The organism is Domibacillus epiphyticus (assembly GCF_001975785.1).
GTDB classification, from domain to species: Bacteria; Bacillota; Bacilli; order Bacillales; family Domibacillaceae; genus Domibacillus; species Domibacillus epiphyticus.
Window position 1 is genome coordinate 57,672 of the sequence record NZ_MSFI01000002.1, and the last position, 57,671, is coordinate 115,342.

General features: G+C 41.2%; 59 protein-coding genes and 2 pseudogenes (2 of these 61 cut by a window edge). 15 read left to right on the forward strand and 46 right to left on the reverse strand.

Annotation, left to right across the window (positions count from 1 at the left end; all coding sequences use genetic code 11):
• The 5 genes from BTO28_RS01880 to BTO28_RS01900 all read right to left on the reverse strand — a co-directional run.
• On the reverse strand, window positions 1–902 hold the 5' portion of the coding sequence (locus BTO28_RS01880; protein ID WP_076763525.1) for a glycoside hydrolase family 13 protein. Its footprint begins 766 nt before the window's first position; the window shows 902 of its 1,668 coding nt (coding positions 1–902); the start codon lies at window positions 900–902; the stop codon falls past the left edge of the window.
• A 121-nt stretch (window positions 903–1,023) separates the two neighbouring features.
• Window positions 1,024–1,695: a hypothetical protein gene (locus BTO28_RS01885; protein WP_076763527.1), complete on the reverse strand. Its 672-nt coding sequence runs from the start codon at window positions 1,693–1,695 to the stop codon at window positions 1,024–1,026.
• A gap of 74 nt (window positions 1,696–1,769) precedes the next feature.
• Window positions 1,770–2,882, reverse strand: a complete 1,113-nt coding sequence (locus BTO28_RS01890; RefSeq protein ID WP_076763529.1) for a DUF2642 domain-containing protein — start codon at window positions 2,880–2,882, stop codon at window positions 1,770–1,772.
• A 137-nt stretch (window positions 2,883–3,019) separates the two neighbouring features.
• Window positions 3,020–3,520, reverse strand: a complete 501-nt coding sequence (locus BTO28_RS01895) for a hypothetical protein (RefSeq protein ID WP_076763531.1) — start codon at window positions 3,518–3,520, stop codon at window positions 3,020–3,022.
• Between the two features lie 284 nt (window positions 3,521–3,804).
• Window positions 3,805–4,668, reverse strand: a complete 864-nt coding sequence (locus tag BTO28_RS01900; RefSeq protein ID WP_076763532.1) for a LysR family transcriptional regulator — start codon at window positions 4,666–4,668, stop codon at window positions 3,805–3,807.
• 112 nt (window positions 4,669–4,780) lie between these two features.
• Between BTO28_RS01900 and BTO28_RS01905 the strand changes: the two genes are divergently transcribed.
• Window positions 4,781–5,521: a class I SAM-dependent methyltransferase gene (locus BTO28_RS01905; protein WP_076763534.1), complete on the forward strand. Its 741-nt coding sequence runs from the start codon at window positions 4,781–4,783 to the stop codon at window positions 5,519–5,521.
• A gap of 216 nt (window positions 5,522–5,737) precedes the next feature.
• On the opposite strand, the gene BTO28_RS01910 is transcribed toward BTO28_RS01905, so the two are convergent.
• Both BTO28_RS01910 and BTO28_RS01915 read right to left on the reverse strand, forming a co-directional pair.
• On the reverse strand, window positions 5,738–8,389 hold the full coding sequence (locus tag BTO28_RS01910) for an MMPL family transporter (RefSeq protein ID WP_076763537.1): 2,652 nt from the start codon (window positions 8,387–8,389) through the stop codon (window positions 5,738–5,740).
• On the reverse strand, window positions 8,386–8,838 hold the full coding sequence (locus BTO28_RS01915; RefSeq protein WP_095532630.1) for a MarR family winged helix-turn-helix transcriptional regulator: 453 nt from the start codon (window positions 8,836–8,838) through the stop codon (window positions 8,386–8,388). The genes BTO28_RS01910 and BTO28_RS01915 overlap by 4 nt, the downstream gene beginning before the upstream one ends.
• Before the next feature lie 313 nt (window positions 8,839–9,151).
• Between BTO28_RS01915 and BTO28_RS01920 the strand changes: the two genes are divergently transcribed.
• Window positions 9,152–9,946, forward strand: a complete 795-nt coding sequence (locus tag BTO28_RS01920) for a TIGR00266 family protein (RefSeq protein WP_076763539.1) — start codon at window positions 9,152–9,154, stop codon at window positions 9,944–9,946.
• 73 nt (window positions 9,947–10,019) lie between these two features.
• Here BTO28_RS01920 and BTO28_RS01925 read toward each other — a convergent pair whose 3' ends face one another.
• Window positions 10,020–10,211, reverse strand: a complete 192-nt coding sequence (locus tag BTO28_RS01925) for a YwbE family protein (RefSeq protein ID WP_076763541.1) — start codon at window positions 10,209–10,211, stop codon at window positions 10,020–10,022.
• Window positions 10,212–10,227: 16 nt separating this feature from the next.
• Window positions 10,228–10,830: a flavin reductase family protein gene (locus tag BTO28_RS01930; RefSeq protein WP_076763543.1), complete on the reverse strand. Its 603-nt coding sequence runs from the start codon at window positions 10,828–10,830 to the stop codon at window positions 10,228–10,230.
• 63 nt (window positions 10,831–10,893) lie between these two features.
• On the opposite strand from BTO28_RS01930, the gene BTO28_RS01935 reads away from it, so the two are divergent.
• Together BTO28_RS01935 and BTO28_RS01940 are read left to right on the forward strand one after the other, a co-directional pair.
• Window positions 10,894–11,163, forward strand: a complete 270-nt coding sequence (locus BTO28_RS01935; RefSeq protein ID WP_076763545.1) for an acylphosphatase — start codon at window positions 10,894–10,896, stop codon at window positions 11,161–11,163.
• Between the two features lie 113 nt (window positions 11,164–11,276).
• Window positions 11,277–12,386, forward strand: a complete 1,110-nt coding sequence (locus BTO28_RS01940; protein WP_076763547.1) for a CAP domain-containing protein — start codon at window positions 11,277–11,279, stop codon at window positions 12,384–12,386.
• Between the two features lie 62 nt (window positions 12,387–12,448).
• Here the strand turns inward: BTO28_RS01940 and BTO28_RS01945 are convergent, their stop codons facing one another.
• From BTO28_RS01945 to ade, 7 genes are all read right to left on the reverse strand, one after another.
• The gene (locus tag BTO28_RS01945) at window positions 12,449–12,649 is read right to left on the reverse strand and encodes a cold-shock protein (protein WP_045850241.1); all 201 of its coding nucleotides are present in this window, start codon (window positions 12,647–12,649) and stop codon (window positions 12,449–12,451) included.
• A gap of 164 nt (window positions 12,650–12,813) precedes the next feature.
• Complete coding sequence (locus BTO28_RS01950; protein WP_076763549.1) at window positions 12,814–13,689, reverse strand: DMT family transporter; 876 nt, start codon at window positions 13,687–13,689, stop codon at window positions 12,814–12,816.
• 156 nt (window positions 13,690–13,845) lie between these two features.
• Window positions 13,846–14,472, reverse strand: coding sequence for an FMN-dependent NADH-azoreductase (locus BTO28_RS01955; protein ID WP_076763552.1), 627 nt, complete (start codon window positions 14,470–14,472; stop codon window positions 13,846–13,848).
• An 86-nt stretch (window positions 14,473–14,558) separates the two neighbouring features.
• Window positions 14,559–14,984 carry a MarR family winged helix-turn-helix transcriptional regulator gene (locus BTO28_RS01960; protein ID WP_076763554.1) on the reverse strand — a complete coding sequence of 142 codons (426 nt, stop codon included), beginning with the start codon at window positions 14,982–14,984 and terminating at the stop codon, window positions 14,559–14,561.
• A gap of 105 nt (window positions 14,985–15,089) precedes the next feature.
• Window positions 15,090–15,641 carry an MFS transporter gene (locus tag BTO28_RS01965; RefSeq protein ID WP_076763556.1) on the reverse strand — a complete coding sequence of 184 codons (552 nt, stop codon included), beginning with the start codon at window positions 15,639–15,641 and terminating at the stop codon, window positions 15,090–15,092.
• Window positions 15,638–17,077, reverse strand: coding sequence for an FAD-binding oxidoreductase (locus tag BTO28_RS01970; RefSeq protein ID WP_076763559.1), 1,440 nt, complete (start codon window positions 17,075–17,077; stop codon window positions 15,638–15,640). The genes BTO28_RS01965 and BTO28_RS01970 overlap by 4 nt, the downstream gene beginning before the upstream one ends.
• A gap of 163 nt (window positions 17,078–17,240) precedes the next feature.
• Window positions 17,241–18,965, reverse strand: a complete 1,725-nt coding sequence (gene ade, locus BTO28_RS01975) for an adenine deaminase (RefSeq protein ID WP_095532631.1) — start codon at window positions 18,963–18,965, stop codon at window positions 17,241–17,243.
• Window positions 18,966–19,118: 153 nt separating this feature from the next.
• On the opposite strand from ade, the gene BTO28_RS01980 reads away from it, so the two are divergent.
• The 5 genes and pseudogenes from BTO28_RS01980 to BTO28_RS02000 all read left to right on the forward strand — a co-directional run.
• Window positions 19,119–20,252 (forward strand): MFS transporter, encoded by a 1,134-nt coding sequence (locus BTO28_RS01980; protein WP_076763563.1) that lies wholly within the window; start codon window positions 19,119–19,121, stop codon window positions 20,250–20,252.
• An 82-nt stretch (window positions 20,253–20,334) separates the two neighbouring features.
• On the forward strand, window positions 20,335–20,727 hold the full coding sequence (locus BTO28_RS01985; RefSeq protein ID WP_076763565.1) for a thiol-disulfide oxidoreductase DCC family protein: 393 nt from the start codon (window positions 20,335–20,337) through the stop codon (window positions 20,725–20,727).
• 150 nt (window positions 20,728–20,877) lie between these two features.
• Window positions 20,878–21,180: a DUF3817 domain-containing protein gene (locus BTO28_RS01990; protein ID WP_076763568.1), complete on the forward strand. Its 303-nt coding sequence runs from the start codon at window positions 20,878–20,880 to the stop codon at window positions 21,178–21,180.
• Between the two features lie 332 nt (window positions 21,181–21,512).
• Entirely contained in the window at window positions 21,513–21,986 is a 474-nt protein-coding gene (locus tag BTO28_RS01995) for a hypothetical protein (RefSeq protein WP_076763570.1), read from the forward strand.
• Window positions 21,987–22,398: 412 nt separating this feature from the next.
• Window positions 22,399–22,629: pseudogene (locus BTO28_RS02000) on the forward strand (DJ-1/PfpI family protein); the annotation flags it as partial.
• Between the two features lie 74 nt (window positions 22,630–22,703).
• On the opposite strand, the gene BTO28_RS02005 reads toward BTO28_RS02000, so the two are convergent.
• Window positions 22,704–24,356, reverse strand: coding sequence for a S8 family peptidase (locus BTO28_RS02005; RefSeq protein ID WP_076763572.1), 1,653 nt, complete (start codon window positions 24,354–24,356; stop codon window positions 22,704–22,706).
• A 160-nt stretch (window positions 24,357–24,516) separates the two neighbouring features.
• Entirely contained in the window at window positions 24,517–24,675 is a 159-nt protein-coding gene (locus BTO28_RS17055; protein WP_158068774.1) for a hypothetical protein, read from the reverse strand.
• 429 nt (window positions 24,676–25,104) lie between these two features.
• Here BTO28_RS17055 and BTO28_RS02010 point away from each other — a divergent pair, with 429 nt between their 5' ends.
• Both BTO28_RS02010 and BTO28_RS02015 read left to right on the forward strand, forming a co-directional pair.
• Window positions 25,105–25,374, forward strand: a complete 270-nt coding sequence (locus tag BTO28_RS02010; protein WP_076763574.1) for a YiaA/YiaB family inner membrane protein — start codon at window positions 25,105–25,107, stop codon at window positions 25,372–25,374.
• Between the two features lie 240 nt (window positions 25,375–25,614).
• Window positions 25,615–26,262 carry a DsbA family oxidoreductase gene (locus BTO28_RS02015; protein ID WP_076763575.1) on the forward strand — a complete coding sequence of 216 codons (648 nt, stop codon included), beginning with the start codon at window positions 25,615–25,617 and terminating at the stop codon, window positions 26,260–26,262.
• A gap of 69 nt (window positions 26,263–26,331) precedes the next feature.
• Here BTO28_RS02015 and BTO28_RS02020 read toward each other — a convergent pair whose 3' ends face one another.
• The 4 genes from BTO28_RS02020 to BTO28_RS02035 all read right to left on the reverse strand — a co-directional run bounded on the left by BTO28_RS02020 (window position 26,332) and on the right by BTO28_RS02035 (window position 29,715).
• Complete coding sequence (locus BTO28_RS02020) at window positions 26,332–26,487, reverse strand: DUF1540 domain-containing protein (RefSeq protein WP_076763577.1); 156 nt, start codon at window positions 26,485–26,487, stop codon at window positions 26,332–26,334.
• 60 nt (window positions 26,488–26,547) lie between these two features.
• Entirely contained in the window at window positions 26,548–27,873 is a 1,326-nt protein-coding gene (locus BTO28_RS02025) for a hemolysin family protein (protein ID WP_076763579.1), read from the reverse strand.
• A gap of 81 nt (window positions 27,874–27,954) precedes the next feature.
• On the reverse strand, window positions 27,955–29,268 hold the full coding sequence (locus BTO28_RS02030; protein WP_076763581.1) for a hemolysin family protein: 1,314 nt from the start codon (window positions 29,266–29,268) through the stop codon (window positions 27,955–27,957).
• Window positions 29,269–29,307: 39 nt separating this feature from the next.
• Window positions 29,308–29,715: a MerR family transcriptional regulator gene (locus BTO28_RS02035; protein ID WP_076763583.1), complete on the reverse strand. Its 408-nt coding sequence runs from the start codon at window positions 29,713–29,715 to the stop codon at window positions 29,308–29,310.
• Between the two features lie 314 nt (window positions 29,716–30,029).
• Here BTO28_RS02035 and BTO28_RS02040 point away from each other — a divergent pair, with 314 nt between their 5' ends.
• Both BTO28_RS02040 and BTO28_RS02045 read left to right on the forward strand, forming a co-directional pair.
• Window positions 30,030–30,359: a winged helix-turn-helix transcriptional regulator gene (locus BTO28_RS02040; RefSeq protein WP_076763585.1), complete on the forward strand. Its 330-nt coding sequence runs from the start codon at window positions 30,030–30,032 to the stop codon at window positions 30,357–30,359.
• 122 nt (window positions 30,360–30,481) lie between these two features.
• The gene (locus BTO28_RS02045; RefSeq protein ID WP_076763587.1) at window positions 30,482–31,228 is read left to right on the forward strand and encodes a GTP cyclohydrolase II; all 747 of its coding nucleotides are present in this window, start codon (window positions 30,482–30,484) and stop codon (window positions 31,226–31,228) included.
• Between the two features lie 54 nt (window positions 31,229–31,282).
• Here BTO28_RS02045 and BTO28_RS02050 read toward each other — a convergent pair whose 3' ends face one another.
• Window positions 31,283–32,287 carry a hypothetical protein gene (locus BTO28_RS02050; protein ID WP_076763589.1) on the reverse strand — a complete coding sequence of 335 codons (1,005 nt, stop codon included), beginning with the start codon at window positions 32,285–32,287 and terminating at the stop codon, window positions 31,283–31,285.
• Between the two features lie 431 nt (window positions 32,288–32,718).
• Between BTO28_RS02050 and BTO28_RS02055 the strand changes: the two genes are divergently transcribed.
• Complete coding sequence (locus tag BTO28_RS02055; RefSeq protein ID WP_076763590.1) at window positions 32,719–33,588, forward strand: hypothetical protein; 870 nt, start codon at window positions 32,719–32,721, stop codon at window positions 33,586–33,588.
• A 57-nt stretch (window positions 33,589–33,645) separates the two neighbouring features.
• On the opposite strand, the gene BTO28_RS02060 is transcribed toward BTO28_RS02055, so the two are convergent.
• The 20 genes and pseudogenes from BTO28_RS02060 to BTO28_RS02155 all read right to left on the reverse strand — a co-directional run bounded on the left by BTO28_RS02060 (window position 33,646) and on the right by BTO28_RS02155 (window position 55,137).
• Window positions 33,646–34,380 carry a YqcI/YcgG family protein gene (locus BTO28_RS02060; RefSeq protein ID WP_076763592.1) on the reverse strand — a complete coding sequence of 245 codons (735 nt, stop codon included), beginning with the start codon at window positions 34,378–34,380 and terminating at the stop codon, window positions 33,646–33,648.
• A gap of 108 nt (window positions 34,381–34,488) precedes the next feature.
• Window positions 34,489–35,100, reverse strand: coding sequence for a LysE family translocator (locus BTO28_RS02065; RefSeq protein ID WP_095532632.1), 612 nt, complete (start codon window positions 35,098–35,100; stop codon window positions 34,489–34,491).
• Window positions 35,101–35,263: 163 nt separating this feature from the next.
• A pseudogene (locus BTO28_RS17620) lies at window positions 35,264–35,380 on the reverse strand (TetR-like C-terminal domain-containing protein); the annotation flags it as partial.
• A gap of 1,111 nt (window positions 35,381–36,491) precedes the next feature.
• Window positions 36,492–37,460, reverse strand: a complete 969-nt coding sequence (locus BTO28_RS02075) for a substrate-binding domain-containing protein (protein ID WP_076763597.1) — start codon at window positions 37,458–37,460, stop codon at window positions 36,492–36,494.
• Window positions 37,461–37,478: 18 nt separating this feature from the next.
• On the reverse strand, window positions 37,479–38,378 hold the full coding sequence (locus tag BTO28_RS02080) for a VOC family protein (protein ID WP_076763599.1): 900 nt from the start codon (window positions 38,376–38,378) through the stop codon (window positions 37,479–37,481).
• A 65-nt stretch (window positions 38,379–38,443) separates the two neighbouring features.
• Window positions 38,444–39,226, reverse strand: coding sequence for a 2-keto-4-pentenoate hydratase (locus BTO28_RS02085; RefSeq protein ID WP_076763601.1), 783 nt, complete (start codon window positions 39,224–39,226; stop codon window positions 38,444–38,446).
• Window positions 39,227–39,292: 66 nt separating this feature from the next.
• Window positions 39,293–40,078, reverse strand: a complete 786-nt coding sequence (locus tag BTO28_RS02090) for a 2-keto-4-pentenoate hydratase (RefSeq protein ID WP_076763603.1) — start codon at window positions 40,076–40,078, stop codon at window positions 39,293–39,295.
• 186 nt (window positions 40,079–40,264) lie between these two features.
• Window positions 40,265–40,504, reverse strand: coding sequence for an NAD(P)-dependent oxidoreductase (locus BTO28_RS02095; RefSeq protein WP_076763605.1), 240 nt, complete (start codon window positions 40,502–40,504; stop codon window positions 40,265–40,267).
• A 114-nt stretch (window positions 40,505–40,618) separates the two neighbouring features.
• Window positions 40,619–41,713 carry a zinc-dependent alcohol dehydrogenase gene (locus BTO28_RS02100; RefSeq protein WP_076763606.1) on the reverse strand — a complete coding sequence of 365 codons (1,095 nt, stop codon included), beginning with the start codon at window positions 41,711–41,713 and terminating at the stop codon, window positions 40,619–40,621.
• A gap of 51 nt (window positions 41,714–41,764) precedes the next feature.
• The gene (locus BTO28_RS02105; RefSeq protein WP_076763608.1) at window positions 41,765–43,108 is read right to left on the reverse strand and encodes a Rieske 2Fe-2S domain-containing protein; all 1,344 of its coding nucleotides are present in this window, start codon (window positions 43,106–43,108) and stop codon (window positions 41,765–41,767) included.
• A 30-nt stretch (window positions 43,109–43,138) separates the two neighbouring features.
• The gene (locus BTO28_RS02110; RefSeq protein WP_076763609.1) at window positions 43,139–44,038 is read right to left on the reverse strand and encodes a LysR family transcriptional regulator; all 900 of its coding nucleotides are present in this window, start codon (window positions 44,036–44,038) and stop codon (window positions 43,139–43,141) included.
• A 119-nt stretch (window positions 44,039–44,157) separates the two neighbouring features.
• Complete coding sequence (locus BTO28_RS02115; protein WP_076763611.1) at window positions 44,158–46,053, reverse strand: TRAP transporter permease; 1,896 nt, start codon at window positions 46,051–46,053, stop codon at window positions 44,158–44,160.
• A 35-nt stretch (window positions 46,054–46,088) separates the two neighbouring features.
• Entirely contained in the window at window positions 46,089–47,150 is a 1,062-nt protein-coding gene (locus BTO28_RS02120; RefSeq protein ID WP_144289430.1) for a TAXI family TRAP transporter solute-binding subunit, read from the reverse strand.
• A gap of 477 nt (window positions 47,151–47,627) precedes the next feature.
• Window positions 47,628–47,834 (reverse strand): hypothetical protein, encoded by a 207-nt coding sequence (locus BTO28_RS02125; protein ID WP_076763614.1) that lies wholly within the window; start codon window positions 47,832–47,834, stop codon window positions 47,628–47,630.
• A gap of 46 nt (window positions 47,835–47,880) precedes the next feature.
• Window positions 47,881–49,785: a TRAP transporter permease gene (locus BTO28_RS02130; protein ID WP_076763616.1), complete on the reverse strand. Its 1,905-nt coding sequence runs from the start codon at window positions 49,783–49,785 to the stop codon at window positions 47,881–47,883.
• 64 nt (window positions 49,786–49,849) lie between these two features.
• Window positions 49,850–50,842 (reverse strand): TAXI family TRAP transporter solute-binding subunit, encoded by a 993-nt coding sequence (locus BTO28_RS02135; RefSeq protein ID WP_076763618.1) that lies wholly within the window; start codon window positions 50,840–50,842, stop codon window positions 49,850–49,852.
• A gap of 41 nt (window positions 50,843–50,883) precedes the next feature.
• Window positions 50,884–52,278 (reverse strand): hypothetical protein, encoded by a 1,395-nt coding sequence (locus tag BTO28_RS02140; protein WP_076763620.1) that lies wholly within the window; start codon window positions 52,276–52,278, stop codon window positions 50,884–50,886.
• A 67-nt stretch (window positions 52,279–52,345) separates the two neighbouring features.
• Window positions 52,346–52,837, reverse strand: coding sequence for an aromatic-ring-hydroxylating dioxygenase subunit beta (locus tag BTO28_RS02145; RefSeq protein WP_076763622.1), 492 nt, complete (start codon window positions 52,835–52,837; stop codon window positions 52,346–52,348).
• 24 nt (window positions 52,838–52,861) lie between these two features.
• Window positions 52,862–54,103: an aromatic ring-hydroxylating dioxygenase subunit alpha gene (locus BTO28_RS02150; RefSeq protein ID WP_198936730.1), complete on the reverse strand. Its 1,242-nt coding sequence runs from the start codon at window positions 54,101–54,103 to the stop codon at window positions 52,862–52,864.
• 17 nt (window positions 54,104–54,120) lie between these two features.
• A complete protein-coding gene (locus BTO28_RS02155; protein ID WP_158068775.1) occupies window positions 54,121–55,137 on the reverse strand; it encodes a PdxA family dehydrogenase in 1,017 nt (338 codons plus the stop codon).
• A gap of 163 nt (window positions 55,138–55,300) precedes the next feature.
• Here BTO28_RS02155 and BTO28_RS02160 point away from each other — a divergent pair, with 163 nt between their 5' ends.
• Complete coding sequence (locus BTO28_RS02160; RefSeq protein WP_076763626.1) at window positions 55,301–56,065, forward strand: IclR family transcriptional regulator; 765 nt, start codon at window positions 55,301–55,303, stop codon at window positions 56,063–56,065.
• 75 nt (window positions 56,066–56,140) lie between these two features.
• Here BTO28_RS02160 and BTO28_RS02165 read toward each other — a convergent pair whose 3' ends face one another.
• The 3 genes from BTO28_RS02165 to ypfJ all read right to left on the reverse strand — a co-directional run.
• Window positions 56,141–56,443, reverse strand: coding sequence for a heme biosynthesis protein HemY (locus tag BTO28_RS02165; protein ID WP_076763628.1), 303 nt, complete (start codon window positions 56,441–56,443; stop codon window positions 56,141–56,143).
• A gap of 178 nt (window positions 56,444–56,621) precedes the next feature.
• Window positions 56,622–56,939: a thioredoxin family protein gene (locus tag BTO28_RS02170; protein WP_076763630.1), complete on the reverse strand. Its 318-nt coding sequence runs from the start codon at window positions 56,937–56,939 to the stop codon at window positions 56,622–56,624.
• A gap of 136 nt (window positions 56,940–57,075) precedes the next feature.
• Window positions 57,076–57,671 carry the 3' portion of a KPN_02809 family neutral zinc metallopeptidase gene (gene ypfJ, locus BTO28_RS02175; protein WP_076763632.1) on the reverse strand. The gene runs 247 nt beyond the window's last position, so only the last 596 of its 843 coding nucleotides appear in the window; its start codon lies beyond the right edge, outside the window; it ends in the stop codon at window positions 57,076–57,078.

Consider the following 57,671-nt stretch of genomic DNA (forward strand, 5'->3'; position numbering starts at 1 on the left):
TATCCCTGTATATCCAAACCGGTTTTGGATTTTGCATTCCAAAGTTCCAAATGTTCGAACTGAAACACCATATTAAATTTGCCGCCTTCTTCATGAACCCAATCTTCAATATCACGCACAGTGACACCGTTTGCTTCACCAACTGTCATAATATCGTATTTCGCGAACGTCTCCTCTTTCAGCTCTTGCAAAAATAATTGAATGCCTTCCACATTCATGTGTTTATCAAATGACCGTACATATTTCTGGTCATTCGGATTCGGCATATCAGGAAGGCCCTCTTCTTTTTTAATGTGGCTGATCGCATCCACACGAAAACCATCGATCCCTTTATCAAGCCACCAATTCACCATTTCATACAGCGCCTTGCGAACCTCGGCGTTTTCCCAGTTTAAATCAGGCTGTCTTTTTGAAAAGAGATGAAGATAATACTGATCTGTCGTTTGGTCATATTCCCATGCAGAATTACCAAAAATACTTTCCCAGTTATTTGGCTCCTCCCCGTTTTTCCCATCGCGCCATATGTACCAATCGCGCTTTGGGCTGTCTTTCGACGAACGTGATTCAATAAACCATGGATGGTCATCACTCGTATGGTTGATGACCAAATCAAGTATCAGTTTCATCCCACGCTTGTGCACTTCCTTAAGCAGCTCATCAAAATCTTTCATCGTGCCGAATTCCGCCATGATCTCCTTATAATCACTTATATCATACCCATTGTCATCATTTGGCGATTCGAACATCGGGCATACCCAGATGACATCTATCCCGAGATCTTTTAAATAATCCAGTTTTAAAATAATCCCCTGAATATCCCCTATTCCATCGCCGTTTGAGTCCATAAAACTACGAGGATAAATTTGGTACGCAATCGCTTCTTTCCACCATTTTTTTTGCATTTGACGTCCCACCTATTCGTTTCGTAATTTTCTTTTATATTCATCATTAGAAACATTGATTTTGACGGAGATCATCGAGCATAAGAAGTCAATTTCCATGCGGGGATTGATGCCCAGCTTTTTACGTATAGGCTACTGTTTTCACGTGGTGAATATTCACGTGAATTTGTTGTTCTTTCTCAGTAAGCAAATTAATGAAATGGCTCTCTTTATGAAGCAGTTTGCCGCTTATGCTTTCCTTTTCCCCAATATTGCAAGTAATAAATGTATCGTTTAAATTTTCTATTTGATTTTCAAAAGTTTGAGCAAACGTTTTGGCGGTGGAAGATGATAGTGAATTCATCGGGTTTTTAAATCCATAAGGCCGGGCAGAATCCGGGTACGGTATTAGCCATTTTATATGTTGAAATGGAACAAGGATTGTTTGATAAACGGGAGAAAAAAAGACAATATAATTATCCTTCACTTGGGTGATGTAACCGGGAACAGACTGAAGAGCCGTCACATTTAATTCAACAAAGCTTCCTTTGGCTGCTGCCCGGAGTATGTCCGGAAGTGACAATTTTTCAGAAATAGGTTCATTTTCCATTTCTGGCTGGCTGAATTGACTTGCTTCCTCTTTTGTTAAAAGCCGCACCTCACGAATATGAAATAGCGGGATATATAAATAGTCATCTTGCTTATAAAGGACCAGTACATCACTGCCATAGTCGATTAAAACACCCTCCAGCTCTTTCTTCCCGATTAGATCGAGATGAATAGGTTTTCCGGCATACCCCTTAATCTTTTTCATGAAATAACCTCCTTCTCTTAAAAAAGCCGTAAATATCTTAAAATGATGGAGAATTTTAAGAATGCTCCATCATTTCAAGAAAACGACTGTTTCATTTTTTGCCTGTTCATTCTTTTTCTTCTTAAATTCATGTAATCCCTTTCTGCCTGCTTCATGAGGGAGTAATATTGTGATTCGAGGATTTTTTCTTTTTCCTCCTGTGTTATTACGGGTTGTGTAAATGTGTGATTTTCTTCTATCAGTGGCATTGATTTGCGCTCAGGTTTTTGGTGATTTTGTGCTTGCAGCTTTTTCCCTTTTTTATTCATAATAATTTTTTTATCAGCTCGAATTTTTTGAAAATACACCCTCTTGAATGAAGATGCGTCAGCTGATTCGCTTTGGTTTTTTTTATCAGATTCCTTTTTGGAAGCGAACTCGCCTTTTTTTCGTGGGGTCAGATTCAATCGCAGCATTCGGTCGGACAAGGAGCTGTCGCTTTTCTCAAAATATTTTTTTCTTTCTAGCCGTTCAGTCGATTGGTTTGTTTGTGAAGAAATATCAGCAGCGAATGTTTCCTTTTTATCTGCTGTATTTTCTACTGCTTCTGAACATGTGATATCAGATTCCTTCTGTTCCTTACCCTTTTCTTTTTGTTCTTCCAAAGGGGGCAACTGTTGATCACGCTTAATTTTTTTCTTTTCATTTAAATTGTTTAATGTTTCTGTCTCTTTTTCTGCAATTTCCATATTTTCCTCCGGCACGTCTTCAGCTGAAACATCTTTTTCATAAAATCCAGGAAATACATTGGCGATATAGGAATTTTGAATGATAATCTTTTCTTCGCCGCTAATTAAAATGAGGTGGTCTTCAAACACTCTGCTCAGAAACCCTGTCAACATTTGATCATTATGGCAGTTGATCGTTACCCAGCTTTGCTTGCATTGATCTAAAAGCTCATGAAGGTTTTCAGCCTGTAAATAATCCAATTGGAAAGTGGTTGAGTGCAGGTCTTTTGCATTTTTTGAAACAGATTTTATTTGGTCAAGATGATGATAAAAATATTCTTCTTTTTCATTTTGCAAAATAAGATAATCCTGCTTTACATCTACCAGGCTCCCTTTGATGATATTGCCATCATCCGAAAAAATACCGATTGAATACCCAATCAGTGATGTAAGTGTCTCTGAAAAATAAGGGCCCGACATTTCTAACCCCCCCTACGTGTTGATCCCCATTTTTAACGACAAGAGCCACTTTTAAATCTCAGAACACGAAACAAATTCGTTTGTATTCCTGAATTCAAAAGCGGCTGATGTCAATTTCTCTTTATAACGATAAATGATTACTCTCCTGCGTCTTCCTTTTTGTCCTCATCATTATGTTGATCCTTCTCTTCTTTTTCTTTCTCGTTTGGATCCTCCAATTTCTTATCGTAGCTGATATTTCGTATGTGGAACATCGCCACGCGAATGACTTCTTCGTTATAAACGATCGTAATATAGTCATCATTTATATCATCCAACACACCTTGATATTTTTCGTGCCCGCCACGATTAACGGTCACCCAGTGATATTTCAAGTCGTGCAATACATCTTGAAAACAATGGCCATTTATATACTCAAAATCTTCCGGTATGACAAGGCCTAAGTTAAGTCCTTTTTTTGTATTGTCCGTTAAACTTTTTACGTGGTGACCTTTATAATAAAGAACACCGTCTTCTTTAGTGAGCAGTACAAAATAATCCTCTTCTACTGCCAACAACTGTCCAACTCTGGAATCATGGCCTCCACGGTTTACCTTCACTGCTTTTCCAACTAAAGAACTCAGTATTTCTTTATTCATTCCCTCTTCTCCTCCTGTTTAAAAAGTCTCTGTAATTATATGCAGGAAAAAGGAGAGTGTACTGCGTCATTTGCCCATCCAACAAGTGTTGAGCGCGCCCACACTTGTTATTTCCTCTTCTGCATTCTTTACAGGATGAGGAAGATATTCTAACTTATCATATTCTTAATAAAGCATTACTAACGGCACGATTTCCTAACATACGCGTTATATCGACACGGTTTGTTTTCACCAAAAAGCAATGGCAGTTATGCCTCATCGATATTCACTTCCTTTCTCATCTCTCAAGAACGCTTTTTATAAACCATTACAAACTCTTTAAACAACATAGTCTCTTCCGTTTCAATTTTCTCAATCAAGTACGTGACGGACCGTAGACTTGCTGCGATGCTGGATGGATAGATTTTTAGTTTTTTTGCCGCTATCTCTTCTTTTACCATCGACTCCGGTAAATAGGAGATGCCAAGTCCCGTCTCGATAAACCTCTTCGTAACTTCAATTTGACTGACAGCCATTGTCTTTATGTACGGATTTGACCCCTTCAACTCTTTCAATAAAGCTTTCCAGTAGCCCGGATGGTTATTCGTAAAAACTCGGTATTTGGTTAGAAGAGATGATTCTTCTGCTGTGTCGGTGATGGGGCCAGCAAGTACAACACTTTCTTCATGGATAGTGCTGCACATAACATTCGTATGAACGGATGGCATGCGTGCGAGGCCAAGGTCAACTGCACCTGTACTTACTTTTTCTGCGATTTCATATGATTTTAAAATATCTATGTCGACTTCAATATGTGGATAAGTGCTAATAAATTGGCTTAACAGGTCCGGTAAAAACGAGGACGCAATTTGCGGTGCACAGGCGATATTCAGCTTTTTATTGTAGCCCTGCTTCCATAAATCAAATGCGTTCATATTCCGTTCAAAAGAAGCGGTTATTTCTTTTGCTAGCGGCAGAAATTTATGTCCAGCCGGTGTAAGTTTTATTGATTTCCCTATCCGTTCAAACAATTGAATGTTTAAATAGTCTTCAAGCCTCTGAATGTGTTTCGTCACAGCCGGTTGTGTTACATATAATTCTTCCGAGGCCATTCTGAAGTTTTCCAGTTCTGCTGCTTTTATAAATGTTTGAAGCCATTTAATATCCATTTATTCATCCCCTTATAACAATTTGTTATTGATTTCACTGTAATTTGTTAATATTCATTATATGGTAAATAAGATACAATTCAATCAATACTTATAAAAGGGGCGATGAAGAATGGACTGGAACGCACAGCTTTATGATGGAAAACACCGATTTGTATCTGAATATGGACAGGATGTGGTGACCTTGCTTGCACCAACAGCTGGTGAGCGAATTCTCGATGTCGGCTGCGGCACAGGTGACCTTGCCAACACCCTTTCAGAAAAAGGAATTGAAGCCGTTGGTGTGGATCAGTCCCCATCAATGATTGAAAAAGCGGCTCATAAATATCCGCACATCCCTTTTACGGTCCGTGATGCGCGCGATTTAGGCTATAAAAATGAATTTGACGCCGTTTTTTCCAACGCTGCGATTCATTGGATTAAGCCGCCAAATAAAGTGTTAAGCAGTATATACAGCAGTTTGAAGCCTGGTGGAAGGTTCGTCGCAGAGTTTGGCGGAAAAGGCAACGTTGCGTTTATTTCCAGGGCAATCATCAATCAAATTAAAAACTATAATGCAGAATCATTCCCATGGTATTTCCCATCCATCGGCGAATATACAGCGTTGATGGAACAAGCCGGTTTCCATGTCACATTTGCTGAACATTTCGAACGGCCGACACGGTTAGATGGCGAAAGCGGTATGCGCAATTGGATTACGATGTTTGGCGATGTTGTGATGGGTGAGCAGTCAGAGATCGACAAAGAGCGAATTATTGGCGGTGCGGAGAAAGAGTTGAAAGAAACCTTCTTTCACGGTGACCATTGGACGGCGGATTATTGCCGGATTCGGGTTGTTGGAGTGAAAAAGTAATTTTATTATGAACTTCTTTACTCAAGCATGAAAAAACAACCGGTCTTTTGAGCCGGTTGTTTTTTCATTTACAAAGGGTTATTTATTAAAATTTCGTTCAATGTTTTGGGGATGCAATATATTTACGCACTTTTTTATCATATAGTGTCAAAAAGTATACTCTTATTGTCATGAAAAAAGAGCTGTCTCAAAGAGACAGCTCAATTCTATTCCAAATTATTTTCGTCCAAAAGGCCACCAGACGCCTTTATCAAATGAAACTGTAATGGCTGGAATTAAAAGCGGCAGCACAATGACTCCATACAATAAAAGACCCGTGATCACGATGGTCGCGATCTGGACGAGGCTTAGAACGCCCGATGGCATCATCGCACCGAAAGTTCCCGCAAGAATGACGGCTGCCGTAATAATGACTGTTCCCATTTTCGCCATCGATGTCATCATTGCCTGCTGAATGCCTACGCCATCGATTGCTTCTTCTCGAAACCGATCAAGAAGGAAGATCGAATAGTCAACACCAAGTGCAACAAGCATGACGAAGCCGAAAAATGGAACCGCCCAGCTGATGCCGTCGTATCCAAGTCCGTTCACGAAAATCAGTTCCGCGACGGAAACAGACGTGTAATACGTCAACAATAACGAGCCGATCATGTAAAGCGGCATAATGACCGATCGGAATAACACTGCTAAAACGACGAACAAACTGACTAACATAATCGTGACCGTCTGTGTAAAGTCTTCGGACGAGATTTTTTGCAAGTCACTGTTCATGCTTGAAATGCCACTGTACGCAAATTCGGCATCTTCAAGCGGCGTATTGATAACCGCATTCGCCGCGGCTGCTTTCACTTGTTCCACAATGTGGATTGCTTCCGGTGAATACGGATCTTCTGATAAAACAACCTCAAGCTTAATTCCTCTCTGCTCACCGATCGTATAGCGGTCAATCACTTTTTTAAAGTCATTCTTTTCAAGCGTGCCTTCCGGTATGTACATGCCGGTATTACGCACACTGTCTGATTTACTCATATCCGCCATCATTGCTGCGGCATCTTCTAAACCTTTTTCTATTTCACCAAGCCCTTTATTGGCTTCACCAACTCCATTCGCAAGCTGTGAAACTCCGCCGCCAAGTTTGCTTGCCTGTCCTGATGCTCCTTCAAGTTCACCAGCAGCCGTGCCGATTCCCTTGCTGATTTGACCGAGCTGCTGCTGGATTGCGCCGAGCTGCTGAACAGTTTGTTCTACATTGCCTGAATGCTGCAGTCCTTGCGACACAAGGCCGAGCTGAGCCGTAATTTGTCCGAGTCCTTCCGCCGCTTCGCTAAGTTCGGATGCACCGGACGATGCGCCTGATGGAAGCTGACTTTCAATGCTCGACAATCCGTTTTGTACTTCTGTCAGCCCGGATTGAACGTCACCAAGACCATCACGTGCGTCAGACAGCCCCTTTGACAATAATCCAAGCTGATGGTCAACAAACAAATCGTCAATTACTTCCCCGGTTGGCCGGGTAATCGTTCGAACTGCTTCCACACCATCTACTTTCTCTATTTCTCTGCTCAGTTCTTCTATATATGGCACCGTTGATTCTGACACGATGTCTTCATTGCCTTTCACGATCACGTTGACCGGAAAGGAGTCTCCTTTTCCGAATCCTTCCTGAATCGCATGAAGCCCTTTAACCGATTCATAGTCACTGCTGATCTCATCAACCGTATTATACGATAGTTCACCGTCATACATAAGTAAAAGTGGAACCGTGATAACAGCGACAACAAGAATCGAGAGAAGCGGTCGTTTAACAGATAGCTTGCTAAACCACGCCCACAATTTGCTGTCGTTGTGAGAAACTGATTTTTTCGACGGCCAGAACAGTTTTTCTTTTAATACAGCCATGAAAAACGGCACGACTGTAAACAGAACCATTATAAGCACCGCTATTCCGACAGCGACCCCGACGGCTGATTTAAAGATTGGGAAGTCGGCAAATCCAATTGCAGAAAATCCGATAAATACAGCGAGACCACTAATGATCAGTGCCCGTCCGGCTGTTTTATACGTATTAACAATCGCATCCTCTACTGAATGACCGTTATGCAATTCTTCTTTATACCGGCTAAGCAGTAATATACAGTAATCCGTCCCTATTCCGAATAAAACAGCAACTAAGAAAATTTGCGTGTAGTTTGATACCGGAAACCCGAACCATTCTATAAAAAAGGCGACAAGCGACTGGCTTAATAAATACGTCACACCGACCGCGGCAAGTGGTATCAGTGGTGTAATCACAGACCGGAATACCGCAAGGAGCAACGCGAAAATTAAGGCGACTGTGATAATCTCCGTCTTTTTCAGCCCTTCCTGAGAGCTCGAGTTCACATCATGATTTATAATCGCTTCACCAGTTACATATGCTGTTATATCGTCAGGCAAAATGTCCGCTCGTATTCTTTCTGCGAGCTCGTTAATTTCATCTTCCGTTCCATCCACTGTCACAGGAACCAGCACTGTTTTTTGATCTTCCGATACAAGTTGTTTTTCCAATTCTTCGCTTTCAAATGGGCTGATTACACCGGTTACCGGCTCACCAAGCTCGTTTGATTTTTCAATTGCCTGTACAATCGTTTTGCGCGTCGTTTCATTTAATTTATTATCGAGTGAAAAAACGAGCGATATCGCTTCTTCGTCTGCTCCAGCATCTTCTAGAATTTTAGATGCTTTTTGTGATGCTGCATTGTCCGGGAGCTGGAACGTCCCTGCTTTTTCCGCCTGCTCCGTGAGATTTGGAGAAAGAATAAACAATGCGGCCGTCAAAACAATGATGCCTATCATAACAAGCCAGCGCCATTTTATAATTTGTCTCATTTGTCTTCTTCACCTAATTTCAAAATTTCTTTCAGCTTACGGAAGGTTTTTACAAACTGCTCAACTTCCCCTTCTTCCACGTGTTCTTCCAATAGATGTTCAATATAGCCGTATAACACTTCATTGGACTGATGGACGACCGTCTCGCCTTTTTTCGTTAATTCTATGAGTTTCGTGCGCTGATCAACACCTGATTTGGCAGCCTGCACAAGTTCTTTCTCCTGCAGCTTCTTCAATCTATTTGATATAGCACTTTTATGTACACCTTGCATGATTGCAAGATTTCCAGACGAAATCGGACCATGTTTTCCGATAATTTTCATCACTTGAATTTGTTCGGGCGAATACTCACGCCATATTGGATCATCAACCGATTTCAACACGCGCTCTGTTCCGTAAATCATCACCTCTTCAAATAATTCCACTGCTTCCCGAAGCTTATTTCCCACTAATAGTTTACCCCCTAAACTTTATATAGTTAGTTTAGGGGGTAAACTATAAAATGTCAATCTTTATATATACTAAAACATTGAGGCGTGCCGGAGAAAAAGCCGGAATATGCCGGGAACGGTTTGATGCCGTTAGGGAAAGAAGACATAAACGCAAAAAAGCCGGCCGATGCTGCCAATGTCATTCTGGACGGCACCAGCCGGGAATATGAGTTGTAAGACTATACTATGCAGCAGCAAGTAAAGTATGATCATTTTGAAACTTATTACAAGTTGAATCGTATTCTTATATGACATTTAAGGAGGATTACAAATGAACAATCACGAAATTGATTATGAGATTTTTGGGGACGACATGCAGTTTGTGCAGGTGGAACTGGATCCAAAGGAAACGGTAATTGCCGAAGCAGGGAGCTTAATGATGATGGATGACGGCATCAAAATGGAGACCGTGTTCGGAGATGCCTCATCTAATCAAAGCGGAGGATTAATGGGCAAACTGATTGGTGCCGGCAAACGGGTGCTGACAGGTGAAAGTTTATTTATGACGACGTTTACAAATGAAGTGCACGGAAAAAAACACGTCTCATTCGCCTCTCCTTATCCAGGGAAAATTATTCCAATGGATTTAAGTGAACTGAACGGCAAAATCATTTGTCAAAAAGATTCGTTTCTCGCAGCCGCGAAAGGTGTATCAGTAGGCATTGAATTGCAGCGTAAACTCGGCACGGGATTTTTCGGCGGCGAAGGTTTTATTATGCAAAAATTAGAAGGTGACGGAATGGCGTTTGTACATGCCGGTGGAACCATCTACAAAAAAACCCTTGCACCAGGCGAAATGATCCGTCTTGATACAGGCTGTCTTGTCGCGATGACAGGTGAGGTCGATTACGATATCGAAATGGTGCGCGGTGTAAAAACAGCTCTGTTTGGCGGTGAAGGATTGTTTTTAGCAACGCTGCGCGGTCCAGGAACCGTATGGGTCCAGTCTCTTCCATTCAGCCGTCTTGCAAGCCGTGTATTCGCGGCAATGCCTCAAAATGGAGGTTCTAAAGGCGAAGGCGGACTTGCCGGTTTGTTCGATTTTATTGGAGGCGATGACGACTAAACGATTACAAAACGGAGTAACGCAGTTTCTGACCGCGTTACTCCGTTTTTAACATGCTTTATCTTTTTTATTTTTATAAAATATCACACACACGGCCGACTTGTCCGTCCTGCAAGCGCACTTTAATCCCGTGCGGATGAAAGCTCGAATTCGTTAAAATATCTTTCACAACGCCCCTTGTTTTTGCTCCGGTGCGCTGATCTTTTTTCAGCACAATATTCACTTCAATCCCCGGTTTTATATCGTTTCTTTTTTGTCCGTTCATGGTCATTTCCTCTTTTCTATTTCGGGCGGACGATTTCAAACGTTTCGCCCAGTTTCGCGTAATAATTTCCCGCAAGACGGCTTACCGGTGCGAGTTTTTCAGCATGTATTCTCCCTTTTTCGTACAAATCTTCCCGTATATGATATTGAATGACGCGCCCAATTAACAAGTCACAGGCAGGGCCTTCTCCGAGAGCAACGACTTTCTCGAGTACACATTCCATACGGATCTTCGCCTCTTTCACAGCGGGTACACCTACTTTTTCACTCTCAATTGGTGTTAAATTCGTCAAGTCCATTTCACTTTCATCCGGCGGAAGAAATTTCGCTGTTTTATTAATTTCGTGAATGTATTCTTCATCCGAAATATGAACAACAAACTCTTTTTTCACCGAGGCATTGCGCGCGGTGTCTTTTATCTCGCCGTTATTTCGCTGTACCGATATGGAAATCATTGGAGGGTTGGCCGTCACAATATTAAAGTAACTGAACGGCGCTGCATTTAATACACCTTTTTCCGACAGCGTCGTCACAAACGCAACCGGACGGGGAATAATGCTGCCCGTTAAAAATTTATAATTTTCTCGTTCTGGCAATTGATTTGGATCGATTGATTTCATCATCGCTCACCCCTTTCTTCTATTGTAGAATATAGAAAAGAAAATAGAAAGGAAGCGGTTTTCGTGAAAGAAGCAAAGCGATTGAATGTTTCCGGAAACGTGCAGGGCGTCGGGTTTAGATATTTTGCCCAAATGACAGCTGTCGAACATGACATTACCGGCTGGGCGCAAAACTTGGACAATGGAACTGTTGCCATTCATGCAGAAGGTTCACCGGAAAATTTAGAGCGGTTTATTAGGCTGCTTAAAAAAGGAAATTTGTTTGCGAAAGTACATAATCTTCATGAAGAATCGGCTCCTCTTGAACAATCAACAACATTCCGGATTAAATAGGAATATCCCGAATGCGTTTGATTTCCAAATAATCCTTTATGCATCCCAATATCGCTTCACGTGAAAATTCAATTCATTTTCGGTAAAATAAAAGCAGAATGGAGCGTGAATGATTGAAAAAGTTACTCTCATTTTTACTGCTGTTGCTAATTGTTTATAATACACGGCCTCTATGGGAGGAATATGCAGAGCCTTATGTCGATTTGTCGTTTATGGATGCCATCGGGGAACAGGTGAAAGAAGCAAGAAAAAACCCGGTTGTCATTGATGCCGTTGATACAGTAACAAACAAAATTGAAAGCTGGTCTGGCATTGAATCCAACCAGTCCACGGTACAGGTAGAAAAACCGGCTCTTGCCACTCCTGACTCTCAAATGTTTTCCGTTTACAATGTGCAGATAGGCGACGCTAAGACAGATGTAGAGCAGGAGATTGGCACCCCAAAACGTCGTTCTCAAAATGAATATGGTGTCGACTGGTATGCGTACCATGAAAATTATCATAACTTTTTAATGGTGTCGTACGATGAAAATAATCGGGTGAACGGGCTTTATACGAGCCATGATTTAATTTCATCTACAGAAGGCATTGCGCTCAACACCCCAAAGGAAACGGTTCGGGCAAACCTTGGTGAACCGGTGGATAAGATTCGAAAAGGAATGACGTATTACATTTTGAACGAATCAGAGGAGCATGATTATTACCATCTCAATGGTAATTATGTGGCTATTTTTTATGATGTGCACGAACAGAATACGGTTACCGCTATTCAAATTATAGATGAAGATTTGGAAAAGGACAGAAAAGGAATGTATGCAGCCGCAAGTGCTTCTTTAAAAGAAGGATTTGAATATCAACTGTTTGATGTTACAAATGCAACCCGCCTTCTTCATGGGCTCCCGGTATTAACATGGGATGATCAAGTGAGAGAAACGGCACGCGATCACAGTCTTGATATGGCGAAAAATAAATATTTTGACCATACAAATTTACAAGGTGAATCTCCTTTTGACCGTATGGAAGACGACGGCATTCAATTTATGGCTGCCGGTGAAAATTTGGCGTACGGGCAATATAGCAGTATTTTCGCACATGAAGGATTGATGAATTCAGCAGGTCACCGGAAGAATATATTACAGGATGATTTTCGCTTTTTAGGCGTAGGTGTCGCATTTAACGAAGAATCACAGCCGTATTACACAGAAAATTTTTTCGACAAATAAACCTTTTCCAAACAAAAAATGCAATCTCAAGTGAGATTGCATTTTTACGATGTATATATGGATTATGCTTTTTGTACGTTAGTTGCTTGTGGACCGCGTTGGCCTTGTTCAACTTCGAACGTAACTTCTTGACCTTCATCAAGAGTTTTGTAGCCATCGCCTTGAATTGCTGAGAAGTGAACGAATACGTCGTCTCCAGCTTCGCGCTCGATAAAACCGAATCCTTTTTCTGCATTAAACCATTTTACTTTACCTTGTTCCATGTTATGTTGCCTCCCGTTGTGCGATTGCACAAAATAATACTATTCCTGCTCAAAGCAATATCAAGACAATAAGCTTTACAGCACTTGTACTTCTCGAACAAAAATAATTCTTTTTCATTGTAACAGTAATATGCACATTAAGCAAGCTTAAAAAGAAAATGTTTTCATTTTTCAGTTTTTACCGCTCGACTTTGCCAGTTCACAAGGAATATTCCAATAAATATAAGCGCTCCCCCTGTTAACACGTATAAATGCAGCTGCTCATCGAGCAAAAGCCAGCCTGTCAACACACCAAAGAATGGAGCGAGAAACAAAAAAGCGCTTGTTTTACCCGGGTCACCTGTCTGCAGCAAGTAAAACCACCCTGCAAATTGCACAATGGACGCCATAAATGCCAGCCATAGTAAAATAAACATCGAAGCTCCATTCACTTCAACAAATGGATCTTCAAGCAAGAAACTGCCCGCAAACAAAAATAATCCCCCAAATAACATTTGATATGCTGTAAGCACCCACGTATCAAGACGAGGTGCTCCCCATGTTTTAATGAGCAGCGTTGCAATAGCCCAGGAAACAGCCGACATAAATCCAAGCAACGTACCGATTTCGACGTCCAGGCGTCCGCCCATTGTAATAAAGACCCCTATCAGACCAAGTAACACACCGATCCACTGCAGCAGCCGATATCGTGTCCGAAAAATCAACGTTCCGAATACAACGACGAGCAATGGATTTGTAAACGTTAAAATCGCTGACTCCCCTGATGTAATCGTCCTCAAACTTAAGAAAATACAGCCCATGACTGCCGCTGTTTGAAAAAAACCGATAGTCGCCATGTGCACCCATTGTTTTACCGTTTTCGGATGCGGACGTTTCATTAACTTAACTGCCGCGGCCATCACGATCCCGGCAATCGTAAACCGGAATGCTATTAGCAGAAGAGGAGAAAAATAAGAGAGCCCTATTTTCCCGACTGCAAACGACGATCCCATTAAAGCAGTTGTGACAACAACTAATAGCGCATAAATATATTTATTCATCAGGCATCCCCCAAAAGACGTGCTCCCCTTTGATCTATTATACAAAATTTTCCGAAGCATGACCTATCAAAAAAAACGTCCAGATTTATCTCAACAGCATGTGTTTTTTTGCCGCATATAAAAAAAGCTGTCTCATCAAGTGAGACAGCCCAATAATTAAAAGTTTAATACAGCTTCTTCTGCAGTTTTAATACCCGCATCAATAATTTCTTTTGAACGATCAGGGAACTGGTTGTGTCCTTCCACAACCACTGTTTGTACTTCTTGAATACCCCAGAAAGAAAGGACCGCTTTTACGTAATTGACAGCCATTTCAAGTGATTGCATAGGACCTTCTGAATAAACGCCACCGCGTGCATTTAACAAAATTACCTTTTTATCCTTCAAAAGGCCAACCGGTCCTTCAGCTGTGTAGCTGAACGTTTTGCCAGCCTGATTTAAATAATCCAGGTACGTATGAAGAACAGCTGGAATCGTGAAGTTCCAAAGCGGGAATGCAATAACTACTTTATCTGCTGCCAAAAATTGATTCAAATATTTGTTCACAAGATCTGTAGCTGCTTTCTCGCCTTCAGTCAATTCCATTCCTTTTGACAGTTTGAACATGCCATTGATTTTGTCTGTATCGTAATAAGGCAGGTTTTCTGCAAAAAGATCCAACTCCGTAATTGTATCGGATGGATTTTCTTTTTTATAGCTGTCTAAAAATGCTTGATATAATTGAACGCTGACCGCCTGTTCGATCGGTCGCGAATTTGCTTTAACAAATAATACGTTTGCCATTATAATTCCTCCATTTACTTTTTATAAAACAATAGTAGTTTATCACATATTTAGTTGTTATAGCAACTATATGAATTAAAAATACCTCATTGTACATTTTGACGCATTTTCAGCAAAATACGGCTCATTTCCCTTAGTTCCTCTTCCGTAATATCTTTCGTAACCATACGATGAAACTCTTCCGTAATCGGAATGATTTCACACTCCAGTTTTTTGCCTTTATTCGTTAAGCACACATGCAGTGACCGGCGATCGGATGGAGACATCGTCCGTTTAATAAATCCTTTTTGTTCAAGACTTCCCAGCATGCGCGTTACATTCGTTTTATCTTTATCAAGCTTCTCCGCAATTTCATTTTGCGTCAGTCCGTCTTTTTCCCAGAGAAGCATCATGATTAAATTTTGCTCAGGTGCAAGGTTAAAAGGAGCAAGCTTTTCCTTTACCCAGCTCGTCAGCTTTAAATCTGTTTGATGGATCGTGATACTTATATAGTCTGTTAACGATACTTTCATCTTTATCACCTGCTTTCATCGACTGCATTATAGTGAAAAAATGGAAAACTGTCAATTATCTTAAAGACTGAAAAGCACATGGCCACTGCCGCTGCCATATGCTTTTCATTTTTCCTTATTGATTGATTTTTTCTTCTTCCACAAAATAATTCCACTCCACATGTACATCAATGAAGCAATATAAAAGATGATATGAATCGTCAAAAAGTCAACCAGATAGCCTGTTAATATAATCGATGCTGCAGCGCCCACGGATGTCCAGAAATGATACCGGCCGATTTCTGCTCCTGCTGCTTTTTTCTCGACATTACGGGCGAGTGCGGTTTTCTCCGTATTTTTTTGAACAGCTCCTAGAATGCCCATAATCACTTGTAATATATACACTTGCCACACTTCCATAACAAGTGGAAAGAAAAGGAGGATAATGGCCATTGACCAGGAATAAAACAACAGGAGGCTCCAGTCTCCGATCTGATCTGAAACTTTCCCAATAAGCGGGTAGGTGACAGCCGCCGTTAAGGTAAACAGTCCGTAAGCCCAGCCAAACTGTGAATAGCTGTCCCCAACATTGCGCAGCAGCAAAATATAAAACGGAAAAATCATGCTGCTTGCCATGAAAATAATGCTCTGCGAAAAAACAAATTGTTGATAACTCATCGACCGTACTCCTCATAAAAATAGTTGGTGAACCTTTTATTCGGATCGTATGCTTCTTTCTTTTCAAAAAAAGTATTCACAAGCGGGTATGCTTCCTTCAGCTGCTCTTTTGTTGGATAGGGGAAATAAGGCAGATAATAGCTTCCGTTATGTTCCAGCGTAACATCAATCATATTTTGGACAACGGCTGCATTTTTCTTTATTTCCAGTTCTGAACGGCCTTGATTAATGAGAAGAACGAGCGCAAACATGTCTTCTTTCGCATATGATAATACGGCTTGATCGCTATCGCTTTTTTCTACATATCGGATTGTAATATTCAACAAATTAAAATCATCTTCTTTTTCAAGCATGTCCCTGAGACCGTCTATATAGCTGGAGAACTCATCGACTGGAACAAAGTATTCCTGCAGTACTTCTGTCCGCCCGCCGCTTTCATAATCCATAAAATCAGTATCGGACCGCATGACATTATTTCTTGTCTCGAATGCTCCTTTATCACGTTCCATATATTTTTTTTGCACGTCCCAAAATATGTTTTTCCCCCAATCACTGTATCGGGACAAGCCAAGAAAAAATTTGGGGATTGCAACAAAGCTGTCTTCTTTTAATGTATTGTACTTCAACAGGTCCTGCTGATTGTCAGCATGTACATAATCAGTCACGTACATTTCTCGCAAAAACGTTTCCGGTGCTACTGAGATACGGGCCAAATGCATTTTAACATCCGGGTTTTCTTTTACTTCTTTTTCGAAATAAGCGCTATACTTGTTATAATCCATTGTGCTGGTTTTCTTTTTATATAGTTCGTCATCCGTTAGGTGAAGTGTGACATCTAAAATAACTCCGAACAGACCATATCCACCAATAACGTAAGGAAAAAGATCCTCATTCTCCTGTCTGCTGACATTGATAATCTCACCGTCAGGAGTCAGCAATCGAAACGATTCCACTGTGTCAATAAGTGAATCATTTCGAATATCCCGCCCATGCACATTTACACTCAACGATCCGCCAATTGTAAAAATATTTTGCGACTGCATCACTTTTACGGCCAGCCCGTATGGATTCACATGCCGTTGAATGTCATCCCATGTCGCGCCGCTTTGTACGGTTATTTTCTTTTTGTTAGGATCAAATGCAATAATTTTATTGTATGGCTTCATATCAATCATGACAGCATCCGGATAATACGTATGTCCACCCTGGCTGTGCTGCATACCTGCAATCGTCAGCTTGTCGTTTGTTTCTTTCGCTTTTGTCACAATCTTTTTCAATGATTCTTTCCCGTCCGCCGGTTCAATCCTTTTCACAGCAGCCGGTAATAACCGCCCTGCATCCTCGACAACTGGCCGGGAATGTGAAAGCTGACTTAAATAGACCGAGCTTCCAAATACCAGAACATAAATAAGCAAAAACACGATCAATTTCTTCACAGTTTCACTCCTTTGTAAAAAAGAGACACACGATCTATTACATTTATTGTAATTGATCGTGTGCCTCTTTTTCTACTTTATTAAGATGAAACAATTATCACAATTGTTCAAGTCTGCCATGTCCGGCTTTTTATGTCTATCAGCTGAACCCGCTATATAGGCTTTATGCTTTTAAACCAACTCCAATATGCTGAAATGAGTCAACATCAAATAATCCTTGATCAGTCAGCTTTAAGCTCGGGATAACCGGCAGGCATAAAAAAGATAAAATCATAAAAATGTTTTGCGTCTCCTCTGATAAACTAGAAAGCTTCTCATGCAACTGATGCAGCTCTTTCACCACTTCTTCATATGGCTTTTCCGACATAATGCCGCCGACACGGAGCGGAACAGACGCGAGCACCTGCCCTTTGTCTGCAATCACTAATCCGCCCTGCATCTGTTCAATCGCTTCTATCGCCACGAGCATATCTTCATCGTTTGTTCCGGCAACGACAAGATTATGGGAATCATGTGCAACAGTTGACGCGATAGCACCGCTTTTCAACTTCAAGCCTTTTACAATCCCGACTCCTACACTGCCCGTCGCATGATGCCTTTCACATACCGCGATTTTCAGCTGATCTCGCACTACATCTGCTTCAAAAAAACCTTCGTTTATCTTCACGTCTTCAATCAATTTATTTGTTATTAATTTCCCGGGCAATACTTCTATAATCATTGCTTTTTGACCGTCTTGCAGGGGAATTTCTAATGATCGTTTGTCTACTTTCTTCATCTTGACCGATTCTTTCACAAGCGCAGGAATCTCAGCATGTTTCGCTTGCAGAGTGTTCAAATCAACCACTTTTCCGTTTTTCACAATTGTCGAAGGACGCAGCTCATTTAAATTTTCCACAATTAATACATCAGCTGAATATCCCGGTGCAATTGCCCCTTTATCCTTCAGCTGATGGCACACTGCATTATTAAGGGTTGCCATTTGAATAGCGATTAGAGGATCAAGCCCGTTTTTAATAGCTAGACGTGCTGCATAATTTACTGTTCCTTCTTCCGCCAGCTCGTCCAAGTGCTTATCATCCGTGCAAAACGAAAACCGTGTGCTGTTCCGCTCAGTAATGGCGGGCAAAATCGCCAGCAAATCTTTAGCAGCCGAACCCTCTCTAACAAGGACGTGGATGCCCCGGCGAACACGGTCTTTTGCTTCATTTGCTGTCACCGCTTCATGATCGTTCCGGATCAACGCCGCACTGTAAACGTTTAATGCATCAGTTGACAGCCCGGCAGCATGTCCATCCACCGTCAAGCCATGTTCAATGGTCATCGAGATTTTTTCCAGCATTTCATTATCTGCTTGAAGTACAGAAGGATAATCCATCACTTCAGCGAGACCAATGACGTTTTGATGTGAAAGAAACGGGCGCAAGTCATCTGCCTTCAATGCAGCTCCATTTTGTTCAAATGGCGTCGCCGGTACACAAGAAGGCATCTTCATCATTATATCAATTTCCGCATACTTGGAATCTTGCAGCATATATTGAATGCCTTCCGCTCCCGCAATATTGGCAATTTCATGAGGGTCCGTTATCACAGTTGTCACGCCGTGTTTTAAGAGCGCCCTTGAGAATTCAGCCGGCGTGACCATCGTCGATTCAATATGAATGTGGCCATCAATAAAACCTGGCATCACATATTTGCCTGCTGCATTAATAATCGTTTTCCCTTCTTTATATGTACCAATCCCAATGATGTATCCATCTTTAACCGCAACATCTGCTTCGTACGTTTCAAGCGAAAACACATCAACAATCAATCCATTTTGTATAATGATATCCGCTTCCTCAGGATGCTGTGCTGTATGAATAAATGTTTTTAGTGATTGAATCATCAATAATCCTTCTTTCGTATCCAGCATTTTTCATAGTGTATAGCATAGCTTTACAAATTCAAACTAATATTGCCCGGGTTCATCAAAGTTGACACCTGTACAGTCTGTAACAGATGATGGAATTATCCAATTCGTTTAAAGGGTGCTACGTTCATGCGCAAATTCATCTATATCATTGTCTTTTTTTCATTTTTTGATTTATTTACACAGCTGCCGATTATGAGCCCCTTCGCTGAATCACTTGGCGCAGCGCCGTTTCTGACCGGTTTCATCGTCGGCATGTACTCGTTTTCCAATACGATAGGAAACATCCTATCCGGTTTTATAACCGATAGAAAAGGACCTTTTATTGTTCTTGTCTCAGGTTTGTTCGCTGCCAGCATCTCCTTGTTCCTGTATAATGCCGCTGACAATGCATGGGTGCTTTTGGTCATCCGTTTTGTTCACGGTTTAATGGCTGGTTTCATCACACCGGCGGCTTTCACGTATCTCGCCAATGCCACAGCAAATGAGAAAAAAGGAAAAGGGGCGGCGATTTCCGGTGCATTCGTCGGTCTTGCAGCTATTATTGGGCCGGCATTCAGCGGTATTATCGCCAGCCGGACAAGTGAGACAACTGTTTTGACGGTAAACGCAGTTATTATGCTATTGCTCGGGGTGCTGGCCGTTTATTTTCTGCGCGCCAATATCGAGGCAGCCCCACGTCAAAAGGATGCACCAGCGGGAATATTTCGCCATCCTGATGTATTAAAAGCTTTTACCGGCGCTTTTCTGCTTATGTTTTCGCAAGGTGTAATGGCGTATATGCTTCCTCTTAAAGTCATTCACCTCGGCTATGATACAAAAACAAGCGGGCTGCTTTTAAGCACATTCGGCATCGTCGCCATTCTCGTCTTTTTACTGCCGACAAACCGCCTGTTTGATGTTTTAAAACCCGTTCATACTTTTTCATTCGGGATTGCGATGATGGGATCAAGCCTCATTTTACTCGGGCAAGCAGCGAGCCCCGGAGCACTTTATTTCTTGATGGGACTGTATGGGGTTGGATTCGCTTTTTTATTCCCGTCCATCAATTCATTGCTGGTCGGCGCCGTTGAACCGGGACAGCGCGGCAAAGCATACGGGTACTTTTACGCCTTCTTCTCTCTCGGTGTTGTCGCAGGTTCGGGCGTCACCGGACTGCTCGCGCTGTCCGCATCCGGCGGCTTTCTTTTGACAGGACTTATTCTTATCTCCGCGGCCATTTTTGTAACAATTCATTACTTTTTAAAAACGGATGCGACGTGACACTTTCTTAAAGTCTTGTTTTAAACCTTGTAAAAAAGGCTACTTTAATAAGACAACACTCTTTATTTAGGAGGCAAAAAAAATGAGTTCGATTGTATTATTTGACGGTGAATGCAACTTTTGTGATTCCAGTGTGCAATTTATTATAAAACGCGATTCCAAGGGATATTTTCACTTTGCCTCATTGCAGAGCGATGTTGGGCGGAAGCTGATAAAAGAATATAACGTGTCTGAAGACGTGGATAGCATTATGCTGGTCGAAAATGGGAAGGCGTATTTTAAATCAGCGGCTGCATTGCGTATTTCCAGACATTTAGCCGGCGGATGGAAGTTATTTTATGCCTTAATGGTTGTCCCGAGCCCAATCCGCAACCTATTGTATGACTTTATTGCACGAAACCGCTACAAGTGGTTCGGAAAGAAGGAGGACCATTGCATGCTGCCCTCGCCTGATGTCCGTAAACGATTTTTATAAAGACGATTAGCACCCTTTCCTGTCCCAGGAAAGGGTTTTTGCCTGGTATTATCTTCTGACAATCTCGTGAACGCGGCAGGAAAAAGATGAATTTCCCCCTCAATTCAGTTATGTTTAAAAGAACAACACTTTGTTCTTCGGGAGGAAAATATGCTTAAAACTACGATTGGCAAACTGCGTTTTATGGGGTATTTCGAAGGCATCTCGCTTCTTGTCCTTCTTTTTATTGCGATGCCGTTGAAGTACTGGTTTAATATCCCACAAGCCGTCAGTATTGTCGGAGCCATTCACGGGGCATTGTTTATTACATATTGTATTGTCATTGCTTATGTGACGATCAAAACACGGTGGAACTTAATCTGGCCGCTTCTTTCTGTCGCTGTCGCCTTCATCCCATTCGGCAACTTTATCTTAGACAAAAAACTGCACAAACTTGAAAAAACATATGGATAAAACAAAGCAGTCCGGTTCAGACACCGGACTGCTTTTTCTTCATTATGAAACCACAGAATACTATCGCAATAAAAAGTCCAACCTTAGGGACAGAACTTCCAATTAACATGTTCTCCTCACTAACGTTCGGTACGGTCTTAAAACTGCTGATCCGGCATGTGATAAAACTTTTTCGTCTGAGCTGGAGACGTTGCATTCAATGTTGCAGACCCAGCCGATGCTTCGGGCAGCAAGTTCGGTTGTTAATTTTTCAAAAAAAGGAAAATTATGTTGGCATCAAATTGTATAAATGATATTCTAATAAAGCAGTTAAAAGAAGATGGAGTGGAAAAATGACTAGAACTCTAAATTTGATTTCAGCACTTGGAGCTACATTAGTTTTTGCATTAATCTATGCACATGGATTTTTCTTAGGGGGATTTACAACCGATAGCTGGAATGGTAATGGATACAGTTTGTACGGCTATGTATTCAGCACGCTTGTTGTAACTGCTTTAGTAACCTTGATATGTATGGCCGCATATGGACTTGAGATTCTTTTATTTAAGGCCGTTTCATTTAAGCATAAAAAAAGGGCAGGATTAGTTTTTTATCTGTTTATAGGGATAGCAGTAGGTGCCGGCTTATCTTTATTCTATCTCCCTTTTGATGAATTCTCGTACTTTTTAACAACCGCCACTGTTCTAACTACTGTAGGCTCAATCCTTTTTTATCTCATTAAAACATTCGTAAATTCTGCAGTTCTCAAAAAAATATTAGCTTTTTCTCCGGTAGTAGCTATTGTTTTGTTGTATGTATTAAATTAACTGTTTAATCTTTTAAAATTTAAGTGACATAAATTAAATGGCTAGAAAGAAAATTATTGTTGGCCCCTGATTTGTTGCCAGCAGTTGCAAAAACTACCTGTGATATGCACCATTATATCTTCTATGGCAATTATATGCAGCTACGTATTTTGTGAAATCTCTGGCTAGAGAGGTAGGAGACCAACCACCTGCATACGGCTTTGTACGATGGCAGCCACCAGCCATAACGTCAGGCCAGAATTTAGCTGTAGTATAGGAAACGTTATCTCTTCTAGTTATCATCTGGTTCTGCTTTTATAGCAGCAGAGAATGCCTTTTCGGCTGTTACGTGATCTTTTTCCCCAGCGCCTCATTTCCCTTTTTCATATTTTCTTTATACTCTGGGTTAGTACATCCAGTTAAAAACAAGCATGAACGAAGCAAAAAACCGATCGTGCAAACTTGCCACGCCGGCTGGGTGCTCATTTCAGCAAATTTTTTAAACGGGCTAAACGTTGGAGTACACCCGGCATTAAAGATCATATGACGAATGCGGGTAGCGGCCTGGCTTAATAAAGCGGTTATGACAGACGGCCTCTCAAGCCGCCGCCCGCCAGACCTGCCGCCATATGCAAAAGCATATGCGGATAAATTAGCGGAATAACAAAACGATTACCAGGCTGTTCGCTTTAATTTCCTGAAAAAGATCCTGCCGCTATAAGTGCAGGATCCCGTAGTTTACTTCACAGTAAACATCACGATAACAGGAAACTTTATAGGCTTCCCTTTTACAGATGTTATCGTCCGGTCGACATATAAAAAATATGTCTTTCTGGACACATATCCATCTGCCGGGGGCTTTACCAAAATCACTTTACTTTCTTCACTCAACGATAATTCCACGTCATTTACAGCTGTTCCATCATTGCGGACAAACACACTTTGATCATTCACACTCTGAGGCTCAATCGGTGTATTAAAGGCAATACGCATTGTTTTATTTGGCTGAACGTCAATAAGTGATGTAAACTCGACGAGTTCAAGATTTTTCTGTAATGTTATTAAATCCTGCTGCAGCGTTTCTTTATCTGTGCCGTCCGGTAATTTCCCAATCACGTTTCTGGCGGTATCATAATCCCATAGCTTTCTTGTTTTATCTGCCAGTGCAATGGATTCAACTGCCTGCTCGATATGATTAAACGTTTCTTCATTTATATTAGACCTATTGTCAGCTGGATGTGTTTGCATATAGCTTGTTAATCCATAGCCGAACCATGGATCACGATCCACCGCGCCCAAATCTTCCGCATATCGTTTCATTTCATGACGCAGTTCTACGTTTGTCTTACTTGGATACTTTTGCTTTAATAAAGCGAATAATCCGGATACGTGAGGCGCTGCTTGTGAGGTGCCATTGATTGATGCGTACTGTTCATTAACATATGTACTGATGACAGCTTCACCCGGTGCAGTAAACTCTACTTCTTTTCCTGTGCTGGAAAAGGCAGCACGCTGCTTGTATACATTAACAGCGGAGACTGCAATAACAGAGTCATATTTAGCGGGATAGGTTGTTGTTTCCCCAGCGCCGTCTTCTGTCCCATTATTACCTGCTGATCCCACAATCAGTATCCCCTGTTCATAGGCGTTATCAAGCATCTCATTTAATAGTTGTGAATCCCCGTCTGTCCCAAGGCTTAGATTAATAATATCCATCTTATTGGCGATTGCCCAGTCAACTGCTTCCAGTATATCAATCAATTTCCCTTCACCGTCTGATCCCAATGCTTTCACTGCAAATAATTGGGCTTCAGGTGCGACGCCTACTGTTCCGATGCCGTTTTTCCTCGCTCCAATAATCCCGGCTACATGTGTGCCATGCCCGTTATCATCTGTCCAAGAACTTGTGTAGTCCACTGTCGACATGCCGCCTGCAATGGATAAATCAGCATGTGAAGCGATTCCTGTATCCACCACAGCAATTTTTACGCCTGCTCCTGTAAAACCATCCGTCCAAGCTTGTGATGCATTGACAGCCTGTACATTCCACTGCTCATATTCCGTTTGAAAACTAGCTGCACGATAGGCTGCATCAGGTTTACTCCCATCTGCCGAAAACGTAATATTCTCTTCTATTGATTCAATATGGGGATTATTCTCTAAACGATGCAAGTCTTTTTTTGTTGCTGTAACTGCTACAGCTGGAACTGTTTTAAATTGATAGGCTACCTCACTGTTATTTTGTAAAACGGCCTTTTTCCCCTGGCTATTTTTATAGACGATAACTACCTCTTTTTCACCTGTCTGATGCTCTTCAACTGCTTTTGCAGACGGTGCTGCATATATTAGCAGGCTTAATGATATCAAGCCCGCAATCCATACTCTCCCCAAGATTCCACACCTTTCATTGCCCAAATATTCCCTTCAAGAAAATTGTTTTTTTGTAGTTATTTTGAACCTTTATTATACTGTAATCTACCAATTTGTGACGTACTTTGTGTATATCGTAAAAAAGCCGACACAAATGAATGTGTCGGCTTTTGTCATATTTTTACGGCCATCTTTCAATGAAAACCTTCTGTGGTTCACTAATGACCAGATTACGCGGCGGGTTTAGCGGATCTAATGTGATAATCGCCGATGCGTAAAGTTTTGCTGTTAAAATAAACGTAATAAGCAATAACACTTTCTTTCGTATATCTATGTCCAACTAAATGTGTTCTTCCCTTCAAAATAATATTCATTATTGGATCATCACCTGAATATTAAATTCGAAACACGCTCCATTTCTATTTTATAGACAAAGAACCTTTACCACTTTGGCAAAGGTCTCACAAACAGCGTAAATGTTGCCAGCTAAGCCGGTGATCGACGACTGTGTCAGATACCCTTTGGAGTTATATAAGCTCGTTATGAGCAATAGTTTCAACTCTCAAACTATGTACGAATATTTTAGCATAAATGAGCTTCATCATCTACCGGGAACCCTATAAACAGTTTTAATTTCCATGTAATTGTCTTTGAAAAACATACCCCGCCAATATACATAAATATTCTTTAAGTGTAACTTATGGTATTAAATAATGACTTTTATTATAAAAGACCTTTGCTAAACATAAAATAAATGAGGAGGGATACCATGCAAAGGTATAGAAGAAGAAACACACCTGCTTTTACGTTTTTGGCATACTTCACATTTATTGCAGGCGTCTTTTTGTTTTCAATTGGTCTTTATAACGCGGATAACCTGCAGTTGAATGAAAAAGGCTACTATATCGCCGTCATGATTTTAGTCGCTGTCGGAGCGATCTTGACTCAAAAAGTCACACGGGACAATGCAGAAGATAACGAAATTATTGCAGAAGAAGAGGAACGCAGAAGAAATCAGATGAAAAACACAGCAGAATAAATGAAAAAAAGGTGCGCGCAGCACCTTTTTTCATATGCAAAAGAGCGCGAAATTTATCGAACGCTCTGTTTGTTCCACGTGAAACGGGAAGATATGTAACCTGTCAAAAACATATATAAGGCGCATGTTCCAATGGAAAGGAAAACTAATATTCCAAAGTAAAAAAACAAATGGTTAGACGGATTGTGCCTGCCGCTATATAATCAATTTCAAGAAATGATGAAAGAGAGGATGCCGATATTGTCTTTAAAGATCAAGGTTTACTCCGATTATGTTTGCCCGTTTTGTTTTTTAGCTGAAAAACCACTTGAAGAAGCAATTAAAGGGCAAAATGATATAGAAGTGGAGTGGATGCCGTTTGAACTGCGCCCGTATCCAAATGAGACACTTCGCCCAGAAGAAGACTATTTGCAAAACACATGGAAGCATTCCGTATATCCGATGGCAGAGCAGATGGGCATCCCCATTACGCTTCCAAATGTTTCTCCTCAGCCGCACACTCATCTTGCATTTGAGGGATACCAGTATGCGAAAGAACAAGGAAAAGGAAATGAATATAATGACCGCATGCTGCGTGCCTTTTTCCAGGAAGAACAAAATATTGGCGATGTGGATGTTTTAACAAAACTTGCCGGAGAAATTGGGCTGGATGAAACAGAATACCGGGCGGCTCTTGAAAAAAGAACGTATAAAGAAGCCCATCAAAAAGCTTTGAAAGAGACCTTCAATGAGGCGATTACAGCGGTTCCTACATTTATAATAGGAAGTACAAAACTTACTGGAATGCGCTCAAAAGAAACATTAGAACAGGTAATCGAGGATGAAAAGAAGAAGCAAAAAATTTCTTTGCTGATGGATGGCATGTCTTGTGGAATCGATGGGTGCTAAAATGTTTGAACACTAAAAGGGACCGCCTAAGAACGGTCCCTTCTTTCATGAGTTACTTTCAAAATAAAATTACAATTCTGGAACAAATGTTTTGCAGTCTGTTTCTTCACTTTTATCTGCTTGTTTTCCTTTATGGCTTACGACATATATAGACTCAGCATTGCATTTGTTTCCAGAAGCCCAGTATTTACAGTTATTCACTTCACAAAGTACGTCTTTCGCCATCGTATCACACCTCCCTTCTTTGTTATCGTTAACAAATTCGGGGTGAATGATACTGTTTATTTATCCTTCTTCCGCTTCCTCTGAAAAGGCCCTCAGCTGTAAAGCGACCTGCATAATTTGATGATTATCCATTTCCAGCACGGTCCACTGATGTTCACCTTGCCTAATTGTATCGCCTTCATGAACAGTATCAATGTGCTGTACCAGAATCCAGCCTCCGATCGTGTCTATATCTTCGCTGTTTTCAAGGACAATGTTAAATTTTTCTTCAAGATCCGAAAGCAGCACACGACCATTTATATGGTACAGATCTTCTCTCTTTTGTTGAATATCCGGCACTTCATCAACGTCATATTCATCGCGGATTTCACCGACGATTTCTTCTAGAATATCTTCCATCGTAATAACGCCTGCTGTTCCTCCATATTCATCAACAGCAAGTGCCATGTGAACACGCTTATGCTGCATTTTCAAGAGAACGTCTTTTAAAGGCGTTGCTTCATGGATTCGAAGCAGATCATGAACGAAGTCTTCTAATTTACGCTCGCGCCCAGCAGCAATATTCGTCAACATTTCTTTCGTGTTGATAAATCCGATAATATTATCTTTATGACCATCTTCTGTCACCGGGTACCTTGTGTAATCATATTCATCGAGAACAGCAATAATTTCTGAGCGGTTCATCGATTTTTCCAAAGTAACAAGCTGTGTACGCGGGACCATGATATCTTTTACGAGTCGCTCATCAAATGCAAAAATGTTTTTCATGTAGGAAAGTTCCGTCTGGTTAATCTCTCCACTTTGGTAACTTTCTGTCATGATAATTTGCAGTTCTTCCTCCGAGTGAGCTTGTTCATGACCCGCTGGCTCAACACCAAACATACGGAGAAGCACTCGTGCTGACCCATTTAAAATCCAAATGAATGGGTACATAATTTTACCAAACCAAAATAAAGGAGGCGCCAGCATTAATGTCATTTTTTCCGCAAACTGAATAGCAAGCGTCTTGGGTGCAAGCTCCCCAATCACTACGTGAAGAAACGTCACAGTGGAGAAGGCTACTGCAAACGAAATAACTGCCGATAGAGAAGAAGGTATTCCTAAACTATCAAACAAAGGATGTAAAATCTTTTCAACAGTTGGCTCACCCAGCCACCCAAGGCCGAGCGCGGTAATGGTGATACCAAGCTGACAGGCTGAAAGGTAGTAATCCAGGTCATTCGCCACTCTTTTTGCCATTACCGCTTTTTTGTTGCCTTCTGCAATTAATTGATCAATTCGAGACATCCGTACTTTTAAGACGGCAAACTCAGAACCGACGAAAAAAGCCGTCAGTACAATGAGAAGCGCCACTAAGAACAAATTTAATAGTAATATACCGTCCAATTATTTCCCTCAATCGAGGGATTCACCTCCAAAAAAATATGAGTAAAGGTACTATTTATCGTAAATCCTGTCTGTTCCGCGTTATTCTTCAGATAAAGCCCGCAGCTGCAGCGCCACCTTGATAATCTGATAATTATCCATTTCCAGGACGGTCCAAACATGATTTCCAAGCTCCGCTGTATCGCCTTCCTGAACCGTGTCCGTCTTTTGAAATTGAATCCAGCCGCCGATCGTATCGACATCTTCACTATCCTCAAATGTGAAACCGAATCTCTGTTCCAGATCAGACAGCAATACGCGCCCGTTTATATGATACAGCGCCTCACCCTTCTCTTGAATATCTGGTACTTCATCGGCATCAAACTCATCACGGATTTCACCAACGATTTCTTCCAAAATATCTTCCATGGTGATAATCCCAGCCGTACCGCCATATTCATCAATAATTAATGCCATATGAACACGAGCTTTTTGCATTTTTAAAAGTACATCCTGCAGTCGAGTGACCTCATGAATAAGTGGAATTTCACGAACAAATTCTTTTAGCTGCCGGTCACGTCCAGCCGCAATATGTGTCAGCATCTTTTTGACGTTGACGAATCCAACAATATGGTCCTTGTCCCCATCTTCTGTGACAGGGTAACGCGTATAGTTATATTCATCAAGCACAGCAACGATTTCATCATGCCTCATTGACTTTTCGAGTGTAACAATTTGAGTTCGCGGCACCATAATGTCCTTGGCAACCCGTTCGTCAAATGCGAAAATGTTTTCCATATAAGCGAGCTCAGTCTGGTTAATTTCCCCGCCTTGAAAGCTCTGGGTCATGATAATTTTTAACTCTTCTTCCGAGTGAGCCTGATCATGTCCTGCCGGCTGCACACCAAAAGTCCGAAGCAATACGCGTGCTGAACCATTTAATGCCCAGATGAAGGGATACATAATTTTTCCGAACCAATAAAGCGGCGGTGCTAACAATAATGTCATTTTTTCCGCAAACTGAATGGCCAATGTTTTCGGCGCCATTTCCCCAACAACGACGTGAAGAAACGTAACGAGTGAAAAAGCTACGACAAATGAAACAACCGCAGCAATTGATTCAGGTACGCCCAGTCGATCGAACAAAGGATATAATAGCCGTTCAACAGTCGGTTTTCCCAACCAGCCAAGTCCGAGTGCCGTTACTGTAATTCCGAGCTGGCAGGCTGATAGGTAATAATCCAGATCGGTTGCGACTTTTTTCGCTAGGACCGCCTTTTTATTTCCTTCTGCTATTAATTGATCAATTCGTGACATTCGTATTTTTACAACTGCAAATTCTGAACCAACAAAGAATGCTGTTAGTCCAATAAGAAGTACTAATAAAAAAAGGTTCGTGATTAAAATTATATCCAATTATTTCCCTCAAAAGAGGGATTCACCTCCATATTATGGTTAAAACAATGTTAATAGCCTCATGACATCCGTCAATTTGTTTTCAAGCCTTTGATACACAAGTTTTTTCTCTTCATGCGTAGCATCTTTCATTTTTTCTTCTAGTGTTGTCAGCTTTTGCTGAAGACAAGTGATTTCTTCTTGTACTTCGACAATGATAGGCTCTATTGTATCTTTATCCGGAACTGTAATCGCTGCTTTAATCTCAGCAATCGACATTCGCTGTTTTTTTAGAAGTTTGATCCGTTCTAACGTTTGAAGAACACTCTCGGGATATAGACGATAGTTCGATGACGATCGTTCATATTCCAGCAATCCATGTTGTGTATAGTAATCAATGGTCCGCGAAGATAATCCGCTTAATTCCGCCACCTGCCCAATACGCAATAACGCCTTCCCAATTTGCATTCCCCTCCATTCGACTCGTTTTTCCTACTATTAAAATAACATATCTATCACGAAACCGTACAGTGAAACGTTCTGCTTCATTCTGCCGTTCATTTTTTCGGAGATGAACAATTCAGCAGATCATCAATATAAAAAGTCAACAGAGTCGACATGATGAAAGACATCTAATTTTATCCCTTAAAAAAATGCGGTTTATCCTTTATTTTGAAAACCCCATAATACAAACATATAGTTACTTTATGTAACTTTTTTATTTTTTATAATTTAATTCCATATTGCAATATGGTATATTAATATAAAGAGGTGATGACAACATGGACCAATCCATTCTATGTCCACGATTCGAGAAAGCAATCGCTATCTTAAGCCAGCGCTGGACAGCTCTGATCATCTATCAATTGATCTCCGGATCCCAACGATTTTGTTCCATCAGAGACGCACTGGGCATTAGCGGGAGAGTGCTATCCGAGCGATTGAAGGTTCTTGAAAGTGAGGGAATTGTAAAACGCGAAGTCATTCCCGAAACGCCGGTCCGCATTGAATATTCCTTAACGGAAAAAGGAGCTTCATTTGAACCAATCATGAAGGAAATCGAAAATTGGTCTCAATCGTGGGTGGGAAAAGAAAATATAGAGGCACAATAACGTAACTAAACAAGAATCACAACCTCCGATTTTGGAAATATATATATTACAGATGTTAACATTTTCACTTATACAATCATCTTCAATAGTGGGAAGCAAGGGAAACAGAAAGGAAGGATCTTATGTCACAAATGAAACTAGAATCGAAAGCATTGACTGTTTTAAAAGATAAAATTCAATTAATCAATACGGCAGAAGGTGCCATCTATTTAGTGGGGCCTATCCGGCTTCCGGTTAATTTATATGGAGAAACAGTCGTTTTTCAATGGTATTCATGGTTACAATGCAGCGAAGTAACAGATGATTATCAACGGATTATTGATAAGCTGTCTTCGGTAAATTTAGCCGAATCCCAGCAGTCAAGTGTACTCGTTTATGGTGATTTCCAACATGCTGATGACGCTTTGATTAGAATGCATTCCATCTGTCATACAGGAGATATATTTGGGAGCAAGAGATGTGATTGCGGCTTCCAACTAAAACAGTCAATGAAAATGATTGCAGAAAACGGAACAGGTGCTTTATTTTATTTGGCAAACCATGAGGGCAGAGGGATAGGGTTATTTAGCAAAGCAATGGCATATGTCCTTCAAGAAAATGGATACGATACAGTGGAAGCAAATGAAAGCCTTGGTTTTGTAGATGACTCCAGAAACTATGACGATGCCATTGAAGTATTAAAATCATTACGGTCAAAATCTGTCACGCTCATTACCAATAACCCTAAAAAATTAGAGGCATTAAAACAGTCCGGAATGTATATCTCTGGAAGATTGCCTTTATGGGGAGACATATCGGAATTTAACGAGAATTATTTAAAGACAAAAATTGCCCGTTCTGGTCATTTAGAAGAAGACGGTACATTTTAATGTCTGCACACACCACACCGTTCGAAGTTTCGAACGGTGTGGTGCTGTGTAAAGCTAATCAAATGATAGCAGCTGTTTCAATTTTTCCGGTTCATCCACCCGAAAAGCCAGTTCTGTCACTGATTTTTTGCGCCCCATAAACATGGTCGCTTCTACCGGTTCACTGAGCATGACCACAACCTGTGCTTCTACCGGTTCAAAATCTCTCAACATAAATTGGAGTGCTTTCTGACTTGGTTCAGCTCCCCATTTTACTTCTTTGATCATGTCTATTGAGACAATGATTCGCTTGGTTAATCCTTGTGCTGCATAAAGCTTTCCATCTTTTATTTCCAGCGGGTGCAGACGAATTACTTGTATCTCTGCCAGAAAGAAGATAACCGAATAAATATTAAAAACAAGTAAAATGAATGAAACAATCATCGATTTCTCATGCAGCCACCAATGCAAACCAATTGTTTCAATAACAACCGCATGAATCACCATGATGTTCATAGCGACAGCACTCGTTTTTACATGCATGGTCACTACCCCATCATGTGACGGCGCTTTTTTTCGCCATGTAAAAAACGCATAATAAAACATCATAAACTCAGATACAATGATCGAAACGATCTTATTTTTAGCCGCCGTCTTTTCTACAGCGGGCAAAAGTGAATAAATAGCTGGAATTCCTTTCATGTCCATATGCGGAATCTTTCGCAAAACATGGATTATCAGTGCCAGTTCCACTAAAAGAAACAACCCTTCTACTGCAATTCCCGCATATAAAATCCCTCTATAAGGAGAAAACAGTTCGGATGGAATGAGAAAACGGGCAAAGACAAGCCCGAGCGCCATAAGCCCGATTGTCTGTTTTATAGTTAATTTAAATGCGGCATACGCTAAAAGCGGGGCAACAATTGCAAGGTCAAGAAGTGAACCGATTGCCACTTCACTTTCCATTTGGATCGATAACAAATTTTGAATGGCCGGCTGATAAAGCATAAAATTTGCAGCAAGTACAAGAAGCAAACATCCCATAGCCAAATGTGCGTATCTTGTTTGACGGTAGACCATTTCATCCCTCCAATATAAAACGCTTTCTTTCAGCATACAGTAAAAATCATCCAAAAAATGAAACAAAAGTGAATAACTAATGAATATTGCAAGGACCGGAAAACATCGGTATGATAGAATTTGGTACTTTTTTCTTTTTTAGATAAGTATCTATTTACAAAAAAACCATTCTATTTATTTTTTATTTATCAATAAATAAATTAAATGGTTAACCGAGAAGATCGAAAAGAACAAATAATTGATGGCTCTGTAAGTGTATTTGCCGAACTAGGGTACTATAAAGCTGCTTATTACCCGTATTAAATTTACCGGAATTGTATCAGTAAAAAAAGAAAGTAACGGGCTTTCTTTTTTTATATGTTTATTTATTGATTAATAAATAAATTTTGAAAGACCTTGATTAGATTAATATGCAGGAAGGAGATAGTAAAATGACTATTCCAATTTATTCTGGCCAGGATGGTGTCAAAGAAGGAACGAAGAAGTTATTTGAAGAGGAAAAATCTCTTGTTTTTACTGGTTTAATCGGGCTTTTCTTAGCCGCAATAATCGCCGTTTTTATTTCTTTTAATGGGGCAGCTGTTTCACCCGAAGGCAACTTAAAGCATGCTTTTTCATTCAATGCAGCGGTAGGCATTTATATTTTGTCCATAGCAGCTATTTTGCCATTTTCAACATTAAATAATCGTCGCAGAAAGCGATTCCGGAAATTATTAATAGGCTCGTCTTTTTATTCGTATACGATTGAAACGGTACAGCATTTTCGAGGATTCAATCCGCGATTTTCAACCAAAGGCTCTGCTGCCGATATCATCGCCGGCATTTCTTTTGGTGTTGTGTCAATAATACTGGTCACTTTGTCTTTATGGCTGACCATCCATTTTTTTAAAAAAATTCACACCGAACGTCCATTGCTTTTGATGGGAATTCGCTATGCGCTTCTTTCTGTCATGATCGCAATGGCTGCCGGAATATGGATGTCCACTCTCCAAAGTCGATATACTGGAGATTCAGGAAATGTAATGACATTGCATGGTCTTGGGTTCCATGCATTGCAAACACTGTTATTGACCGGATGGCTTTTAGAAAAAGCAAAAGTAAATGAAAAAACAGCCCGATTGCTTCTCCATGCCGGGAGTATTTCCTGGATTCTTTCAATTCTATTAATCGGCATTCAAACGGCTTTAGGAAAAACCGTTTTCGAACTATCTTTATTACCGAGCTTTATCATTTTTTTATTATTTATTTGGTTTGTAATAGCTGCTTTATCAGGGTGGTTTTATCTGAAAAACAAATGCTAAGAATGCAAGCGTTCACTAAAAAGCAACACCGCCGCAATTCGCAGACGGTGTTGCTTTTTAAGGTTGATCTTTATGATGAAATGGACATTTCCCTGTAATCGGCTCGATGTCATCGCCGATAAAAAATTGCTTCCATTCGTTATGGTCAGGATCGCCATAATGACTGATGTCAGGATGTTTTGGAAGCTTGTCCCATTTTTCAACACGCTCTCGTACTTTTTCACGCGACATAATACCGCCTTTTTCTGTCCCTTTTAATCCTTCAAAGATTTTTCTGGGCTGAAATCCGAGAACCATTGCATTTCCGAGGTGACGGGTTTTCCGCTGCTTATAGGCAGGTGCATTTCCAAAAACAAAAATCGGTTCACCATGAAAATGAAAATCCCACAAAAAATGATCCGGATCCTTTGAACTCTCAAGAGGCCATTCTACCTTGTCTTGCTGATGTAAATATTGAAGAATTGCCCAAAACTGGTCTCGATACTGATCAAGCGTTCCTTCTTCTTCAAATGGTTCAACAAAAACAAATAATCCGTGTCTAACAAAAGGAGGCTCATGAAAAAGCTTGAGAAATGCCCCCACCGCTTCCGGCAAATTAGACCAATCTTCTTGTGTAATATAGGCATAGCGAAGTTCACCCTTTTTTTCCCCGTTCATTCCAAAATAACAGGGGAAAGTCGGATCCGTCACCGTTTGATGAAATGTCGCATATTCATTTTTAAGCCATTGAGGCAGATCCTTCCCAGAATTCATATCTTCTTTCGTCAATAAAGCAGTACGCGTTTTCAGCATATCACAGCCTCCAGTCGATTTACTTATGTACGTAATAGTATATGTATTCCCTGTTGGCAAAATGATCCAAACCTCTGCGAACTAAAAAGTTTTTTGGATTGAAATAATTTATTTTTGATGCTGTAAAGCCAGATGTATACCTAAGCCGAAGTAGACAAATCCGACAACTTTCCCCTGCCAATCGGCAAGCATTTTGTTTTTTGAGAGCCATTGGCTTACTGAACCTGCAAGCAATGCGATAAGTGTTGTATACGCAATACTTAATGCAACAAATGTTAAACCAAGGGTGAGCAGCTGCAACACCACTGTACCGTCAGCCGGACGGACAAATTGAGGAAGGAAAGCTAGAAAAAACAAGGATGTTTTTGGATTGAGCACTTCAGTCAAAACCGCCTGATTAAAGGAACGGCGGACACTCACACGCTCAACCGACGGCACAGTGAACCTCGATGATTTTTCTAGAAAAGCACGTATTCCAAGATAAAATAAATAAGCTGCACCCAAATATTTTATGACCTCAAAAGCATGCGCTGACGTCATTAAAACAGCAGACAGGCCAAGTACTAAAGCCATTGTGTGAATCAAATCACCGACGGCGATGCCAAGGCCCGTAAAAATACCATTCCGTCTCCCTCCACTTATACTTTGAGCCAGCGTAAGCATCACAGCAGGCCCTGGTATAAGGAATAATGTTAATACGACTAAAACAAATGCAATCATTTCATACCTCCACATTTCAACAGTTGTCGTTTAATCAAGGGAATGAACGTCCCTTGATTAAAACAAAAGAAAAAAGCGCCTTCAATTACATTTATTGTAATCGATAGTGCGCTTATTTAAAAGGTTCGTAGTTAACTATTCCTATACAATCCTCGTCGCATATTTAAGACTTAAATATGCCATGCTTTGATAATATAGAAGAAATTTCCGGGAGGGATTCTTTCATTCCATTCTCAAGCCATTGCTGTGTAACACCCCGATGAGCGATAGTGACATAGGAAGTAAGATATCTTCTTTATAATGTTCTACTATATTTTGAAACATGTTGTTTCTCATTATTTCTTACAATTTCATTTGAAAAGACGGGTCGCCTTCTGCATCTAAAATCACCATCATGAAATCAGGCAGATAAAGATTCTGCTATTAATTGGATAGAAGTAAAAAACGAGGAAATTGCCAGGGGACGGATTAGACAATATTATGCGGCACTCATCATCCCACAGGATTTTAGCCAGAAACAAGCCTCTTTCCAAACCGCAAGTCCCTCATTACCAGAAATTATAATACTGATCAATCAGGGAATGGACATGGCAGCCTCCAGTATAACCGGGGAAATATTGAATGAAGTTGCCGACAACATGAAAAACAGGGAGGATCCGATACGACAGAGCAAGCTTGATTCATGGTTTTACCCATTGCAGGAGAGATTTGTTTATGTAAAACGAAATCGGGACTCATAGTGCAAACGGAAATGCTCCAGTATTACTATTTCAACCCCAAGTGTTTTTATGGTGGAAGTCTTCGAGAACTTCATTTCTTTGAAAAGAGTCTTAATTGGAGTCAAGTTTCTGTATTGTCCCATATTGCTGCTGTCATCCTTGATATCTTACAGACCTCAACATTAAAATCAACAACCATAAGGAAGAACGAATTGCCTAAACAGAAAGACCCTAACTAGGTAAAAACAGTTTAACAAATAAATGTCATGGCTTTAACTTTTTTCCCTTATCGTCTTTTAAACATTAGTTTTTCGGGAAGGAAGAGAACAAAATATTTTTATTTCGGCTTCTTTTTGACAAAAAGAACAAGGAAGATGATCCCTTTTCACTTTTTGTACATGAGGCACTTCGAAGTTTTGAAGACCATCTTTCACATGACTTGTACATACTATTAACATAATAAACAACCCCGCTTTGAATGTGATAAGGAAGACAGCCAAGATTCTATTTTCACTTGGCTGCCCTGAGGAATAGTATGGCTAAAGCACTCAGTATACATACGCACTTTTATTTCTTTTGAAAACCTGGAGACATTCCTTTTAAATGAAGGCTTTGTCTGCAGGTGGAATTAGACGATAACTCTATTTCTTTCCTTTTTTAGATTGTCCCTAACTACCGGACAATATCAATAATTTTCTTTTCATAATCGAGCTGAACGAAACAGTCGGACAAATCATACGGTTTTTCAATAAAGCCCTGATTGATGCATGCTTCATAAAAGGTTTCCAAAATCTTTTTGTTTTTGGCCCAGCCGTTGTCGTTCCACCCTTCCTGCAGGAAACTGGATTCCGTCTCATGAAGATGCCAATCCGCAAACGGCAAATAGAGACCGCTCATGTGTCCGACTTCCCGATAGCCCCTCTCTTTTGATTTCTCAAACAGCTCCATGATGCCAAGAACGATGTCTGGATTGTTTTGTAGCAGGTCTTCTCTTATCGCCATTACATGCGTAATGGGAATTATCCCGCCATCTCGTATGGCTTGTGCTTGTTCCTCCAGAGAAGGAGGGAATAACCAGCGCAGCCCTTCGAAATGATCCGGCTTTCTTGCGTAAAAAAAGCAATCTATCCCACCGCTTCTAAGCAGTTCCGCGGGATCCCCATTGATATAATCCCAATTGAATTGATAGTTTTCCGGATACGGCATGTCCTCCATCCGGTCTTTTCGCAGCGGGCACCAAATAATGCTTGCTGGATCAACACCGTACTGATTTTCCAGTAGCCATCTATGCCAAATGGAGGCAGTAACCCAGTTTTGAAACACCGCTACTTTTTTACCACTTAAATCTTGATAACTGTGAAGGTCGGAATGTTCCGCACAAAAAGCATAAACCTGGGGAATTTTCCGGGAAAAGATCGGCAGAGCCTTTAAACCAGAATCTGTTTCCTGAACTTTTAAAAATGTCGCCAGTGACATTTCGCCAATATCAAATTCCTTCTTCATCATTTTCAATGTGCACTCATCGATATTTTTGACTGTTTCTGCTATATAATCAAATTGCTCGGTTTCAATAGAATGGGAAAGCAAAGCAAGGGTTTGCAAGTTCATCGTACTGCCAATTTTTATCGTTTGTTTAGACATTTCACCTGCTCCTTTTCATTAAACTTCTACATGCCCGACTTTTCCGATTCGCGGATCGGAAGCACCTTCCCATAAATCTGTTGTGCGCAGCGTATGATCCAGCATTCTCGGCTCGCGCGGGTTTTCTTCCGGAAATTCCTCCATATCTTGTGTATATTCAAGGGTTAAACCGTCAGGATCAAGGAAATACATAAAGATACTGCCTGAAGCAAGGTGGCGCCCCGGTCCGAAAATCACCGGCACATCTAAGTTAATTAGGCGGTTGCGAGCGATTCCTATATCGTTTATATCCTCCACTTTATATGCTATGTGAAACATGCGCAGATCGTCTCCTTGGGAGATGCCGAAAGAGTGATGAAACGGATTAGGAAAACAACGCATAAACGCAAAATACATTTCACCGTCCGGTTTATGACGGGTATCCGATATTTTAAAGTTCAATACTTCATTAAAAAAACGGACGGTGTCCTGAAGATTAGGCACCCGCAGCACAACATGATCCAATTTTAATACTCTTACCGGACTTGGTTCATACGGTTTAGCTCTTTGCATCATTTTATTATAAAACTCAAAAGTGACGCCATTTGGATCACGGAATCGAAATGCCTTGTCAATTTTAAGAAGCGCCCTCTCTTCCTTGTCTACCTCAACAGGGGCATAGCCTTCTTTTTTTAACAGTTCAAAAGCCTTTTCCCACTCTTTTGTGCTTTCCATTTCAAAGCCGATTCTCTTTAATCCAGGTTTATCAGACTTATTTAACATCAAATTGTGATAATCCGAACTTGATGATAAAAATGCGACGTCCTCTTTAATTTCTCCAACCTGGTCGAGGCAAACCATATCCCGATAAAAATGGGTACTCCGTTCAACATCTGTAACATTCAGTGCGATATAACCAAGTTTTTTATAGCGAATCATCGTAAATCCTCCTATTCTTTTAAATGATCAGCAGTCCCATGCCGAAAAACTCCTCATTCTTTCTCTTACTGTTCTACTTTAAATTCAACCGTCCCTAATCCGTCCCATTTAGCGGATACGATATCTCCCAGTGATAATAATTGCGCTCCTGTTATACCACCAGTTAGAATGATCTGTCCGGCTTTTAATTTTTTTCCTTGGCGGGACAGCATATTCGCCAGCATGGCCACCGAATTTGCGGGATGACCCAATACAGCGGCACTGGCACCTAAATCTCTCAATTCACCATTAATAGAAAGCGTGACACCGACTAAATCGAGTTCCATTTCATCCGGCTTCCTCATGACTGAGCCGAAAAACACACGTGAAGAAGAAGCATTATCGGCAATGACGTCAGGTGATGTAAATTGAAAATTCTGAAATCTGCTGTCGATCACTTCCAAAGCCGGGACGACGTACTCCGTTGAGGCTAAAACGTCTTCGGTGGTCACATCCGGGCCTTCAAGATCTCTGCTAAGGATAAACGCAATTTCCGCCTCCACTTTTGGATGGATGAGTTCATTCACATGTAGTACATTCGCATCTGTCACCATATAGTCGAAAATATAACCATATATCGGTTTATCTATATTCATTTGTTTCTTTTTTGCGTGACTAGTCAGTCCCATTTTCGAACCAACCATACGGTACCCCTGACCAAGTCTTATATTGACAAGTTCTTCTTGGATGGCGTACGCTTCATCGACACTAAGATCCGGATATTCATCCGTGATTCGGGGCACTTCCCTCTTTTCGTTTTCCGCATCGATTAAAAAAACAGCTGTTTTTTTGATGGTTTTACTTTCCATATTAATCCCTCCCGTCAAGCCTGCAGCTCTTCTAATCTTCATCTAAAAAGTTCTGATCGTGTAAAATCAATCTGTAAACGTTACGCTGACTTCTCCAATATGAGCCATTCGAGCAGTGAAAACGTCTCCAGCTTCTGCTTGAACAGCAGCTGACAGCGCTCCAGACAGAATGATTTCCCCCGCTTCTAAGTAAATGCCGAATTCAAATAATTTATTGGCGAGCCATGCAATCGCATTAGCAGGGCCGCCTAGCGCTGCTGCACCAACACCTGTATTAACCAATTTGTTGTTTTTATAGAAAGCCATACCAAGATGGGATAGATCCACTTTATCGACACTTACTGGTTGGCCGCCCAATACGTACATACCAGAGGAAGCATTATCAGCAATCGTATCCTGCAGTTTAATTTGCCAGTCCTCAATTCTGCTGTCCACAATTTCGAGCGCTGGCTGTATATACTCTGTGGCAAGCAATACTTCAGTTGATGTCACTCTTGGTCCGACGAGGTCCTGGTTCAATTTAAATGCGATTTCAGCCTCCACTTTTGGTTGAATCAACCTGCCTAAGGAGACTTTTCCGCCGTCTTCCACTTCCATGCGGTTCAATAGATGCCCATAGTCTGGTTGATCTACACCGAGCAGTTTTTGCATAGCTAGCGAAGTTAAACCGATTTTTTTCCCGACGATGCTAGCGCCGGCTTCTACCTTTCTTTCAATTGTTTTTAATTGAATCATATACGCTTCTCTCACCGAAATATCAGGATGCCGTTCAGTTAATGGTTTCACTGCATTCGCATTTTCTTCAGCTACTGCCAACCGATCTGAGAAGGAGACAGTTTGTAATAAATTCATCTGATTTCTCCACCTATTCAATAATTAATTTTGTCGTAAGAACACTCTCTGATAACTTATTTAGATTCATAAGAAAATGGGGCAGGGAGTACCACTCTGCACGATCGGTACGCCTTTTATTTCACTTCATCTTGCTAGTTTTTAATATATGCGGTCTATACCGTGCTTATAACTATGAAACAATTCTCACCAAACTTGCAGTATATGAGCTCTGTCAACCGCTTCCCAAACTGATATTACTTCAAACCCTTCTTTTTTCCAATGGACATCTTCCGTCCCTTCTCTTAACACAACAAGTACTTCTGCATTCATTTCCCGTAACTTTTTGGCATGTTGATAGCCTTGTTCATCGTATCCTATGATGGCAACCGTCTTATTACGAAAATATAAATGAATTAAATCCTCTGAATCACGCTGCTTTATCATAAGCAACTTCCTCCTATAGTTAGTCCCTAACACCGCCGATCAAGTTTGAACCGGGAATATATGATGTACAATCAATACGCCTGTTTCTTTTTCACCATGCACCTTTTTTGACTATCAGTTCCAAGGGTTTACGGTAACGTGAATAGCCCCTTTTTCTCCCTCTCCACCGACTGTTTTCAATGCTTGATCCACTTCATTTAGTCCAAAATCATGTGTGCACATCTCGCCTAAAGGATATTTGCCAGAAGCAATCAATTGTATTGCCCGTTCAACAGAACCATAGCTATGACCTCGAACACCCTTCATTGTGATGCATTTTGACATCAATTTGTCACTGTAAAAACTAGGGATCTCTTGATGTTTTTTCCCCGCAATAATAATTGTGCCCCTTATTTTCACTAACTCGACTGCCAACGTAACAGTACTTGGACCGCCCGAGGCAACATCGATGACGATATCAGCCATTGCGTCACCCGTTATCTCTTTCACCCGTTCATATATATCTTCTTTCTGAACATCGATTGTAAAATCTGCACCAAACTTTCTTGCTAATTCCAGCCTTTCTTTGTCTGCCGTCATCCCGCTCACGATAATACAATCCGATCCAGCCTGTTTTGCGGCAAGGACACAGCCCAGCCCCTGTTGGCCTGGCCCCTGTATTAGTACTGTTTTTCCAGGGCCAGCCTCTCCTTCATTTACAGCCCATTCAATCCCATTCCCTAATGGCAAAGCCAATGCGGCCTCTCTGGCGGGAACATGCTCTGGCACTTTGTGAAAGACAGAGTTCGGATGCAAATATAGAAATTGACTGTAACCGCCCCATAAAGATGGGGTTTCATTAACGGTTGTGTATCCAAACCGAATACCGCCGTTCCATTTGTCGGTTGCTGCGCACAAACGAAATTCTCCAGAACGGCAGCGAGGACAGTGTCCGCACGGGAGATATTCCTCCAGTGCGACACGATCTCCTTCTTTCACTCCCCATCGTTCCGCAGCAAATTTTCCAACCTTCTCTATATAGCCGACGACTTCATGACCTAAAATTCGATCCCCAATATATTTCTTGTAGTCTGGCCAATCACTACCGCAAACACCCGACACCTCTACTTTTAATAAACCTGCATCGTCTGGAATCTCCGGAATGTCAAATGTTTTCACAACTGTTTGTTTTTCACCTGACTGAACAGCAGCTAATACTTTTTCTTTCAAAAGTAATTCCTCCCTCAATATTATTTTTAATATTTTGATTATTCAAAATAATTATTTTGCATTCTGCATCGAGTCTGTTTGAACGGTTTCTTTGTCTAACTCTGCCTCGCGAACATAATCTTCCTCTGTTAAGGCTAAAACTTCTTTAGCCCCTATTTGAAATGGGACACCCTCCGGCAAAACAACAGATGCAGATCGAACACGATGTGTCTCGGGACTTAGCGCCGGGGGAGTTTTACCTTCTTCAAGGTCATGTGCTGCTTTCAGCATCATTCTGCGAGCCGCAATAATCGCTGCATCACTTGACCCGAGACGTTCCTGTGTCCGGTCTGCAATCCGTCCTTGTGTTTCCTGTACCGCGCTGTCTTGAGCCTGAATTCCATGTATACCGGTGAAAGACTGTCCGCTTGCCTGGAGCTCCCGATCAATTAAATAGTCATTTTCTTTATTTTGCTTGGCTCTTAACGTGCCTGGGATCAATTCCATGTGAATCCCTCTGCCGCTCTTCAAAACTTTCATTTCATGATCTGTCAAAGGCCGTGCTGGATTCCAATTGATATTCCATGTGTACACATTCTCATCATCCATCGGCACCCATGCATGCGCACCCCTTGGCGTATCTTCATAAGGCGGAATCATCGTATACCATGGCATTAAAAATTGTGTAATCCGCCAATAAAGACTCCCTTTTTCGGCATGACGGTTGGCTCCCACCAGCATTCCATAATCCATTTTTTCCACTTCAAATTTTGGCGCAGTATCTTGAGTTAGGTAGTTTGCTACTTGACTTTCAGCTTTCTTTTTCAGTCCCATAAACCCTTGGCCGCCTGCACCTCTGTGAAGGAATGAAATATGACTCGAATCTAATCCGCCCTCTATCGCCTGAAAATAATTGTTGTATTGAATTTTTCTGGTCATATAGCGATGGCTATCGGGCACTAAATTCCACTCAAGTTCAGGTAATTCAGGCATTAATTCTTCCGGTCCCATGTATGTCCATATGACCCCTCCACGTTCCCTGCAAGGGTAAGATTTGATTTTTACCTTATGTTTAAAATTGCTGGAAGGCGGTTCAGATGGCATATCTACACAGTCTCCATTTACATCGAACTTCCATCCGTGATAAACGCATCGAATACCGCATTCTTCATTTCGAGCAAAGTATAGTGACACTTTACGATGCGGACAGAACTCATCAATTAGACCAACCTTGCCCTCTGAATCGCGAAATGCCAGCAGCTCTTCTCCCAGTAATTTAGTTCTTACTGGTGTACAATTCGGCTTCGGCAATTCGGTAGAAATCATTGCCGGGATCCAATATCTTCTAAATAGTTTTCCCATAGGTGTATCCGGACCAGTTCTCGTTAACGTTTCGTTATTTTCTTTTGATAACATGTCTTCTCCTCCATTTCTTTATTGAGTTCTTTATAAATATTCTTGATTTCCAATTTTCCTCTTCAAAAAATTCATTATGAGCGCCACAACTTGATAGGATTCTTTACGCTCTAATGAGATCATGGATAAGTTCTCTATAATAGGCGGGAGATTTCTTATCTCCACTTTTTTCAGCAGTCCCTTATCTAACTCTTCTTCTATGCTGATCGTTGGTAATATACAAATAAACGGGGAATAACTAACCATTTGCTTGGCAGCTTCAATCTGGTTTAGCTCCATTGCAATATTTGGCGTTACATTAAACTCAGAAAAAATTTTCCTGATCTGAGCCCATGCGTCTGACTTTTGCTGATAGGTCACCATTGGCGCTTTAATCAGTTCCGCCATATCCACTTCTCTATCCGCAAAAGAGTGCTCGGGGCTGCACACCACGCTTAACTCACAGGCCGAGAGATGATATTGTTTCACTTCAGGTTTTTTTACTTTAGAAGATACCAGCCCAATATCTATTTGATCCTGCAAGAGCATTTCTGTAATTTGAACCGAATTGCCCGTCATCATCTTTAACTCAATTCCCGGATAGTTTTTAAGAATATTACCTAAAATAGCCGGGAGAACGTAGACTGACCATAAAGCAGTGGCTCCAATAGTTACTTTTCCTTCCATCTTTTCATTTAAACTGGAAAGCTTTTCTTTAACAACGCTTTCGATTTCCATCAATTTTAATGCGTAAGGAAGAAAAGCTTCCCCCTCCTTTGTCAGCTTAATAGCACGTTTGCTGCGGACAAACAATGATTTTCCCAATTCCTGCTCCAGCGTCTGAATACGCGCTGTAACGGATGGCTGGCTCAACTGTAGAATATGAGAAGCTTGGGCAAAACTCATTTCTCTTGCGATTGTTATAAATGTGTGCACGTTTTTTAAATCCATTTCATCTCACCTGTCCTTATGGATCGAATGTTTTTTCATTTTTTGCTTTATCTATTTTACAAATAGAAAATATCTATCGAACAGGTAGATACAAATTGCACAAGGAGTGCCGAATTGTGTTAATTCGGCAGCTCACCTGGCAGTTCAGTGTTACTTTTCACTTTCGTAAATTTTTGCCACAGTAAAACCACTATGCCTATAATAAAACCGATGAGTGGATAAAGAATACCTGGTCCTATTAATAGTAACCCGGCAATGCTCGTTACAACTCGTTCTACTATATTCATGTTTTTGATGAAATATCCCCGGATACTGCAAGCAAGCAGAATAGAACCTGCAATAGCGGTAATAACCGCAATGGCTATATCTGACACAGACCCTTTAAGTAACAGTCCTGGACTGAAAATAAAAGCAAATGGTATAAGGTAGGCGGCTATGCCTAAACGTACGGCCTCTCCACCAGTCTCCCAAACTTTACTTCCACTAAGCCCGCAGGCCACATAGACCGCAATACACACAGGCGGTGTAATAAAAGAGGATAAGCCCCAGTAGACCACAAATAAATGTGCGCTAATATCAGGAATCCCCATTTGAATTAACGCCGGTACAACTAATGTAGCCAACGTAATATAGGCAGGTATTGAATCTAAGCCCATTCCAAGAATTAAACTGGCTAATCCCACTAGAAGTAGCGTTAAAAGCAAGTTTCCTCCTGATACATCTATAATGAATTGTGAAAATTTAATTCCAACACCACTTAATTCTAATGCCCCAACCATAATACCTACAGCGCCTGTGACAACGGCAATCAACACCCACCCTTTGACAGCGGTTTCAAAAGATAACATAATATTTTTAGGAAGAAGCCAATTATCCCGGTCTTTAGATAAGAAACTGCAGCCTATTAAGAATGGAAGTGAGTAGATTCCTGATATTTCAGGCGTGAAGCCCTTTACAATCAGAAAGTAGACTAAAGCGATAATCGGAATTAAGTAATACCACCCTGCCGAAAAAACATTCCAGAAATTAGGCAATTCTTTCCTTGGCAATGCTGGTATCCCTTCTTTGTACGCTTGTAAATGAACAGAAACAAAGATAATTAAGAAATAAAGCAAGGCCGGTACTAAAGCGGCAATCGCAATTTGCGCATACGGTACACCGATCCATTCTGCCATGACAAAGGCGATCGCGCCCATGACAGGCGGTAAAAATTGACCTCCAGTTGACGCTGTAGCCTCCACGGCGCCGGCAAATTTCGGTGTATAGCCTACTTTTTTCATGAGAGGGATTGTAAAAACTCCTGTTGTGGCAACATTCCCCGATGGCGAACCAGAAATAGATCCAAATAAAGCACTTGATAAAACCGCAGCCTTGGCTGGGCCGCCTTTTGACCAACCGGTAAGAGAAAGGGCAACGTCCATAAACCATTTACCGGCACCTGCCCGTTCCAGCAATGCACCAAATATCAGAAAAACAATTAAGATCGATGTGGCCACTTTAAGGGGCAGTCCAAAAATGCCACTGCTTCCCACAAAAGCACTGTATAATAATCGGTCAATATGATATCCTTCCCCGTACAAAATACCCGGGAGATACTTTTGAAATATCGTAATACTGACTAACGACAGAATTAGAATCGGAAAGACCCAGCCTGTTTTTCTCCTGACCGCTTCCAATAATGGGATGCAGAGAAGAACCGCTAAAAATACTCCTGTTTTATCAAGAAACCCAAATTGGCTGTACTGAAGAACCCTTTCATAGAAGAAGATTACGTATCCTAGGCTCACAAAGGAACAACCGATTAACAAATAATCATAAAAAGGAATTTTTGAACTTTCTTTTTTTCCAGCACGGAATAAAATGAAGATGATTAGCAATGCACAAGTCAAACTGATGGCTAGATGGATTTGTGTAGGGATGAAAAAACCAAGCTGAGGTAAAAATTGTCCGGCGATGATAATATGGTAGAGACCAATTATTGTAGAAATCCATAAAATTAATTTAGATCGCAGCAATCTTTTCACCTTCCCTTTTAAATTTTTGATCTTGACTACTGAGTTTCTAATGTCTGCTGGATAACATCCATTTCCGGATGCCAAGCCTTGATTTCTTGATAATACTTAATCGCCCCGGCATGAAACGGGATAACGGGGTCTGTTAAGGAATGTTCGACAGTCCAGTCTTTTGCGGAGCTGTGAAGTGCGCTAAATTCATCGTAATTATTAAACATTGTTTTTGTTAAACGGTAGACTGCATCGTCTTCCAGCTCTCTTTTTGCCACTAAATATGTGTTAAGTGCAAATGCTGTTACATCTTTTTTTTGATTTGAATAGGTTCCGCCTGGAATCACAAATTTATGGACCGCTTTAGGCAGCTTTTCTAAAATAGAATCTACTTTTTCTTCTTCGAAAGAAATAAGCTTAAACTCTTCATCTGAAAGTAGTTCTGATAGTGTGGCCGCATTTAAACTGGCAGGGAAAAATGCACCGTCAACAGTTCCTAGCTCTAAAGCTTCTATCACTTCCGGCGAATCAGTCGTTGAGATAATTTTTACATCTTCTTTTGCAACACCATACTCATCTAAGACCGCATCCATAATTTGTTCAATCTCCGGCATTGCCGGACGCTTACCAATAATTGTTTTTCCTTTTAAGTTACTCGGACTGTCAATGCCAGAGTCTTTACGAACAATGAGTTGTCTTACAGATGCTTGACCTTGTGCAACAAGGCGGATATCCACTTTCGATTCAAAAGGTGTAATTCCTTTGAATCCATCCTCGGCTGCAAGCGAATTCGTGATAGCAAAATCCACCCTGTCCGTAGCGAGAGCGAAGACATTCGGGTGTGATCCTCCGACAGGTTCTACGGTCATATTATATCCGGGATCATGCTTGGAAATAATATTAGACAAACCCACGCCGACCGTATAGAAAGGACTTCCTGAACTGGACGTTCCGATTCGAACAGATGTTTGTTTACCGATTTCACCTGATGAATTAGAAGTTTGAGCTGAACTTTTTATGGAGTTTTGGTTACCATTTGGCCCACATGCGCTTAATAGCAAACTTAATGTGGAGATAAACATTACGACAAACAAAAACTGTTTTTTCACCAAAATTAACTTCTCCTCCTCTAGCTTTTAATGATTAGAGATTACTACAACTGAGCTTTCTTTCTTGATGTATGCGCTTACTTTATTTTAAAAAAGCCAAATGTTTTTTGAATATTTTGACTTTTTAATCGCTTATAAGTTAACTTATATATCATTAATTTGTAAAATAGATTTTTTCTATCAATTGGAGATAACCTATCCTCACTAAAACTTATCATTCCTCTGCTAAAAAATCTGATTAAACAATATTTCTGAATTCTCATTACACTTTAACCTATTCTCCCGATTAACTCTTTATACCGACCGTATTCTAAGATTGAACTAAAAAACTTCCTACCCTGAAAATCGACTAATAAATAATCAAAATAAGCAGACCTTGCGTAACAAGGTCTGCTTAATAAGATATCGTTTTCAACATTAATTGTTTTTGATGTACTGTACGTTTGGATCTGGTTCACCTTTCTTGCTGCTTTTTATCTATACGCCTTGTATTTGAAGCTTTTTTCTTTCATATTTTTCTATTCTCCTTTTTTCTTTAAAAGAAGGTATAGAGCCAAAAATTTTAATATCAGCTTTTTTATGACAAAAAGAACAGGGGGATTTATCACTTTTCACTTTTTTCACATGAGGAACATCAAAGTTTTTTAAGCCATCTTTGACATGATTCGCACATACTACTAACATAATGAACCCCGCTTTCTGAATGACCCTCTATTATTTATGCTGACACTTACATCACATGATCTGCCTTTGTTTTATCCGAATTCGTGACCGGGGTAACACGATTTTTTCTAGCCGCCCAAAAAAATGCAATGATCACCGCAATTCCAACCATATTTAATAAATGGTGAGGTACTAACATGAGAACGCCCGCCACTAGCGCCCAAGAACGGAAAAACCAATTTAATTTTCGTTCCAGGAAACCTTGAAATACAACGCCAAAAGCAATGACGCCAAGGAAACCGCTTATGACGGCCAGGACCTTGTCCAAAGTCGGCCCAATCATTAAGTATGCTGGATTAAGGACAAACATAAATGGAATCACATAGGCAACAAAAGCAAGCTTAGTCGCTGTAAGTGCAGTGGTCATTGGATTCGATTTCGCAATAGCCGCTGCCGCGAAAGAAGCCAGGGCATCCGGCGGTGTAATAACGGCTATGGAAGCAAAATACATCACAAACATATGGGCAAGCAATACAGCATGTTCGGCAACAACAGGAGAATCTGCTTCCAACATTCCGATCAGCGCCGGGATCGTAATCGCCACTTGGACAATATAGGAAGCGGACGGCGGAAGACCCATTCCTAAAATAAAGGAAGCGATAGCGGTCAGAATAAGCGCAAGAATAAGATGTCCGCCGGATAACTCGCCCAATAAAGCCGTAAATCTCACGCCCAATCCGGTCAATCCAAACATTCCGCTAATAATACCAGCTGTCGCTGTCGCTGCACCAATCATCAGCATCCCTTTGGCCCCATCCTCTAACGCTTCTAACATGGAACGCCAGCTCATGCGGGTTTCCTTATGAAGGGATGAGAAAAGCAAAATGCTTAAAATGGAGTAGGAAACAGCGTAAGAAGGGCTGTAATCCAACATAAGAAGACCGACTAATACGATGATCGGCAATAAAAGATGCCATCTTTTCTTTAGACTTCCCTTCCAGTCAGGCAAGTCCTTTCTCGGGACACCTGATAATCCTAGTTTAACCGCTTCTAAATGAACCATGACCCCAATTCCCCAGAAATACAGAAGAGCTGGCAACAGGGCGTAACCTGCAATCTGAATATAAGGAATACCTGTATACTGAGCCATAATAAAGGCAACGATCCCCATTACTGGCGGCATAATCTGACTTCCGGCCGATGCAGCAGCTTCAACACCCCCTGCAAAATTCGCTTTATAGCCGATTTTTTTCATCAATGGTATTGTAGATGTTCCTACTGTCATGACATTGGCTACCGCACTGCCCGAAAGCATTCCGTGCAAAGCGCTGCCGATAATAGACACTTTGGCCGGTCCCCCGCGGGCATGGCCGGCCATCCCCATCGCAATATCCATTAAGAGATCCCCAACGCCAGACTTTGCGAGAAACGATCCAAACAAGATAAATAAAGCAATATAGGTAGCACTTGCACCAAGCGGGATTCCCAAGGTGCCCTCTGTGCCCAAGTAATTTAAATCAACGACACTGGCCCAGCTATAGCCGGCATGCGATAACATGCCCGGCAAAAATGAACCTGCGAGCCCGTAGACTACGAAAAGGAGGGCGATAATGGACAGAGCCGCCCCGGCAACTTTTCGCGTTGCTTCCAAGATCAGAAAGATAAAAATGGTTCCTAACACCATTTCGGCCGGCGTTAATGGACTGACCATCGCGAAACGTTCCGTCATAATATAATCATAGTGGAGATAAAGATACCCCATACTGGCAGCACTTAATGCCACCATGCCACCATTTAACAGCCCATTTATCTTTTTAGATTTAAAGCGATATGGGTATAACAAAAAGATTAAAACAGTGACAAATGATAAATGGACAAACCGTTGAAAAAACGTCTCAAAGTTACCGAAAAAGCCTGTGTATAAATGAAACAAACTCAGTCCATACAATAAAATCTTGCATAGTTTCACCATTTGTTTTCTGTCCCCTCCTTGGATAGATCCGAGTTTTCCCTTGCGTATCGTCCATTTAAACGTCTTATTTCAACAATTGTTGTTCTTTATAGAACGTTTCCGCACCGGGATGAAAAGGAACACCTATATCTGCCGTTAAATCTTCTTGATTTACACTTTCAAGTGCCGGATCAATATTTTTGAATTCTTCCAGATTATCATGAAGCGTTTTTGTAAACTCATAAACAAGGTCCTCCGGCGTGTTTTTATTTGCAATAACCACTAATGGGGATTGAATGGTTTGTACTTCATGATCCACTCCTTTATATACACCTTTTGGAATGGTCGTTTTCACCAGACCTTTGTTTTGTTTCGTTAGTTCTTCAATTTTTTCATCTGGAAGAGAGAGCAATTCCATGTCTTTGCTTTGACTAAGATCCGTTAGTACAGAAAATGGAAGAGGAACCGTCCAGAACATTAAATCGATGCGCCCATCTTTCATTTGCTCTACGGCATCGGCAAATGACAAATTTTGGACACTTCCCATATCATCGTAGCTCATGTCGTACGATTCAAGAATACGCCGGGCGACTTCTTCTGTGAGAAGCCCTTTTTGGCCTACGTTAATCGTTTTTCCTTTAAGATCTTCAACCGATTTAATTCCGGAATCTTTTAACACAACAATTTGAGTGATATGAGGAAAAAGGGATGCCACATACTGTACATTTTCTGTTTTTTCTTTAAATGGGGGATTTCCGGCGACTCCATCAACCGTCGGCATGGCCTGTGAAAAGCCAATTTCGCCTTGACCGCCATTGATGGCAACGACATTCGCTACCCCTCCACCCGGTTCAATACTGACTTGTTCCAGGCTGGGATCGTTCTTCTTCATCTTTTCTGTAATACCTACAGCCAGAGGGTACCAAGATCCTGTTTGAGGAGCCGCATAAAATCGGAGTACATTTGATGATGAAGCATTGCTTCCATTTGAATTCGTTTGACTTCCCTGATCCCCGCATCCCGCCAATCCTACCATACACATGACACTTAACAAGACCAGCTGTTTGAACTTCATCATTCTTCAATACCCCCTTTAATATCCTTCGCCCTTCTAAAAAACTACAACAAAAAAACAGAAACTGTGACCACCAGTGAGAATGCTGCAGCATATAAAAGACTCCATCCAGCAATGCGCATGGGCCGCACATTTATAATGGAAGACATAAGCCCAAGGGTCCCGCTGAAGGGTCCCAAGTAAAATGTCAAAACGGCACCTCCTAAAAAAGCGACCGCCATTTGTTCTGACGTGATGCCAAGAACGTCTGGTTTTAATGATTGAGCCAATAAATTTACAACAACGATCGGATGCATCCCGATAAACGAGAATAACAGTGTTAAAAAGGGAAGCGAGATCAAAAATACATGAGCGCCCACCAGTTCATTAAAATGAACAAATAATTCATTAACGAGCCGGTCATTTCCAGAAAAGTGAAGAGCCTGTACAAAAAAACCAGCACTTAAAAAGATGGCAAACGATTCACTCATTTCCGTTATTTTATGGGTAAAGTGGTGTTTTACGCCCGGCCAAAAATCAGAAGTGTTTTTTATTATACGGCACCATAACCAGGCAAAAGGCACGGTTAACAGTGTAACGGTCACCACTAATCCCATCGAAAAAATCATATCAACGGCGACGATTAAACATAACAGTACAATGATCGCGATCATAATTTGGGACATCTTGCGATAGAAGAGCGGTGAGGAATTGCGCATCACCTGTTCTTCTTCACTGGATTCTTTTTGATGACTGCCTGATTTTCTAAATCGTTCTATCAGACTGAAAATCAGCCAATTAAACCCAAGGGTGACGACACTAATGCAAAAAAGAGCCGGAAAAATAGACAGCCACTCCACATTCGTCACATAAAGAACGACTCCTAAAATGCCAGATAGAGGTGTCCACATAATAGGCAGAGAATATCCTTGAATAATGCTGCTGGCAAGAAAACGTTCAGGCTTTTCAATCGGCCATGAATCCACTGTACTTTTTACACTTGCATGTGTGATCGGAACCGCCGCCATATTTAAAAAGCTGCCAAGAAAATAAGATAAACCCGTAATAATTCGATATAAATGAGAAGAGGAATGGATCCTTCCCTGAAATAATTGTTTGAAATCCTCCCTATACCCGCCTGCCTGAATGGGTATAGAAAGCAATGGAACAATTGCAAACAGAGCCAGCAAATAAAGCATGTCCCCATAAAGCTGCACATACTGTAAAACATCGATTCCTTTTCTCATGGCCATTATTGTGCCTAGGAGTAAAAAGAGAATTGACATTAACCGTGTAAAAAATGTGCAGGACAGAAGTGCAAGTGCAATCGCAGCGATGGAAAAGATCGACAGAATCAATCCCATTTCTTTAAACGGAACCAGCTGATAAAGTAAAAACAGTCCAATAGAAGAAGTGTAAACGATTGATTTTGTTTTAGATAAGAGACGTAGTGTTTCCATCGCTCCTAATCAGAAAGGGAAATCAACGATTTCCCTTTCACCCTTTCTTTCACTTTGAAGCTGGTCATTAGATAGGCGTAACCAGCAATGTTGGAATGACCAATGTATCGTAAACTACTTTTTTCTCTTTAAATTTAGGCTCGTCCTCTATAAAAATAATCTTGTCGATGTATTGCCCGACATTGTACACTTCCGAATAACCGTTTACTCTCGTTTGGAAGACAGCGTAATTAGAGTGGACCGTGTACGTGTCATTTTCATACCCGGCAATTCGGATGCTGCTGACGATGTGCCGGTATACATGCGCTTCAAAAATATTCGCTTGCCGATGAGCCGTTACACGGTCCTTCAGCATCCCTTTGCTGTCACAATAAATAATGGATGCCGGAAAGTCCCTCTCATGGTTTTCCCGTGAAATGATTTGGTATAGGCAGTCGCCGGTGAAAAATTCCGGCCACTCTTCCAAACGGTTATCATCAATGCACTGTACATAAGCATGAGTAAGTTCTTCGATCTTGAACTGAATCTCTCTAAGATCATTGATTTGCTTCAATTCCATTTCAAATTCCCCCCATCTTTCTGATCAATAACCCATTAGTTGGCGATACTCTTTCCAAAAACCCCGAATGGACGTTTCTGTAACACGGAAGGACTGGCTTTCTACCCCCGTTCCGCCCATTTCTACAAAGGACTCCACTTGCGGCGCTCCAACAATCCCTTTTTGCACTAGCTCTCCTATTCCACCATCCTCCAATGACACAAATCCTGCCGGACCAACTAAATTGGACTGTTTTAGCCGAATCTTCGTTATTTCTTCATCGTCCTCCTCAAAGCCCAAGTACGTCCAAATCAATTCGCAGGAATCAACGCCTTTCGGTACTAAGTGGCGTACCGCTAATGCATTGTGAATTTGCTGCACAACCATACCCGGAAATAATGATTGAATCGCTAGTGTGATTCCATCCGGGAATTCGTTGCGGCCTACCAGCAAAGAAGGATCCTCTAATGTGTATTTTGATGAATATGATCTTAAATCAGATTCCTTATATGCCTCTAGATCTTCATTCAAGCTGCCATACGTATAACTTACATGGTGGCGTCCTGTCTCATCTAAATCAATCCCGCCTTTTTGTGATAAGCGATTTACCCCAAAAGTAGAGAAGAATAAATGCAGCAAACTGGCATGATAGGAATCTTTCACATTTTCAAAATACAACTTCCAATTGTTATTCATTAACTGGCGTTGATAGCCGAGCACTTTCACAGGTTTATTGAAAATACGGTTCAAATAGCCGCACATTTTTTCTCCCAAGTATTCTTGCAACGGCTCCATTCCATGATCAAATGAGCCGAAAATAATCCCTGAGTACGTTTCCACTTTGATTTTCTGAAGGGAAAGCTTGCTCTGGTCGAACCCTTCCGGCATACCGCCTTGTCCATTTACCCCTTTTTTAAAAGGCACCCCTTTTAAATCACCCTGCGCATCGTACACCCAGGCGTGATACACACAGGTAAATGTTTTTGTGTTGCCGCACGGATCCATGCAGACAGTCGCACCGCGATGAGCGCACCGGTTTACGAAAGACCTGATTTCCCCTTTCGCATCCCGTGTAACAACAACGGGTGTATCGCCAATATAAGTTGTTTTATAATCCCCTGGGTTAGGGATCTCTACTTCTAACCCTAAGTAATTCCATGTCGAACCGCGAAAAATGTTTTTCATTTCACCTTCATAAATGTCCGGATCCATATACACTTGGTAAGGGATGCGGCTTTCTCCCTTTTCCGGCCACGTTAACACTTCTGCATTTTTCATTGTACTCATAGGTAAAACCCCTCTCTTCAGCTATTTATTAATGAGTTTTTCACGTTAATGGTACGGAGAAGCTCGATAGTTTGAATCATGCTTGTGGGCTCGGCCATATTTTTCCCGGCAATATCAGGTGCACTTCCATGTCCCACAGATGCAAACAGGACAGGCGTACCAACTGTTAAAGCGACAATATTTTTAAGCGCTTTCATTTTTATCGGAATATGAGCTTGATCATGGTACATCGCTACGTAAATATCAAATTTGCCAAATTCGGCAAACAGTGTATCACTCGGAAAAGGCCCGGCTGCATGAATGCCGTCTTTTTGAACACGTTTTATTGCCGGAATGATCTCGTTCTGTTCTTCCTCTCCGAATAATCCACCTTCTCCCGCATGTGGATTTAATCCAGCTACTGCGATGGCTGGAGAAGGCAATCCAATCTGTCTGCCAGCTGAATCAGCTGCACGAATTGCTTTTTCAATGAGTGGTTGATTGACTAGCTGTAATGCACGTTTTAGCGACACATGCAATGTTGTATTCACAACACGTAAATTCCCGGAAACTAACATGAGAAATGTCTCTTCCTCTTTTGTACCCGTCAGTTTGGCGACGAGTCCGGGGTAACCATCAAATGTTATTCCTGCCTTTTCCACGGAGGATTTTGTGTGTGGACCGCCAATGACTGCCTGCACTTCCCCATTCAAGGCTAGCGCAATGGCCTTTTTCGTGTATTCGATCATGGCTGAACCGGTCATGGCATTCCCATTTCCAAAAGAGAAATTGTCCATATTAATGATAGCCAGATCGATTACGTCAACCAAACCATGGGAAAACGCTGCATCGCTTACCTGTTCAATGATGTTTAGCCGCAGAGGCATTTGAAAGGTTGAAATATAATGCATCAGAACATTCGCATCGCCGATAAGCAACGGATGGCAATGATTGTAAGTAGCCGGGCTTAACAGCGATTTTAACGCAATTTCCGGTCCAATTCCTGAAACATCTCCAACTGTAATCGCAATAATCGGCTTACTGGATGACGCCAACCACATTCCTCCTTTTTAAAATAGGGAATAAAACATCATTGAAAAAATTCTGTTTTTTCAATATATTACGAATTGTACGTTAACTTAATAGAGAACGAAAAGATCGGTTTTCCGTATAGCGAAAAGAGAGAAAAATTTTTTTGTAAAAGAGGGGGTTAATTAGATGGCGGGACCAGAACTGCTTTCTTCCGTACAAAATGCGATCAGAGTGATGCGTCAATTTTCTTTAGATGAACCCGAGCTTGGGATTACAGAGTTAAACGAACGGCTGGGCATATCGAAAAGCTCTATTTACCGTGTCTTGCAAACATTGTGTGCTGAACATATCATTCAACAAAATCCTGAAACAAAAAAATACCACCTTGGATTGACCGCCTTTGAAATTGGCTGCGTCGTATATAATGATATTCAAGTTTGCCAGGTGGCTCTTCCGTTATTGCAAAAAATGCATTTGAAAGTGCCGGTTGTCATCCAGCTAGTCGTTTACGATAGGGGCACTGTAATTCACCTGCTTACACTTCCGGAAAAAAGAGAGACAAGAACCTTCAATCGAATGGGAAAACGGGTCCCCGCCAATGCTACAGCCGCTGGAAAGGTTTTGTTGGCCTATCAAAATGAAAAAGAAATCAGTCGATTATGTTCCATTGGCTTTAAATCATTCACTCCAAACACGTTAACAGAACCCGACGTGCTGCTGTCTGAACTAGAAACGATTAGAAAAAACGGATATGCCTTTTCAAAAGAAGAATTCAAAGTGGGCATGTGCGCAATGGCCGTTCCCGTGTTTGATGAAATGACCAGTCAAATCGCTGCGGCCATAAGCGTGACAGGACCGAAAAAAATTCTTTCCCCTTCACAAATTAACGTTTATTTAAGTGAAATGAAAAGGTACAGCCGGTTAATTTCAGAACAGCTGGATTTAGAATAAAGTCAGAAGTCCTATACAAAAACAAAAACAGCCTGATTTCCGTGACATAAAGAAATCAGGCTGAATCCTTAAAGCTTAATGGTGATGATGATTCCCTTTTGATGAATTGGTAATCACAAACTCCTCTTTAGGGACAAAGAAGTACTGAACAAAAATTCCGTCAAGAAACTCTTCTCTGCTGTCCAGAAGAATATCGACGCCTTTGTCCGTTTTGACAACGACATCATGTTCTTTCTGCGTATCCAATTTAATGCCATAATGTGCATGATTCCCGTGCAGCTCCGTCACCTCAACCCGAATCATTTTTCCTTCTGCTCCCTCGCTTTCGAGCATTTTCTTCAATGCATTTGCCGCTTTTTGATTTACTTTGCATTTCATCGTGTCGACACTCCCTTTTTTTCACCATTTCAACAAGATTTTCTTCCCTTATTCTATCCTTTTCCATCCAAACGACCAAGTTTCCCGCTTTATGTAACTGTGGGCACCATTCTGCAATGCATGAAAAATAAAATAAACACCGTCTTAAAAACAGACGGTGTTTGTGAACTATATAGGATTACGCAGAGAGACTATTTAAAAAAGCCTCGATTTCTTCTTGCGTCTTGCGGTCTTTGCTGACAAAGCGTCCCGCTTCTTCTCCATTGTGATACGCGACAAAGCTTGGAATGCCGAATACATCCAGTTCGCCGCACAAGTCGATAAATTCGTCACGATCCACATAGATAAATTCATATTCTGGGTAATCCGCTTCAATTCCCGGTAAAATCGGCTCAATCACCCGGCAGTCCGGGCACCAGTCCGCAGAAAACATGAAAACGACCCGCTCTTCCTTTTTTAGCTGTTCAAATTGTTCTTTCGATTGTAATTTTTCCATTTGTATCCCTCCATAAAACAGGCTGGATGTCTTTCATCCAATATTGCTTATCTTAATGAGAAATCCAAAAGAAATCAACATTTATGTTTGAATTAGCGCCTATTTGTCTTATTCATTGAATTCCGGCACATCTCTTTTACAGACCGCTTGCTTTAAAGGGGTCACTGCCCTTTAAACTGCCGGACTTAAAGCCTTTATAAAACCAGCTCTTCCGCTGCTCGGATGTCCCATGAGTGAAGCTTTCCGGCACCGCATATCCTTGCGCCTTCTTTTGGATTGTATCATCTCCGACGGCGCTTGCCGCTGTCAGCGCTTCCTCCAGATCCCCTTCCTCCAGCAAATTCATTCCTTGCGCATGATGCGCCCAGACACCCGCATAATAATCTGCCTGCAGTTCAAGTTTTACGGATTGCCTATTATACTCTTCCTGACTCACTTTATTACGAAGGGCCGCCACCCGCTGACTCGTTCCCAACAGCGTTTGCACATGGTGCCCCACTTCATGGGCAATCACGTACGCCATCGCAAAATCGCCAGGTGCCTGAAATTGATGTTGAAGCTCCTGATAAAAGCTTAGATCAATGTATAGCTTCTGATCCCCCGGACAATAAAACGGTCCCACTGAGGAGCCGGCTGCCCCGCAGGCAGACTGAACACTGCCAGAGTACAGCACAAGCGCCGGTTTCTCATATTCCAGCCCTTCTTTAAGAAAAATCTCTGTCCATACTTCCT

Bases quoted from the DNA above. Each gene is read 5' to 3' on its own strand.
- BTO28_RS02075 (WP_076763597.1), bottom strand. From the start codon at position 37,460: ATGTCTAAACAAACGATAAAAATTGGCAGTACGATGAACTTGCAAACC.
- BTO28_RS01890 (WP_076763529.1), bottom strand. From the start codon at position 2,882: ATGTCGGGCCCTTATTTTTCAGAGACACTTACATCACTGATTGGGTAT.
- BTO28_RS02110 (WP_076763609.1), bottom strand. From the start codon at position 44,038: ATGGATTTAAAAAACGTGCACACATTTATAACAATCGCAAGAGAAATG.
- BTO28_RS01925 (WP_076763541.1), bottom strand. From the start codon at position 10,211: ATGAACGGACAAAAAAGAAACGATATAAAACCGGGGATTGAAGTGAAT.
- BTO28_RS01920 (WP_076763539.1), top strand. From the start codon at position 9,152: ATGAACAATCACGAAATTGATTATGAGATTTTTGGGGACGACATGCAG.
- BTO28_RS02140 (WP_076763620.1), bottom strand. From the start codon at position 52,278: ATGGAAACACTACGTCTCTTATCTAAAACAAAATCAATCGTTTACACT.
- BTO28_RS02010 (WP_076763574.1), top strand. From the start codon at position 25,105: ATGCAAAGGTATAGAAGAAGAAACACACCTGCTTTTACGTTTTTGGCA.
- BTO28_RS01905 (WP_076763534.1), top strand. From the start codon at position 4,781: ATGGACTGGAACGCACAGCTTTATGATGGAAAACACCGATTTGTATCT.
- BTO28_RS02090 (WP_076763603.1), bottom strand. From the start codon at position 40,078: ATGAATTTATTACAAACTGTCTCCTTCTCAGATCGGTTGGCAGTAGCT.
- BTO28_RS02085 (WP_076763601.1), bottom strand. From the start codon at position 39,226: ATGGAAAGTAAAACCATCAAAAAAACAGCTGTTTTTTTAATCGATGCG.
- BTO28_RS01895 (WP_076763531.1), bottom strand. From the start codon at position 3,520: ATGAATAAAGAAATACTGAGTTCTTTAGTTGGAAAAGCAGTGAAGGTA.
- BTO28_RS01990 (WP_076763568.1), top strand. From the start codon at position 20,878: ATGCTTAAAACTACGATTGGCAAACTGCGTTTTATGGGGTATTTCGAA.
- BTO28_RS02060 (WP_076763592.1), bottom strand. From the start codon at position 34,380: ATGCTGAAAACGCGTACTGCTTTATTGACGAAAGAAGATATGAATTCT.
- BTO28_RS01950 (WP_076763549.1), bottom strand. From the start codon at position 13,689: ATGAATAAATATATTTATGCGCTATTAGTTGTTGTCACAACTGCTTTA.
- BTO28_RS01885 (WP_076763527.1), bottom strand. From the start codon at position 1,695: ATGAAAAAGATTAAGGGGTATGCCGGAAAACCTATTCATCTCGATCTA.
- BTO28_RS01910 (WP_076763537.1), bottom strand. From the start codon at position 8,389: ATGAGACAAATTATAAAATGGCGCTGGCTTGTTATGATAGGCATCATT.
- BTO28_RS02040 (WP_076763585.1), top strand. From the start codon at position 30,030: ATGGACCAATCCATTCTATGTCCACGATTCGAGAAAGCAATCGCTATC.
- BTO28_RS02080 (WP_076763599.1), bottom strand. From the start codon at position 38,378: ATGATTCGCTATAAAAAACTTGGTTATATCGCACTGAATGTTACAGAT.
- BTO28_RS02125 (WP_076763614.1), bottom strand. From the start codon at position 47,834: ATGTTAGTAGTATGTGCGAATCATGTCAAAGATGGCTTAAAAAACTTT.
- BTO28_RS01945 (WP_045850241.1), bottom strand. From the start codon at position 12,649: ATGGAACAAGGTAAAGTAAAATGGTTTAATGCAGAAAAAGGATTCGGT.
- BTO28_RS02105 (WP_076763608.1), bottom strand. From the start codon at position 43,108: ATGTTATCAAAAGAAAATAACGAAACGTTAACGAGAACTGGTCCGGAT.
- BTO28_RS01980 (WP_076763563.1), top strand. From the start codon at position 19,119: ATGCGCAAATTCATCTATATCATTGTCTTTTTTTCATTTTTTGATTTA.
- BTO28_RS01930 (WP_076763543.1), bottom strand. From the start codon at position 10,830: ATGAAATCAATCGATCCAAATCAATTGCCAGAACGAGAAAATTATAAA.
- BTO28_RS01900 (WP_076763532.1), bottom strand. From the start codon at position 4,668: ATGGATATTAAATGGCTTCAAACATTTATAAAAGCAGCAGAACTGGAA.
- ade (WP_095532631.1), bottom strand. From the start codon at position 18,965: ATGATTCAATCACTAAAAACATTTATTCATACAGCACAGCATCCTGAG.
- BTO28_RS02045 (WP_076763587.1), top strand. From the start codon at position 30,482: ATGTCACAAATGAAACTAGAATCGAAAGCATTGACTGTTTTAAAAGAT.
- BTO28_RS02170 (WP_076763630.1), bottom strand. From the start codon at position 56,939: ATGGAAAAATTACAATCGAAAGAACAATTTGAACAGCTAAAAAAGGAA.
- BTO28_RS02150 (WP_198936730.1), bottom strand. From the start codon at position 54,103: ATGAGTACAATGAAAAATGCAGAAGTGTTAACGTGGCCGGAAAAGGGA.
- BTO28_RS02065 (WP_095532632.1), bottom strand. From the start codon at position 35,100: ATGATTGCATTTGTTTTAGTCGTATTAACATTATTCCTTATACCAGGG.
- BTO28_RS02055 (WP_076763590.1), top strand. From the start codon at position 32,719: ATGACTATTCCAATTTATTCTGGCCAGGATGGTGTCAAAGAAGGAACG.
- BTO28_RS02020 (WP_076763577.1), bottom strand. From the start codon at position 26,487: ATGGCGAAAGACGTACTTTGTGAAGTGAATAACTGTAAATACTGGGCT.
- BTO28_RS02050 (WP_076763589.1), bottom strand. From the start codon at position 32,287: ATGGTCTACCGTCAAACAAGATACGCACATTTGGCTATGGGATGTTTG.
- BTO28_RS01995 (WP_076763570.1), top strand. From the start codon at position 21,513: ATGACTAGAACTCTAAATTTGATTTCAGCACTTGGAGCTACATTAGTT.
- BTO28_RS01965 (WP_076763556.1), bottom strand. From the start codon at position 15,641: ATGAGTTATCAACAATTTGTTTTTTCGCAGAGCATTATTTTCATGGCA.
- BTO28_RS02145 (WP_076763622.1), bottom strand. From the start codon at position 52,837: ATGGAATTGAAGCAAATCAATGATCTTAGAGAGATTCAGTTCAAGATC.
- BTO28_RS02035 (WP_076763583.1), bottom strand. From the start codon at position 29,715: ATGCAAATTGGGAAGGCGTTATTGCGTATTGGGCAGGTGGCGGAATTA.
- BTO28_RS01955 (WP_076763552.1), bottom strand. From the start codon at position 14,472: ATGGCAAACGTATTATTTGTTAAAGCAAATTCGCGACCGATCGAACAG.
- BTO28_RS02130 (WP_076763616.1), bottom strand. From the start codon at position 49,785: ATGGTGAAACTATGCAAGATTTTATTGTATGGACTGAGTTTGTTTCAT.
- BTO28_RS02165 (WP_076763628.1), bottom strand. From the start codon at position 56,443: ATGAAATGCAAAGTAAATCAAAAAGCGGCAAATGCATTGAAGAAAATG.
- BTO28_RS02095 (WP_076763605.1), bottom strand. From the start codon at position 40,504: ATGATAAAGCAGCGTGATTCAGAGGATTTAATTCATTTATATTTTCGT.
- BTO28_RS02160 (WP_076763626.1), top strand. From the start codon at position 55,301: ATGGCGGGACCAGAACTGCTTTCTTCCGTACAAAATGCGATCAGAGTG.
- BTO28_RS01985 (WP_076763565.1), top strand. From the start codon at position 20,335: ATGAGTTCGATTGTATTATTTGACGGTGAATGCAACTTTTGTGATTCC.
- BTO28_RS02135 (WP_076763618.1), bottom strand. From the start codon at position 50,842: ATGATGAAGTTCAAACAGCTGGTCTTGTTAAGTGTCATGTGTATGGTA.
- BTO28_RS01960 (WP_076763554.1), bottom strand. From the start codon at position 14,984: ATGAAAGTATCGTTAACAGACTATATAAGTATCACGATCCATCAAACA.